A 57,671-nucleotide genomic window follows, 5' to 3' on the forward strand; every position below is an offset into this window, starting at 1 on the left:
ACAATCACCGCGTCGTTGATGGCTGGCAGTGCGTCGTTACAAACAAAGTCGATTACGGGGCCGCGAACGGATGTGACCCTTGCTACCTGGTCAGGCAAAATACCCTCCCGAATCCAAGACTTGCCAGATCGCCTCGCGAGGCCTCTGGTTGAATCCAGGACTATATAGCAATCAGTCGCATTGGAAATGCCGACCGTGACGGCATCCACAAAACGCTGGAGTCGATCCTGTCACTCCAGAACAGCGTCTTACTTGAACTGTTCCGCCCGGGCTTTCAGGTCGTCCGGGATCGCAACCGCTTTTCGTTCCGTAAGATCGAAATAGACGGACGTCGTTTCCAGAGTCGCGGCCACCGTGCCCTTGGCAAAGTTGTGCATCTCGTATTGTACGGTGATTGACTTACCACCCACACGGACGATTTTCCCTTTGATTTCGAGAAGACTGCCGGCGGCAATTTCATCATTGTATTCAATGACCTGTTTCACATCGACCCAACCCGGGGCAGAGGCATCTTCCGGCTTCCATCCGAAAACCTCGTTCAGAAAGTGATAGGAACCATCATCAAACATGGCGATGTAGTGGCGTGTGGTCATGTGGCCCATGACATCGCACAGCCATGGATGGGCGACACCTTTGTAGATGGAGATCATTGCGGCACCTTCATGTCGATTGCGGCGTCCTGCTTCTTGAGCTTGAGCGTTTCGCGTGCTTCAGCCGGAGTTTGAACGGCGGCGCCCATGAGTTCGACGATGGTGCGCGCCCGTTCCACGAGCTGCGCGTTCGTCGCGAGATTGCCTCGGGACAGATAGAGGTTGTCTTCCAGACCAACGCGGACGTGCCCGCCCAGCAGCGCGGCCTGAGCAACCATGGGCATCTCCATCTGTCCCAGAGCAAAACCCGCCCAGTTGGCGCCCTCTGGCAGGTTTTCCACCATGGTCATGAAATTTCGCGGCGTCGCCTCCGCAGCCCACTTCACGCCCATGCAGACCTGAAACAGAGGCGGCGCGTCGAGCAATCCTTCAGCGAGCAATTGTTTGGCGAAGGACACATGACCGAGGTCAAATACTTCGAGCTCCGGCTTGACCCCGACCTTCTGGAGGCGCTTGGCGCCGAGGCGAAGCATGTCCGGCGTGGAGACGTACACATAGTTGCCGCCTGGATAATTGAAGGAGCCGCAATCGAGGGAACAGATCTCCGGCCGAAGGGTTTCAACGTGCACCATGCGTTCGGCCTGTCCGATACAGTCCGTTTCCGGGGCCAGGTCGAGCGGCGCTTCATCCGGGCCGAGATACAGGTCGCCTCCCATGCCGGTCGTCAGATTGATCACAACATCGGTATCCTGTTGGCGGATACGGTCGACCACTTCGGCATACAGCTTTGGATCGCGGGAAGGGGCGCCGGTTTCCGGATTGCGAACATGGATGTGGGCGATCGCGGCGCCTGCTTTTGCGGCTTCGATGGAAGCGTCTGCGATCTGTTTCGGGGTTACCGGTACATGCGGTGACTTTCCGGCGGAGTCGCCGGAGCCGGTGACGGCGCAGGTGATGATAACGTTTCTATTCATACCAATTCCTTCAAGCAAACGTGTTTAATCCTGTTTGCCAGCTTTCGGGTGGTCGGCTCTGAGCAGCTTCAGAAGGGAGAGAGCGATCAGCACCCCGATCACCAGCAAGGGAAGTGAGACGATCAGCGCGGCAGTCTGGACGACCCGCTGTCCGCCGACGAAAAGCAGGCTGAGCGGCAGAAGACCCAGCATCAATGCCCAGAAGACACGTTGCCACGCCGCCGGATCCTTGCCTGCGGGAAGGGACCGCGTCGCACTGGACGCGAGAATATAAGACGCGGAGTCATATGTGGTTGCGGAGAAGACGATGGCGGACACCGCAAATACGGCTGCTGCGAGACCGGGAAGAGGGAGTTGGAAGATCATCTCGGCAATCGCCTTGGACCCGCCGTCATTGTTGATCATGCCGGTCAGGTCGAGCCCCTGTTTCAATTCCAGCCACAGACCGAAATTTCCCAGGATCATGAAGAAGAGGCCGGCGCCGAGCGAACCGAACCCAAGCATGCCAAACACAATCTCCCTGATGGTCCGTCCTCGCGAAATCCGGGCAACGAACAGGCCCACGACGGGGCCATAGGCGACCCACCAGGCCCAGTAGAAAATCGTCCAGTCCTTGACGAACCCTGTCTCCCCGAACGGTTCAGTCCATGTGTTCAGGTGCACGAAGTTCTGGATCATCAGGCCCGTTGCGTTGAGCCCGGCTTTGATGAGCCAGACAGTTGGGCCGCAGATCAGGACGAAGGCCAGAAACGCGAACAACAGCCAGATGTTCAGATCTGTCAGGCGCTTGATACCTTTCCGGATGCCGGCGGCAGCGCTTGCTGCAAACACCGCGATGATGACCGCCATCACGCCGATCTCCATCCCAAAAGTCGGTTCGACCCCAAAGATGCGCGCGATCAGTGCCGCAATCATCGGCGTCGTAAAGCCGAGTGATGATCCCGCGCCACCAAGAAGACTGATCATGAAGAGAAGGTCGATAACGCGTCCGCCGAATGTCTCAGGCGAGATCCATGAAAAGCCCAGGCACCCCGTACTCAAACGAAGCACTTTGGCACTTCGGTTGTGATAGGCATAGGCGATGGCGAGGGTTGGCAAGCAATACAGGGCCCAGGCCGAAGGTCCCCAATGAAACAATCCGTAAGCGGAAGCCCAGTTTTGTGCCTCCTGGCTACGGGCCGTCAGGCCAAACGGGGGTGTTTCGAGGTAGTAGGCCCACTCGATCGCGGCCCAGTACATGAGCCCTGCGCCAACGCCTGCGCAGAACAGCATGCCGGCCCAGCTCAGTTGAGTGAATTCCGCCTGCGTGTCGGCGCCGCCAATCCTGACCGTTCCGAAACGGCCCAGCGCCAGCCATAGAAGGAAGATGATCGTCGCGGAGCCGGCCAGAAGGTAGAACGGTCCGAAATTGTTGGCGACCCAGTCATAGAGCTGAGGCAGCAGCGTCGCGCCCGTCCCGGGGAACAGGACCAGTGGAATACAGGTTGCGAGCACGAGGGCAGAGGCGCCGAAGAAGGCAACCCAGTCCGTTTTATGGGATGTGGAGGAGGTCAATGGATTTTCCATTACTCTGGCTTCCGCGTGGTCATGCCGGTCGCCTCAAGCGCTGCACACAGGTTTTCACTGACGGGGCGGGCAGGCTCACGCACCTCATCTATCTTCAGGACGTCACCCGTTTCGTTGTAGGCTGGCCAAATGACGCCGTCCCCGAAGTTCGGGTCGCCCGTGCGAGCGAACTGGGCCCAGGCCCTCACCATGAATTCGGATATGCGCCGGTCAACAGCATCGGTTGGTAGCCAGTCGTCATGCGTATCGAAGACATAAGGCAGTTCCGCGCCATGATAGCTGCCCAATCCGGCTTCAAGAGCCCCGGTCCGCACCCGGTTGAATTCGTAGATGTAGACGGATTTTGAACCGGTCGACAAAGCGTCTGCGAGCGCTTGACCCGGGCAGCGCATTTGCTCTGCAGTTTCAATTTGGTCCAGCGTGGCGGCGGGTCCGAACTTGGCTGTCATCTCCTCAACCAGGGGCGCTGCGGCGGGATGAGTTTGTGTCCAGTCTGCCAGGTCGGTCTCAATGGTCGCCGGATCCAGATACATCAGCCACTCATCGCGATTGGTCCCGATCATGAGGTCGGCTGCGTTGAGCTTTCCGGCGGCAAGGCGGTCCGTAGGTTGTTGAGGCAGGAGTCCGCCATCGACCACCGGTCCAAAATCATAGTCGGCGAGGGCTGCATTGCTCGCGCTGAGAATTTGCTCTGCTGATGCTGTCATAGGGCTGGCACCGAAAGCTTCCAGCGCCGCTGCCAGCTTGTCGAAACCTGTTGCAGCGTCCTCACGTTCCGGCCGGGGCAGGAGCTCGAATCCGCCGCTTTGGCTGATGGCACGTTCGAATAGGCCTTTTGCGGCTGGCATTATAATCAGTGTGCCAACTGAAGATGCACCTGCAGACTCGCCGAAGATCGTGACATTGCTTGGATCGCCGCCAAATGCGCTGATGTTGCGTTGCACCCATTGCAACGCCGCGATCTGGTCCATCGTGCCGAAATTGATGGGGACATCATCCTGAGCCGCGTTCGGACCAAGGAAGCCCAGCGCGCCAAGGCGGTAGGCGATCGAGACGACGATGACGCCCTGTTCGGCGAGCTTGCGGCCATCATAGTTCGGCTCATAAGACCAGCCGCCCTTGTAGGACCCGCCGTGGATCCACACCATGACCGGGAGATCTGCGTCCGGCGTCGCATCCGGACTCCAGATGTTGAGGTAAAGGCAGTCTTCGCTTTCCCCATGCGGGCGGGCCGCTGTTTCCGGACCGCCACCGAAGGACTCTATCAGGCTCGCGTACCAATCGACGATATAATCGCCTTGGATGCAGGCCGGGGCATAACGCGTCGCGACGACGGGCTTGCCGTCCTTGTGGAGTGGTTGAGGCGGCTGCCAGCGCAGCGAACCCGTTGGCGGGGCGGCAAATGGGATGCCCCGGAAAATACCGCCATTCTCAAACTCCGGCCAGGACAAGCCCTGATACGTCGCATCGGTTGCCACGACTTCAGGAAGGTTATCGTTGGCCACAGGAGAGGCGCACGCCGCAACGAGCCCAAGCAGGGCCATCGCGGCGAATGTCCTGGCAAGTTTTCGAAGCTTCCGGACAGGTGCAGGCATCACATCAGTCAACTTTAGTATTTACCACAAGGCACCCACGAAGTTTTCCCGCTTCGATCAGTTCATGGGCTTCCGCGCAGTTGGCGAGGGGCACGGTCCGGGCAATCCGGTGTTTCAGCTTTCCGGCTTCCAGTGCCACTTCGATATCGGCAATGGCCTGCGCTTTGGCGTCTTCAGGCATGGCGTAGACAATAACCATGCGCACAGTGAGGTCCATAAACATCATGCGGTAGAAGGGTAGTACCGGCTGCTGATTGTGGGAGGAGGAATAGGTCGCAATCACCCCATTGGTATTGATGACGTCCAGCACCTTTTCCAAATTCTCGCCAAACTCGACATCCACGACCCGATCTACCTTTTCACCGCCCGTCGCGTTGAGCAGCATCTCGGGCCAGTCGGGCATGCGATGATTGAGCACGATGTCGGCTCCGGCGTCGAGGCAGTCCGCTTCGTCATCCGGATTGCTCGCCGTCGCAATGACCCGCGCCCCGGCCTGAGCGGCCCACTGGATCGCGTAATATCCAACCCGGCCCGCGCCGCCGGTGACAAGCACCGTTTTGCCTTTCACATCTCCATCAGAGAACACGCAGCGATGCGCCGTCATGACGGGGATGCCAAGGCAGGCGCCGATCTCGAAGCTGGCGCTGTCGGGCAGGCGCGGTGCGCGGTTGCTTTCGACACAGATGTATTCGGCTGCCGTCCCAAACCGGCGGCCATACTGGGCCTGGTAGACCCAGACCCGTTCGCCGACACGGGCAGCCGGCACACCTTCGCCCACCGCTTCGATAACGCCCGCACCGTCGCTGTGCGGAATGACATATCCATCGTCCAGCAGTGACGGAGCCGTGGCGCCAGACCGTTTTTTGACGTCTGAGGGATTGGGGCCGCTGGTGTGCAGGCGCACCAGGACTTCGCCCTCTGCCGGCGTTGGCTGGGGCAGATCTCCATATTGCAGGCAATCTGCCGCATCACCGAATTTGTCGAACCAGATGGCTTTCATGGGGGCAGCCTCGTCAGAAGGGAAAAGAGAGCGTTTCGGTATGGCCGTCCACGGCGATGACTTGTCCGGACACCAGCGCAGCATCTTTTGACGCGAGAAAAGCGCACATGCCGGCAATGTCGTCGGCGGTAACGAACCGGCGCATCGAAACCTGGGATTCGTAGATCCGGCGCACGACGTCCGGCGCCACACCGCGGTGCTCGGCGTCCCGTTCGATCACGCCGTCGATCCGGGGACCTGCGACAGACCCGGGGCAGACGGCATTGACCCGGATGTTGAAGGGGCCCAGTTCCATCGCCAGGGTCTTGGTCAGGCCAATCATCGCCCATTTGGACGCCGCATAAGCCGCACGCTGAGGATATCCGAACAGGGCCGCGGTAGAGGCGATATTGATGATCGCCCCCTGTTTGCGCTGCTTCATGCCGGGGACGGCTTCGCGGAGCAAATTGAACGTGCCGTTGACGTTGACATCCATCGTCCGGCACCAGTCGTCGTGCGGCACCTCCTCAATCGGCGCGGTGCATCCCGCGATACCTGCATTGTTGACCAGAACGTCCAGGCCGCCAGCGCCGTCAGCCGTCACTTTGCTGACGACGTCTTTCACTTGTTCCGGCGAGGACACGTCGCAGACCCAGGCGCTTACACCCGGCACGTCTTGCTGGAAGGCCTCGATGGAAGCAGCTGATACATCGCAAATATGGACGTTCCAGCCATCTTCTGCCAGGCGTTGTGCGGTGGCCTTGCCTATACCCGAAGCGGCGCCCGTGATGAGCGCCGTCCCGAGTGTCTTTGGCAGACCGGTTTGTGGTTTTGTTTCACTCATCGGTTCGCTGTCCGATGAGATCTCGCCAGGTGTCATGATTACCTCAGAAGCGTTGGGAGAAGCTGACGCCGATGGAACGCGGCCGGTTGGTCGTGATCCGTGAGTCGAAATCCGCTGCATTGCGATAAAGTTCGGCCCGTTCGTCAGTCAGGTTACGCAGCAACAGTTTGACTTCCCAATTGTTGCGGCCAAAGCCGGCTGTCATATTCAACAGTCCGTAACCGTCCTGTTCCTGCCGGGACGCGGTATAGAGGTCATTGTAGGACGATCCGACGATGGAATAGTTTCCATTCACGAAGGCATCATACGTGTTGACCCGGAAGTCGTACCGGGCGTTCACATACGCCTTATATTCCGGAATGAAGGGAAGGCGTGTGCCCGAAGCGGCGTCTGGCGTCGCATTCGTTGCATTGACGTTCTGGGTGAAATCCTCGGTCAGTTCTGCATTCAGCAGCGTAAAGGCGCCGGTCACCGTCAGGTTCTGGGTCGCGAGCCATGCCACATCGGCTTCGATGCCTTTGACTTCGGCAGCCCCTGCATTGGATGTCAGCCCCAGTTGGGATTCGCTCGGGTCGAACCGGGTGAATTGAACATCTTCCCAATCCATCAGGAAGGCCGAGCCGTTCAGGCGAACCTGTCCATCGGCCAGTTCTGTTTTCCAGCCGATCTCGTAATTGGTGATGAGGTCAGACTTGTATTGTTGCGGAATGTTGCTCGTCTCTTCGCGGTTCACGCCGCCAGGACGGAACCCTTCGGAGATTGTACCGTAGAACAGCAGGTCGTCGGTTGGTTCCCAGGACAGGTTGACCTTGTACACCGAACCGGACTCGTCGGTCTTTGCGTCCACCTGGTTCAGCCCGAACACGGTGCCGACTTCGCCGGAAATGCTCGTCTCGGTTTCGAAGAACCGGCCGCCCACAGTGGCCGTCAGCGTGTCGGTCAGGTCGTAGTAGACTTCACCAAACAGCGCTGTCTCTTTGTCCTCACGGACCTGGTCTGTGACGAAGTAGGTGTTCGGATCGCGAATCTGATAGCCGGATTTGATATTCGGGATCCGGTAATCGAAGACGTAGGAGTGCTTTGAATCCTGATAGAAAACACCGCCGATGAAGCGAAGGCGCTTTTCTTCCGGCGTCGCAAAGCGCAGCTCGTGCGATTGACGCTCATACTTGCTTTGCTCACGGAACGAAATGCGCGGGTCTTCACAGCTGTAGAAATTGTATCCGCCAGCCGTCGCATCATAGGCGTAATAGCAGGTGTAATAGTCGATAAAGGAAGAGTACTCAGCATACTCCGTATAGTCGGACGTGTCATCGACTTCGCGGTCGAGATAGGTGCCGGCATACGTCATCGAGACGCCGCCCACATCGCCTTCGACGGTCACGCCATATTGCGTGAAGGTGTCTTCGCCGTGGTCGTCGGAGAAGCGGGCGACTTCCAGGTCGCCGAGGTCTTCCGGGTCGTGATCCCAGACGCCGTCTGATTCCTGGCGCTGATGAAGAATTTTGGCCGTCGCGGTCCAGGACTCGTTGATGTCGATGCCGAGTGCGGCGCGGGCACCCGCCTTGGTGGATTCATTGAAGTTATCTTCGACATAGCCGTCATTGTTGATGGTCACGCCGGAGCGGCTGAACGTCTTTGTGGCGGCAATCGCGTCAATGTATCCGGGCGACTTGTCGTACCACCCGACGAGCCGCAGCGCGACTTTCTCGTTGATGGGCATGTTGACGAAGCCTTCGGCCGTATAGCCCTGTCCGCCATTCTCCACCGAAACCGCGTTGAGATCGTAACCTGCCTCGAAAGCGGATGGATCCGGTGCGTTGGTGATGATGCGGATCGTTCCGGCCTGGGAGTTTGCGCCGTAAAGCGTCCCCTGAGGGCCGCCGAGAACTTCGATGCGGGACACATCATAGATGTGGACATCGAGGTTGCGGCCAATGGCCGTGACAGGCTGTTCGTCGAGATAGATGCCGACGCTCGGTTGGGAACCGGATGCGTTGCCATCGCCGCCATCGGAGACACCGCGAATGTAGACCTGGGCTTCGCCCGGTCCGAGCGAGTTGAACGAGACGCTGGGCAGGAAGTTGGCATAGTCGTCGAAGTTCGTGATTTCGAGTTGGTCCAGCGTGTCTTCCCCGAGCACCTGGAGGCTGACCGACGCATCCTGCAAAGTGCTTTCGCGCTTTTGTGCCGTGACGGTGACCGCTTCGAGACGGCGGGTTTTGGTTCCGCCCTGGTCCTGCGCCGCGGCAAAACCCGCTGGCGTCAGTCCGACCAGAAAGCTGGTTCCCATGACAAGCGCCGTGAATTTCGGTGCCCGTTTGATAGGTGAAAATTTCTCGCGTTGCCGCGGGTCGCTGTGCATTCGCAACACCCCCAAAGTGCTTAAATTGTCCTGATTACTCAGGCTTAGCGGTGTTGCCGGAAGGCTGCGAGGTTAATAAATTCACGTTCACATGAATCAGATTCATGTTTTCCACGTATTCCCCGATGCCAGCAGGGGTTCCAGCCGATCCTTCAACGGCTGCAAATAGGACTCAAAGTGACGCCATTGCTCCAATGAGCTCGTATAGAGCGGTTGGCGAACCTGTTCAGAGCTCGCCGTACGGACGGCGCGGTCTGTTTCGTGGAAGGACAGGCAGGCCGATTCGAATTCGAGTCCGCACCGCTCAAGAAGCCGGGCGACTTCCGTCTCGGGAGAGGCGACCATCTCTTCATAGATCACGCGCGTGACGAAACCCGGCAGGATGTCGTCCCAGAAACGCATGATACCAACATAGTCGAGATAGTATCGCGCGATCTCATCAAGGTCGTACGTGAAGTTCTGTCCCTGTGCGAAGAGCTGTTTGTAATTGCTGAAACTGCAGGCGAGCGGATGGCGCCTCGCATCAATAATCTTCGCATTCGGAAGAATGAGGCGAATGAATCCGCTGTGCGCGAAATTGTTCGGCATCTTGTCGATAAAATGCGGCAAGCCTGACCGGTGCACGCGTGTCCGGTCCAGGTATTCGTCTCCAAGCGCACGGACCTCGTCCCGGCTGAGGTCCGCCAGGGTGGCTGGATAGTTCGACGGATCGTCCGGGCGTTTCCGGCCTGACAGGCGACGGACCATGGAGAGAATGTCCGGCAGTTCGAACGTACCTTCGACCTGAGAATGGCTGGCGAGGATCTGTTCCAGAAGCGTTGAGCCGGAGCGGGGCAGGCCAACGATGAAAATCGGCTCGTCAGACGGATTGCCCCAGTCGGCCCGCTCCTCAAAGAACTGGCGCGTGTAGAAGCGCTTCTGCTCTTCCAGGTCGCGGGCGTTCCGGTCCGCGCTGTAGCGTAGGCCCTTCCGCCGCCATGCATTCCCCTGATGATAGGCCTCGAAGGCGCCGGCGAAATCCTGCTGGTCTTCCAGCGCCTTGCCGAGGGCGAAGCTCATGTGGAACCGGTCGGCATGGGCCAGCAACCCGCTGTCCAGCTGCTGGCGCATGGCGGAGACATTATCGTCCGAGAACCGGAAGGTTTTCAGGTTGGCGAGGCTCCAATAGGCCTCTCCGAGTTCCGGTTGCGCCACGATTGCGGCCAGATAGGCGTCGATTGCCTCGCTCTGCCGGCCGACGGTCTTCAAGGCATGGCCGAGGCTCAGCCAAAGCTTTGCCTGGTTCGGGAAGACGTTCAGGATCGATCTGTAAACAGATATTGCCTCTTCATACCGGCCCAGACGGACATGGAGCAGGGCTTCCAGCACGCGATGGGCCTGATTTTCAGGCTCGGCGGTTTTGAGGCGGTCTATTTCCTGCCCGGCCGCGTCGTACTGCTGCAGTTTGATCAGGGCATTGGCGTAGTCATGCCGCGCCTGATGAAAGTCCGGTGCCAGTTCCAGACAGCGCTCCAGCAGCTTGCTCGCGTCCTTCGCGACGCCGAGCCGGTTGCCGAGGTCCGCCAGAAGCCGGATGCCGGAGACGTCCATCGGGTTATCGTGGACGTAGCGGCGCAGCACGTGTTCGGCTTCGCCCAGCTTCCCGCGCTGCAGCAAGTCGCCCGCCGTGACGAGTTCCGGCGCAGGGCGGCCGATGGCGCGGATCTGCGCCGCAGCGTCCTGCGCGCCGGCTTGGTCACCCATCTCCGCCCGCACGTCCGACAATGCCTTCCAGCCATTGATGAAGTCCGGATGTTCTGCCTGCAGAGTCTCCAGAACACGGCACGCGCCCGGCAGGTCTCCGAGGGCTTTCAGGCCGCGGGCCTCCTCCAGCGCCAGCGGAGGATAACCGGGCAGGCGCTCCTGGCTCTCCCGGGCCAGCCTTATCGCATCCCGGACGTTTCCGGTGCGCCGGGTCGCTTCGGCCCTGACCAGATGGCGCATCGGATCTGTCGGATTGCGCTTCAATTCGGACATCACCTGCCGGAGTGCGGCCGCCGGATCCGCTTGCAACAGCGACAGCAATTCGGTGTCCGCTTCACTCAGTGACCGGCTGGAAGGCTCAGGGCTTGTTCGCGTCAAATCTTATAGCGCCTTGTAAAAAAATCATAAAAACTGTGGCCGGGTTGTCGCCTCTCCCTTTGTCGGGAGATCGCATCAACAAGGCGCGGAGTGTCCTTTCTTAGCGAAAAGCCGGGATGAAGGACAATCCACGCATGTGACACGCGGTGAAGCGGCTCTTTTTAAGTGAATTATTCTCATGTAGCGTGACCCCACCATGCAGCACCTCCCCTCCATGACGGCCTTACGCACGTTTGAAGCTGTCGCCCGTCTGAAAAGTTTCAAGCTCGCGTCGAGCGAACTGAATGTCACGCCGTCCGCGGTGAGTCATCAGATCCGGCAATTGGAAGAAGAGCTTGGCTGCCGGCTGTCGCGGCGCGGGCGCAGCGGTTTCGAACTGACCTCTCAGGGGCGGAAACTCGCCGAGACCCTCAAACGCTCATTTCGCCGGATCGGGGAGACCGTGGAGCAGCTGCGCGATGAAAACAGCAGCCGCATCGTGTTGCAGGTCTATTCCACCTTCGCGGTCCGCTGGTTGTTGCCGCGGATGGAGTCTTTCGAGGCCGCCCATCCGGATCTCGAGATACGGCTGATCACGTCGCAGGCGGATGTGAACCTGTCGGAGAGCACCTCCGATGCGTGCGTGATGATCGGGGCGCCGATCCGGCGGGAAGTCGATTACACGCTCCTGTTCAGTTCGCGGGTCTATCCGGTCTGTAGCCCGGAATACCTCGAAAAGAACGGACCGATCCTCAAGCCCAACGATCTTCGCGATCACACACTGCTTCAGGTCTACCCATCTCAGAATGACTGGACCGTGTGGCTGAACACGGTCGGTGCGCCGTCTGTTGATCCATCAGGGAATGCCCGCTTTGACAGTTATGACCATGCCCTGAACATGGCAGTGAGGGGCATGGGCGTCGCGCTGGCGATCGATCCGTTTGCGGATGAGGACCTCGCCGCGGGCCGGCTGGTGGAACTGTTCCCGGGCCAGCGGGTCTTCCTGCCGGGGAAATGGTTCTTCGCGTCGCTTGCCACGCGCCGGAACGAGCCGAAGGTTACGGCCCTGCGGCAGTGGTTGCTTGATGAGATGGCTGCGAGCCGGGCGCTGTCAGGGTAGCCTCAATCTGTGAGGCAAGGAAATCCGAAATGGCTGAAACGGCTTCTGGCTCGGACAGCATCGGAGCATGCCCCCGGTTCGGTACAGTCACCAGCCGGCAATTTTTGTGACGGCGGCACATGCGATTTGCTGTGCTGGAGGTGAGGATGTCCGAATGTTCGCCCCGCACCGTCAACAAGGGGATGTGCTTCATGCGGCCGAACAGGCGCCACATCATGAAATTGATTTTCCAGACCGGTCCGGAAACGTCCATGTTTTCGGTAATGGCCGGGTCGTAATCGAATTCGACTTGTCCCGTGTCTGTTTCACGGCAGGTCTGGCGGGCGAAGGCCATCCAGTCTGTCCCGGTGAAATCCGGAAACGCGGTATGCTGACTAGACTGGATGGCGTCAGCCGCGGCCTGCCAGTTGGGGAAAGTGCGCACGCCGCTGGTGTAGCCGGCAATTCGCTTCACGCCTGCAGGGTTTACGGCCGGCCCGACATCGTTGAGGACGATGCCCTGAATCCGATCCTTCAGGGCCTGAGACATGATCATCGCCATCAACCCGCCCATAGACGTCCCGATCAGGCTGACCTTGCTGGCCCCGAGTTTGTTGAGCAGGGTGACCATGTCACCGACATAGACGTCCGGGGAATAGCCGCGATTGGGATCGCGGTCTGACAAGCCACGGCCGCGGACATCGACCGCTACGAACCGGCAAGGCAGATCCAGCTGGCGGATCAGCGGCTCGAAATCCTTATGGTTCCGCGTGAGGCCATGCATGCAAAGCACGGTCAGGGCGGCGTCCTCCGGGCCGTAATCGGCCGCGTAGAGGCGCAATCCATCGGTCGACTCGTAGAAAATGTCCCGCTTGCCGGGGAGGGCGGAGGCCGATGCTGCCGGTCCGCCATCCTGTGCATGTTCCAGATCATCTCTCATGAGGTTGCAGCCGCTCGCTTTGCGTCCCGGTCATAGGTTCGTCCCGACAGGAATAGAAACACGACACTGAGGGCGTTCAAAGCCAGAATGATTTCGAGGGCGGATTTGAGGGGCGTTGTTGAACCGGCTTCCGAGAAATGGGTGCTGAGCCATCCCGCAAGCGTGGGGCCGCCACCAATCCCAATGAGGGTCAGGCAGAACAGCATGAAAGCCGACGCAAATGAGCGCATGCGCAAGCCGACAAGTTCCTGTGATGCGGTGTAGGCGATGCTTGCATAAACAAGGCCGATGAAGCTTGGAACGATGTTCCAGACATAGGCCAGCTCGATGCTGGGTGCCTGAAGGAACATCCAGGCGAAGGGCAGGGCGAGGGCCGCGCAGGCCGCAATGGTCCAGGGCCGCCATCTCAAATCAGTTGACGACAGCCGGTCGCAAAGCCGGCCGACAACGACCGCCCCCACGCCGCCGACGCCGCCAATCAGGATGCCCAATGGAATCGATACATCACCCGGGCCGACGCCATAAGTCCGTTGCAGGTGGCTGGAAGTGAACACCAGGAAGGCATTTGCCGAAATACAGATCAGGCAACACCCGGCGAGCAGGAAAAGGAAAGATGTCTGCCCACCAATGAATGCCAGGGTTTCCTTCAGCGTTGGTGCGATGCCGACATCGGCGCGGGCTTCGACCGCGCCCCGGACCGGCTCTTTCAATGTGAACCGTACCAGCAAGGCAAGTAGCAGGCCCGGTACCCCAGCGATAAAGAAAGCCGCCCGCCAGCCCCAGGCCTCATAAACAATTCCGCCAATGATGAAGCCTGCAAGAATACCTATGCCGATCCCGGTGGTGTATATTCCAAGCGCTGTGGCGCGTTCCTTCGGTCCATACAGATCGGAGATGATCGAAGTTGCCGGAGGTGTTCCGCCGGCTTCTCCGACACCCACGCCCATGCGGGCGATCAGAAGGTGCCAGTAATTCTGTGCCAGTCCGGAAAATGCCGTCATGCCCGACCAGACGGCGAGCGCGAGCGTGATGATTTTCCGGCGGTCCCCCCGGTCTGCCCACATGGCAATCGGAATGCCCAGCGTCGCATAGAACGCAGCGAAAGCGAGCCCGGAAAGCAAACCGAGCTGCGTATCGTTCAGGTTCAGGTCGGCCTTGATCGGCTCAAGCAGGATAACGAGAATCTGACGGTCGATATGGTTGAACGTATAGACCAGTGTCAGCAGCCCGAGCACATAAGCCCGGCTCGTCGTTCCCATCATGCCCGCTTTCGGTGAAGACGTATTCAGGGTCATGTATCCGATCCTTCCCGGCCGCCTGGCCGTCATCGCCATCCGGCATGCGGACCGGGAGGGTGGTCCGCATGCCGGCAGTCCCCACGGCCTGGCCTAGAAGTCGGCTGAAAGGGAAACGGTGAACGTCCGCGGCGGGCCGTAGAAGGCCGAGTAGGCAGAATCGAGGCCGAGCTGGCTCGGGGTCACGAAGTTATAGGCTGCCACGCGGTATTCCTGATCGGTCAGGTTCCGGCCATGCACGCCAACCCGGTACTTGCCGGAAGGCGATGTCCAGACGGCGCTGAGGTCGAACAGGTAGTAGCCGGACGGATCGAGCTTCGGCCCGCCACCCGGGAAGATGGCGCTTTGCCCGGCCGGGAAGCCTTCGTTCGGTACGTTGAACAGGTAGTATTCGTCGCGGCCCGAGACAGTTCCGGTCAGCGACAGCTCACCGCGATTGGCGCCGAGATCATGCATGTAGTTGGCAGAGATCTGGCCCTGCAGCTCCGGCGTGTTCTGCGTCACAAAGGAACTGGCGATGTTCATGCCGCCCGACAGGATCTCGTTGATCTCCGCATCGATATAGCCGAGCGTCGCAAACAGCGTCAGATTGTCGGTCGCAAACCAGGTGCCTTCGATTTCCAGGCCCTTGTATTCCGACGCCCCCGCATTGAACACGGACGAGACGAATGTGTCGTTGACGCCATCATTGTCGGTGTCCGCCCCGCTCTGCACGGTGATCTGCTGATCGGTATAGTCCGCAAAGAACACGGCTGTGTTGAGCTGGAGGGTGTCTCCGAAGAATGAGCCTTTCACGCCCAGTTCGTAGGAGTCGACCTGTTCCGGTCCGAAGCCCTGGCGGGAGAGGCCAGTCGGGTCGAGGTCTTCCCGTGCGCGTGGGTCGAAGCCGCCCGCTTTGAAGCCCTGCGCATAGGTCGCGTAGAGGTTCAGGTCGTCAGTCGGCTTGTACGAGATGGACACGCGCGGCGTGAATTGGTCGTCTTTCCGCTCGACGTCCTGATAGTCGGTCTGCGTGACCAGGAAGATCGAGGTCGTATTCGACGGATCGAACGAGCCCGTCCCAAGACCCGCCCAGGCTTCACGGAGCACGTCTGCGGTCGTCTTGTCCTCGGTGTAGCGGCCACCAAGCGAAACGCTCCACTTGTCGTTCAGCTCATAGGTGAAGTCGCCATAAACGGAGAAGTTCTCTTTCTCCTGCGCGCCGGCCTGATAGATGGACAGCCCAAGTGCGCTGAGGATGACGTCGAATGCGCCGTCGGCATTGCCATCCAGATAGTAGACGCCGGCAACGCCGCTGAGCGGGCCGTTATTGTAGAGAAGCTGGAACTCCTGCGAGAACTGGTCATCATTATAGTACGCAGGCACATCGAAGTCCGGCTGCGGCAAGGCATCGAAGTCGATGGGTGTCACGGTCGAGCCTTCACGATAGGCCGTGATCGACTTCAGCGTGACGATGTCGTTCACATCCCACTGCGCGGTCAGCGAGTAGCCTTCCGTCTCAACCGAGTTTTTGTCGCCGATGCCCGCCCTTGTGTCGTAAACGTCGCCGGTCACCGGGATCGTTCCATCTGCACTCGGAAGGAGGCGATGGCCGTGCTTTGCGTTGGAATCGTCTTGTGACTTGTCATACGCAAAGCGCACCGAGAAGTCGTCCGTCGGGTTCCAGTCGGCGCTGAGACGATAGGCCAGCAGGTCCTTGTCGTAGTGTTCCGCGCCGGTGTTCAGGTTCTTGCCATACCCATCCCGAGTGTATTTCGCGATCGCACCGCCAACGGCGAATGTGTCGCTGAGCGGGGTCGATCCTGAAACGATGACATCCGCCTGGCTGTAATTGCCGAGATTGGCTTTCACCTTCAGGTCAGGCTCATTGCTGAGCGGCTTGGTGACATATTTGATCGCGCCGCCAATCGTGTTGCGGCCATAGAGCGTGCCCTGCGGCCCGCGGAGAACTTCCACGCGGTCGACATCGAAGATATCGAGGATCGCGCCCTGAGGGCGGGCGATGTAGACGTCGTCGACATAAAGGCCGACGCCGGGTTCGAAGCCCCAGAGCGGGTCTTGCTGGCCGACACCGCGGATAAACGCGATGAGCGTCGAGTTCGAGCCGCGCGCAACCTCGATGGTTGCGTTCGGGGTCGAGCGCTGGATGGATGTGATATCGACAGCGCCGGTGATTTCCAGGCGTTCGGATCCGATCGCCGTCACCGAAAGCGGAACATCCTGGAGGTTCTGCTCGCGCCGTTGCGCCGTAACCGTTACCTGATTGAGTGTGCGTGTGTTGTCATTTGCCTCATCAGCGTCCTGCGCCCAGGCGTGATATTGGCCCCCGGTCAGCGCGATCGCTGAAACCAGGCCGAACTTCAACGTGTCAAACTTTTGTTGCTTCACGATTTCCTCCCGCAGTTTATCGTATTTTGCGAGAGTTAGTCAGAAGCCGCCCCGGAGTTCGATGACGGGACGGCTCAGGCCGGGTGAACACTTTCGCTCACGCGGTTTCGTTTATAATGTCCCCTTTGCGGGCAAAGACGGCGGGCGACACGCCCCGCATTTTCTTGAATGCACGGTTAAAGGCCCGGACATCGGAATAGCCGAGCTGTTCCGAAACCTGGCTGACAGAGGCGCCGCGGGTGAGCAGGGCGTTGGCGCGGTCCATGCGATGGTTCAGCAACAGGTCGCGGAAGGATGTGCGTTCCTCGCTCAGCCGCCGCCTGAGGGTTGCGACGCTGATGCCAAAGGCATCGGCGACGGCCTGCTGGGTCTCCAGCCCCTCCGAGATCAGGTCTTCCGTGCGAATGGCGAAGGGCCGGGTGTCCGTCTCCGGCTCAAGGGTTTCGAGGTGGTGGATGACCCTTGAGAAAATCCCGTCGGCGCTCAGGTCGGCATTCGTCGCAGGTGCGATTTGCTGGCAGGCAATATCGTAATCGAAAACAAGTTCGTACACAGTATTGTTGTACTGAACCGGCACTTCCCAGAAAGAGGTGAGTGTGTCTTCAATCTCCTGACGGCGCCTGACAAGGGAGACGCGGGTCAGGGCCTTGCTGGCGACACCGCCGGTCAGGCTGTCCAACAGGCAATAGACCTTGATCAGCAAGGCGTCCCGGACGAAATGGGTCAGCGCTTCATCGTCCCGGAACCGGTAGGGAAATTCCGAGTCATTGAGAATAAGCGTCAGCGTCTCGCCACTTTGGCGGACCAGATTGTAATTCCCGCCATGCAGCATGTTGAAGTAGGAGGCGAGGTTGCGGATATTGTCCTGCAGGGTCCTGGCGGTCTTCATCTGAGACAGGACAAAAGATCCGCTCTGATAGAGAAGCTTGCGCTCGGACAGTTGTGCCGTGAGGTCGTCAAGCGATCTGGCGATCTCGGACTGGACACGGAAATAATCGGCCAGTGGCAGTTTTGTGTTGGGGGCGTCCTCAAGGACTCCCGGCGTCAGGCCAATCCGGCTAATGATCCGGTCCACATCGACGCCCTCACTCCCGGCCCAATTCAGAATTGGCGCGATCTGTCCGATCTCGAAGACAACCCTGCTATTTGTACGAGAGGTACTCATGCCGTCCATATACAGGGATTTCCTGTTGCAGGGAATATAGATCCGGTTGGGCCGTCCGTGAGACAAAGGTCGGATTGACCGGCCAGGGGGCAAATCCGAGCCGGATGGGGCTTTGCGCGCGTGCGCGATGTTTGCTGGCAGGATGGCGGCCCCGGGGATAAGCGGCGCGCTATCCACACGCCTGTGGCCCGGAACGGCTGCAGATGGCGCAGAAGTAGAATGCCTCAATCCACCTCCTGAGCCGCCATGCCAGGCTTTCCGGCATGACAGACCTCACCGATTTCTTCTCCCATGCCTGGCAAACGATCGGGCGCGCCATCGCGGAAGCGGGTCTCAGGGCCGGGCTGCGCGAGGTGCCGGAGGTGATTTCGAAATCGGTGAAGCGACGCTGCCTCGCGGAGCTGAAACGGCTCGGGATTCTGCTCCGCTGTCTGATCTTCCTGATGGCGCTGCATGTGGACCTCGCGCCGGTCAAACCGCGTCCCGGCAGCAATTATTTCGAGACTTCCGAAGGCGAAGGCGAGACGAAGTACACCTTCTCCCTCATGCCCATGCCCGCGGGCGAAACGCCGGACTTCCTGCGCGGACCGCAGATCGTGCCGGATCGCGGGCCCGTCCTCGCCGCGCCGCTGATCGACCGCTGGCAAGCCATGCTGGAGACACTGAGGGACTCTGAGCGCCGGGCTAAATGTCTGGCGCGCACCCTCCAGCGTCAACAGACGCGCGGTGAGCCGAAACCCTTCATCACACCCGTGCCGAAAACGCACGCCATGCCCGCCGCCCTCGGCATTGTCTCGGGCGGTCTCACGGTGCAACTGATCGAAACTCTGAAGGGCTGGCCCGACACAAGTTGAACCTGCTGACAATCAGGAGTTCGCCGGAGCGCTATGGGCGTCTCCGGGCGGACGTGCTGGGGCTAGTGCCTCACGTCGTATTTGTCGGACTTCCGGTCGCCCATCAGCATGCGCTGCTCCAACCGCCTGCGCAGGGCGGCGTAATAGGCTTCCAGGAATGCGATGTCGGTTTCGCCGGGTTGCGCCGTCCAGCCGATCTTGGTGCGGATGCGTTCGGCGACCTGTTGCTTGATGTCGCCGGTCGCCTGACGAAGCACATCCTCCAGGACGTGCAGTTCATGAATGCCGTAAGTGTCTGCCTGTTCCGGCGTGAAGGCGAACATGTTGCTGTGCGGCGCCGTGACAACGACTTCTGCAATGTCGCCCATCAGTTTGACTTTCGGCGCCTTGATCACCCAGGTGCCGGCGATCAGGTCGCCGACCCGCAGCTTGTCCTTGTTGAAGAGCGGGAAGAACAGGAACACGCCAGACCAGAGCAGGCCGAACAGGGCCATCCAGGCGCCCAGCTGGTCTCCGCCCATCAGCAGGAACTGGATCGGCAGGCCGATCTCGACCTCCCGCGTGAAGTTTCGCGCCAGCACCGCATTGGCCGTCAGCCGTCCGCCATCGCGTGAGGCAACGCGCAGGCCAAGGGCCCGCTTTCCGGGCGTGGCGGCTTTCCGGCCGATCTCGAAGAAGATGTAATAGAAGTTCCGTACGAAGAAATAGAAGACCAGCCAGAAGGCGAAGGCGATATTCACATTCTCGATGCCCATGGAAGAGGCGGCAAAGGTCAGGCCCAGCAAGGTGCCAATGACGATGGCCCACTGGATGGCGACATCCATGGCAAAGGCACCGGCCCGTTCCGCCGCGGTGGCCAGCTTCAGGTGAAGTTTAGCCCCCTCCGGCGTGACCAGCACGCGCATCATCTTGTTGAGGCGCTTCTCCTCCGCCATGCGCGCACGGCGCCGGCGGGCGGCCTCGATGTTCATCTGCATCTCGCCGGGGGCGCCCTGTGCGGTCATGCGCCGGGCCTCCGCAGGGGCAGGTAGAAATAGCCCAGCCAGAACACCGCCGTCGTGGCGGCAATGGTGTAGCGGATCGTGTCGGAATTGATCAGCTGGCGCCCGAAGCTTTCCAGGATGGCCGCGATGATCAGCATGATCACGCAGCCCATTGCGATGGTTGCCGCCTTTTGTCCGGACTCCCGCGCCGAGGCGAGGCGGGACTTGCGGCCCGGAAATGCCACCGCGCCCCCGATCACAAAGCCGCCCGCGCCTGCCAGCACGATCGCAAACAATTCGGTGACGCCATGGATCAGCAGCCAGCCAGTGAACTCATACCCAAGCCCCTTGTCCCAGAAGACGGCATACATGGATCCGAGAATGATCCCGTTCCAGGCCAGCAGCCAGGCCGTGGGAATGCCGAAGGCAAAACCGAGCGCAAAGGCGAACAGCGCGATCTGGGCGTTGTTGTTGAACAGGAAGCCCGCAAAGGCGGTCAGCCGGTCCTGCCCAACCTCTCCGGGATCGGTGTAGATGGTGGAGCGCAGCGCTTCCACGCTCGCGTCCGGCGTGCGGATCTCGCTGAAGCTCTGGCCATGGATGGTCCAGTACCAATCCATGTCCTGCAGGCAGAGGAAGAAGGCGAGCGCCGCGCCGCCGAACAGGAAGAACGCGGCCAGAAGGGTGGAGAGGACCGCCCCGCGCACAGCTTCCGGCCAGTCCGCGCGCATGAACTGCGCCATCCGTTCGCCCATCGAGGTGCGGGCGCCATAGACATAGAAATAGGCCCGGGTGCAGAGGCCTTCCAGATAGGTGATGACGTTCTGGTCCAGCGAAATGGAGCGCGCGACCGACAGGGAAGAGACCGCCTGCCGGTAAAGGTGCGGCAGCGCCATCATGTCCTCGTCCGTGAGCGCCTTCACGCCGGAATTTTCGGCGCGGGTGAGGATCAGGTCCAGCTTGCGCCAGTCCGCCTCGCGCTCCTCGCGGAAGCGGTAGGACTTCAGCATGTCACTCACAGCATGTCCCTCCTCTTGATCTCCAGATATCGCGACAGCAGTGCGCCGCCGAACTGTTCCGGCCGGGTCTCGATGATCTGCACGCCCATCCGCTGCAGCCGCCGCAGGACGACATCACGCTCGGACAGGAGATTGCCGGCGATCACCGCGCGGGAAACATCCTCGGTCGTTTCCGGCGGCGCGTCGGCCATGGAAGATAAGGCTTCGTCCTCGAAGGTGGCGAACAGGACGAGATGCCGGTCGGTCAGCCGCCGGACATTTTCGAGCATCAGTTCGGCAGAGATCGTGTCGACAAAATCCGAGAAGATGATGATCAGGCTGCGCCGCTCCAGCTGGCTGGCCAGAGTGGAAAGCGCGAGTGTGTAATTGGACTCCTCGGCAGAATAATCGAGCCGGGCGGCGAGACTTTGCATCCGGGGAAAACTGCGGGACCCGGAGAGGAAGCCGCTGGCGAGCCCGGGTCTCGCATCGAAGCCGAAATACATGGTCCGGTCGCCATTGCGCAGGGAGACATAGGAAAGCAGGAGGCCCGCATTGATGGCCCGGTCGATCTTGGGGACGCCGCCAAGCGGTTCGCTCATCAGGCGGCCGGTGTCGAAGGCGAAGACGATGTTGTGGTTGCGCTCTGTGCGGAACTCCTTGGCCAGCAGGTGACGGTGCCGGGCCGAGTGTTTCCAGTCGATGGCGCGCCGGTCCATGCCGGCCGCAAACTCACGCAGGGCATCGAACTCGCTGCCGTCGCCGCGCTCGATCTGTGTCTTGATCCCGAACTCGGCATCGCGGGAAAACAGGCGGACGGCCTCGTCCTTCACCCAACGGATATTGGGTGTGACGACGATCTCTGTATCGAGTTCACGAACGGACCGCTTCTGGATGAGGCCCAGCGGCCCTTGCCAGCGGCACCATAGACGAACCAGCCGTGCCGTCCCCCGGCGCAGTGGCGTGAGCGTGAATTCATAGCGGCGTTCATTTCCTTCCCAACCGCGCAGGCCGCGCGTGGGCACTTCTTCCAGCAGCGCGTCCGTCTCCAGCTGGACTTCCAGCCGCGCCGGAAGACTGCCGCGCGTAAACCGGAAGGTCACCGGCAGCGGATCGCTGTCGCCCGCGTAGAGGATGGGCGGGGCATCAATGTCCGTTTCGAACGCGCGAAGCGCCGGGCCGATCATGGCGTCCAGAACGGCAAATCCACCGACCAGCGCGATCCAACCGGCCGAAAGGGTCCAGAGGTCCGGACGCAGCAGGGCGATGCCCACCATCAATGGCAAGCCGAGCAGCATCAGTGAGATCGCGCGGGCGGTCGGGGAGATCACCGGGGCGCCGCCGTCTGTTCGATGATGGCCATGAGGGTTTCTTCGGTGGTGCGGCCTTCGATCTCCGCTGCGGGAGACAGCAGAACGCGATGACGAAGTGTCGGCAGGGCGAGCGTCTTGATGTCGTCCGGAATGACAAAGTCGCGTCCATCAAGCGCCGCGCGGGCGCGGGCCGCGGTGGCGAGGGCTGCTGCGGCGCGGGGGCTCGCCCCGGTTTCGAGGGCCGGAGAGGTGCGCGTCGCCCGGATGATGTCGACGACGTATCCGATCACATCGTCCTGAATCTTTGTTTCAGCAACGGCGGCGACCGCCGCATCGAGTTCGGCATGAGAGATAACCGAGTCCACGCCGAAAGCGGCGGGTGTCTTCATGCCCGTGCGTGTGCCGTGCTGGGCAACGATGGCGAATTCTTCCTCGCGGGACGGGTAGTCGAGCGTATGCTTGAACAGGAAGCGGTCCAGCTGCGCTTCCGGCAAGGGATAGGTGCCTTGCTGCTCGATGGGGTTCTGCGTGGCAATCACCATAAAGCGATCGTTCAGCGAATAAGCGTCCCCGTCGATCGTCACTTTCCGTTCCTGCATCGCTTCCAGCAGGGCGGCCTGTGTCTTTGGCGGCGTCCGGTTGATCTCGTCGGCCAGCAGAAGGTCGGTGAAGATCGGCCCTTTTGTCAGCGCAAATTCATTTGTCTGAAAATTGAACAAATTCGTCCCCAGAACATCGCCGGGCATCAGGTCCGGTGTGAACTGAATGCGGCCGAACTCAAGGGAAATGGACCGGGCGAAGCATTGCGCCAGCAGGGTCTTTGCCGTGCCGGGCGGCCCTTCCAGCAGGACGTGCCCGGAGGAGAACAGCGCCGTCAGGAGCAGGTCCACCGTCGTGTCCTGGCCGATGACGGCTTTGCGGACTTCGCCGCGGATGCGCGTCGCCAGATCGCGGATGTCACTTGGGGTCATTCATGGATCTCCTGAGAATATCGCGGCGCCAACGCCAGAGGTCGCGGGCCTTGTGCATCAAGTCTTCCCGGCTGGCGGCCGGGGCGCGCAAACCGGCTTCGATCTGCGAGAATGTCTTGCCGGATATGTTTTCCGGACCAAGACGGTCGAACAATTCGGAAAGCTGGGCTTCGGTCAGATTGCGCGGTGCCCCGATCTGCCGGGCGAGCCGCCGCCGGATGAGGGACAGGTATCCCGGCGCCATTCTTGTCTCCCGGCGGGCCATGGAAACAAGACCGGCGGAGTTATCCGCCAGAGCCTGCTTGCCGAGGGCAATCGCGCGGGTCTCGCGGGCAGGCGGGCCAAACCGGATGGACGCTGCCCAGCCGAGGAGCAGGGCGGCGGCCAGGGCGACCAGCGTCACGCCCAGGAAGGGGATATCGAACATCATCTGCAGCAGGTTTTCAGACCGGGTGAAGCCATGCAGGGTGGCATCGAAGATGATCGGCTCATCATCGCTGTAGCGCATGAAATTGATCATCTGCATGGCGAAGCGGGCATTCTCCCGTTCAGCGAGGCCGAACGTGTTGATCAGGTCGGGATCGGCGAGAATATAGATGCTGCGTCCTGATACCTGCGAAAGAAGGGCGCCGTCGCGGGTCTGCACAATGGGAGTCAGATCGTCTGACTTGAGGAGTTGCAGCTGCAGGTCCGGTTTCAGCGCCAACCGTCCGAACGGCGTTGAGATCAGCTCCGGCACGTCCGTTCGCTTTACCTCGGCGTCGATGCCCAGAGCCTCCAGCGTACTGGCGATAGATTCCTCTGAAGCGAGGTCCGTATCCTTCAGGCGGGACGGATTGGTCCAGTCGATCATGCCGGACCATTTGGGCAGGACGATCAGCGTATCGTCCTGAAGCTCGTAGTCCTCCAATGAGTTGTGCATGCCGCGCGTCGACAGGGTGAGGACCATCAGTCCGTAATGTCCGTTCAGATTGCTCTTGAAGCGGGAGATTTCGACCGGATAGCCCTGCGCCTCCAGGAGCTGTACAATGCCATTGTATCCGATGGCGGAGGTAGAGAATGGGTGGTCGCCCGCCCTGTCACGGTCTCGCAGCTCCGGTGACCATCCGGCGAGCACCATGATGGCGCCGAAGGAGAAGACGGCTACGGCGATCAGGATAGCGACGGTGCGGGCCGCAAATGGCGCGGCGGAAGTTTGCGCGGTCTCGCTCATGCCCAGCCCTCACCGAATGCGAAGTCCTCATAGGAGGCCCGGGCTTCCTGCCATCCTTCTGAATCGACCGGACGGCCGCCAAAGAAGCTCCGCTCAACAATCACAATGATCGGCCCCAGGCCGCGTTTTGCCCGCGCGGGCAAGTGCTGCAGGCCGCCGATTTCCCGCGCCGTAAGAGACTTCGGGACGCCGCCTTCGAGCCGGGTCTGGATATCCTCGATGGAGCGGAAGAGGAGCAGGTGGACGGCTTCGGCAAACTTTCCGGCCTTCGCCAGCGCATCGGCTTCTTCGAGCAGGCCGCGCGCCATGCCCGCGTCCGGGCGAACATCGATGAGGACATCATCGGCAATATCGACTTTGCCTTTGCCTGACCTGCCGAAACGAACCCGGAGGGCCTCGCCGAACACGAAGTAGAGGAAGCCTGCCACGACCGCGGCAATCATGGCGTAGAACAGGAATTGGAAAAGCGGTGACATATTGCTGAGCAGGTCGCCCAGCCATTGGAGCCAGCGTGGCGGCGGATCGGGCGGTGTCAGCGGCTCGGCTTCCCATTCCGGACGTTCGAGCTGCATGTCCCTGCGCTTCAGGTAGTCGGCATGCGCGCGGTCGAGGGCATCAAGATCTGTCTGCGGGCGCCAGTCTTCGTCATCATATTCATAGCCGTTGTCAAACACGTCATTTGAGGAGTCAGCAACCGAACCGGTATGCGGGGTATTCCGGTCGGCTGTATCCTGCGCGTAGGCCGCGCTTGCGGGAACGGTTCCGGCAAGCAGGCAGGCGAGCGCAAGGGCAGTTCCTGTCCTTAACCTCAACCGCACCGGATACTCCTCTGCTGGCAGCCGCACGGCCAGCCTTCCCCGACCGACTATTTCAGAGGTCGCTGCTGGCTTCAACGCCCTATTGCGAAGCGGGTCTGGCCAACCGATATAGCGCGGCCAAGGCAGAGATGAGGCGAACCATGGACAAGGCGGCGGTTTATCGCGACCTGAAAGCGGAAATTGAAAGCGTTGTATCTGGCGAAACCTCGGTTACGGCCCGGTATGCGACGGCCAGCTGCATTCTGGCTGAGGCTTTCCGGCCACGTTTCTTCTGGACGGGATTTTACGTTGTGGACCCGTTGAAGGCGCGCGAACTCGTCGTTGGTCCCTATCAGGGGACGCTCGGCTGTCTGCGCATCCCATTCGGCCGGGGCGTCTGCGGTCATGTGGCCGCCACGCAGGAACCGATCATCGTACCCGATGTACATGCTTTCCCGGGGCACATTGCCTGCGATTCCGCGACCAATTCCGAGATCGTCCTGCCGGTGTTTGACAAGGATGGGCAGCTGGCCGCCGTGCTGGATATCGATTCCACCGAGCCGGATGCCTTTGATGAAGCCGATCGCGACGGCCTGGCCGCGATTTGCGAGATTCTACTCGTCGTCTGACTTCGGGACCGTCGTCATCAGGGTCGCTTCATACGGCGCCTGTGCGGAGGTCGCCCGGCCAACGGCATCGATCCGGTCGATCAGGTGCTCTTCCAGGATATCCAGCTTTCGAGCGCGCACGCCGGCGACGGTGAGGATTTCATGATCCAGAACCTGCCACTCGTCCTCGTTGGCATCGTAGGCGGGCCATTCCGGCAGGCCGGGCCCGTTCGGATCGCTGGTCCGCGCGAAGTTGGTCCAATAGGCCTGCATCGTTTCGGCCAGCTTCTCGTCCTTGTCGGACATCGGTAGCAGCGACGAAGCCGACCCGAATACGAAGGGGATTTCAGATCCGTGGTACGCGCCAATCGTTTGGGAACGTGTCGGCGTTGCGCGTGTGAAGAAGTACATCCATGTCGGATGGCCGGATGTGGCATTGGCTTTGCCCAGGAAGCGCATGTGAACACCGAACATGTCGTCGCCCAGCATGTCGGCCGCCCCTTCATCCCAGCTGGCCAGCTCGTCCATGCCGTACAGCGCTTCAAGCGCCTTTGCTGGATTTTCACCGAACACTTCAGCCAGGCGCTGTTCGCGTTCTTCCAGAGATCCGGTGATATTGCGTGCCAGCACTGTGGGGGATTGGAACCCGTCATAGAACAGGCTGCCTTCGTCTGCGTTGTAGCCTGCGAGAACAGGAACCTTCGGTATGTCGCCGGAACGGATCGTGCTCCCGATCGTGTCGGGCAGGACCTTGCCGTCAACGGTTGGCAGGAAGTAACCGACAAGGTCTTTGCGCTGCTCGGCGCGGGTGACGATGGATGCTGCCGGGATAGAGCGAAGCTCTGCGGCAGTGGCCGTCTTGTCGACAAATGTGCTGAGGAATTCTTCGCCGACCGCCTCAGAGCTGCGCGATCCGGGCAGGGGCGCTTTGTCGAGATAATGGGCGTTGTAGCTGCTACTGCCGCTTTCGAGGATGGCTTTGTGGTAAAGCCCGTCGGCAATCGGCGTCGCCATCAGCTCACTGACGGACTGGGCGCCGGCGCTCTCGCCGAAAATGGTGACATTGTCCGGGTCACCCCCAAAGGAGCGGATATTGTCGCGCACCCAGCGGAGGGCGGCGACCTGGTCCAGAAGGCCGTAATTGCCTGAAGTGCCGGCTTCCTCGGTCAGGGCAGGATGTGCCAGGTATCCGAAGGGGCCCAGCCGGTAATTGAACGTGACCAGCACGACGCCATTTTCGACCAGGGCGTTCGCCTGGTAGAATTCCGAAGAGCCAGAGCCCGCCTGGTGGCTGCCGCCGTGAATCCAAACCATGACCGGCAGCGGGGTTTCGCTGCCAACATTTGATGTGCGGACATTGATGAACAGGCAGTCTTCAGCTTCTGCCGGGGCGGGCAGGGTGGCCATGTATTTCTTCGCGGCGAAACGTTTCCACCAAGGCAGGCCCGCACCATCAAGGATACCGCTCACGAAACCGTCCATGCCTTTTCGGGCCTGAATGCATTCCGCACCATAGGACCGCACGTCGCGTGGCATGGCGCCCCACTGCGGAGGGGCTACCGGCGCCGCCCAGCGGCGCGCGGAGGCATAGGGGATGCCATTGTAGACATGAATATCGGAATTGCTGGCGTCGATGCCGCCGAGGACCAGGCCTTGATTAATTCTCAAAGGCTCTGCCAATTCCAGCGGCTTTGCCGGGGCGGTGAGTTTGAACCACCCCCACACGCCTGCCGCAATCAGCAGAAAAAACAGAATGATACTAAGGCGTTTCATGTAATCTACCCGACCCCGCACCGCATGATCACTATACCAGACGACACCTTGGTGTCACCGAGTTGCCGCCTTGTTTAAACAAGAGAATCCCACCGCCGTGTTAACAATGACACAAGATCGCCTCTCCGGTGAGAAATGCCGGAGCAAGCGGCCGGACGACTGGACACCTGGTGTTGCTTTCGATCTTGGCGCCGAAGCTTGCAGCTTCCGGTGAGAGATCGTCCGGGAAATCTTCTACCGCTTTGAAATCCATGATTTATTCATCCTGCCGCTGGTGATGGCTGGATAGTCTGGATTTACACCTCGTGCGATCATGTGCGTTGCCCCGCGTCTTTTCACGCCGGCACGCAAGGTTTTGGGGCGTTGGTGACCGAAGAGCGGGCGCTGAGGGCATTCCGTCGGAATTTGTTGCCACCCACACCCGTCATGGGAGACTTTGTATCTGCACGCACACGCCTCAGGGGAGTAAGGCGTGGTGCTACAGGACTCCTTCTGCACGGATTGGGCGCGTGGTCAGCAGTTCCTGGCATAGCAGGCCAGCTTCCCTGTGACGGGCCATGGAATTGTAGTCCGGATGGTTCAGGGTTGCGATAAATGCTTTGCGGTCAGGGAAAAACATCACCATGACGGCATCCCAGTCACCATCGCCTATGAAATAGCGTTCGACTTCGCCCATCATCAGGCAGCGTCCGCCAACTTCGGCCGCGGCAACGCCAAAGGCATCCGCATAGCGTTGGTACGCCACGCCGCCAGGTTCATCCTTGCCGAACTCCGGGTCTTCCGGCTGGTATGCCGCTTTCACGCGGAATTTCAGGATATTCACCTGCGCGATGGGGCCGTCGAACGGGTCGTCACGAAATGCGCGGAACTGGTCGGCAGTGGGCTGGAAGGCTGGCATGGTCGTTTCCTCTCATTCATTTCTTGTGCGGGCGCAGCTCTGGATGCCGTCTCAGGAAGATTTCGGCATAGAACAGGGCTGCCGCGTGAAGCGCATGCTGAACTTCGAGTGTGCCGTAGTTCAGGAATTCAGTATACGGCATTTCAAGAACTTCGATTTCCTCATTCGGGTCGAGGGATTGTGTGCCGGTCAGGTGGCAGCCAAGCGCGAGATAGTAATGCAGGCGGTTATTCTGCGTCGCCGGATTGGGGTAACATGTGCCGACATGGTGCATTTCACGGGTTGAGTATCCCGTTTCCTCCCGCAATTCGCGCGCCCCAACAGCAGGCCAGTCTTGTTCGCCCGGGTCTGAGACACCGCCCGGCAGGCCAAGCGTGAATACGCCAGCCGCATGCCTGTATTCCCGGACCAGAACGATGTTGCCTGCATCCGTCAGCGGAATGACCGTCACCCAGTCAGTTAATTCCGTGACGTGATAGGCTTCAACGATATGCCCGTCATCGCGGACACATCGATCGGTGCGCAGGCCCATGAAGCGGTCCCGCATGACCTGCTTGGATGAAAGAATGGTCCAGGGCTTCATGTCATTTCACCATGGCCATGCGGCCAAGTTTGGCCAGGAGGAGCAACCATGGCAGGGCGTGAAAGCAGAGATCGAAGATATCCACGGGTTTCTGCAAGGTTCCCCCGGCAAGCATTTTCAGTTTTTCCCAGATGTGCGGTTCCGGGAAAAAGGGGGCAAGGCCAAGGGTCAGGCATCCGAAAATGGCAAGGCTGACCGGTACTTTGTCGAGAATTTCCATTGTGGATGCTGTCTTCAATTTTCAGGGATATTGTCAGGCGCACTCAAGTGCCGGTCGAGGAAATCCAGCCGGGTCATCATCTGGTGCGTCTGGAGCGCTTCACCACGGATGCCGTGCCGTTGTCCCGGATACGTCATCAACTCGAACAGTTTCTCTTCCTGCTGCAGAATTGCCATAAGACGGGTCGAATTGTCGAACGTGACATTATCGTCGGCCATGCCGTGTATCAGCAGGAGCGGTGTATTCAGGTTGCCGGCATAAGGCAGCACGCCGGATGCGGCATACCCGTCGGGATTGTCCTCCGGCGTGCCCATGTAGCGTTCCGTATAGAATGTATCATAAAGGCTCCAGTCCGTGACCGGTGCGGAAGATACAGCGGCGGCGAATGTGTCTTCGGGCGCCTGAAGGATCGTCATCAACGTCATGTAGCCGCCATAAGATCCGCCCTGGATCGCGATCCTGTTGGCGTCGACATAAGGTTGGGCCTTTAGCCAGGAAACGCCCGCCAACTGGTCTCGCACCTCGGGCCCGCCCGTGCGGTGATAAATGACATCTTCGAATTTTCGGCCGCGATTGTCGCTGCCTCGGTTGTCGAGACGGAAAACGATATAACCCTGTCCCGCGAGGAACTGGTCTGACAAGCTGCCCCAGGCTCGTTTGACGGTCTGGACGTGCGGGCCGCCATAGACTTCGATGATCACGGGATATGTCTGCCCGGGGTCGAAGGTGGGCGGTTTCAGGACGGAATAATAAAGATCCTGGCCGTCTTCTGCCTTCAGGGTTCCAAATTCCGGCACGACGTGCCCTGCCAGGTAAGGTGCGTACGGATGGTCTTCACCCAGGGCGTTCTCTTCGATCCATCCGATAAGCTTGCCATTGATATGGTAGAGACCGGTTTGCGTTGGCTGGGTGGGGGACGAAGATGTGCCGACATAACTTTGTCCATCCGGGCTGATCTTGATGTCCCAGAACTTGCCCGCTTCGGTGATGCGGTCCGGAGGCCCCGATTGCCCGATGGGGACACTGTAAAGCTGTCGTTCCAGAACGGTATCTGCATAGCCAGTGTAGTAAAGCGTCTCGCCATCCGGTGAAACGGCTTCGATGGAGTCCAGTACCTGGTCTGGCGGCGTGATGACCTTTGTGTCTCCGTGGCCTTCAGGCGATATCGTGATCGCGTGGCGCATGCCGCCGTCTTCCACGGTCAAGAGAATGCGGCCATCGGGGAGTTCACGGAAGTCCTTGGACAGGTTCACCCATTTATCATTGTGCTCCTTGTAAGGAGACCATACCCGCCAGGGCCGGGAGTCTGTCCGGTTATATCTTATCTCGGTCTGGTCCCGATTGACGGTCAAGAACCAGAGGCTTGAACTGGTCCAGTAAACGCGGGCGAGGTAGGCATCCGGGCCTGTTTCGAAAATCCGGTCCGTACGTTCTTTCTTCAGGTCGTTTACATAGAGCGAAACTCTGGCATTCGGCCGTCCGGCGCGTGGATAGCGTTGCTCTATCACGGTGACTTTTTCGGCTTCGATGTCAAAACGCGGGATGATGTCTACTTCACTTTCATCCACTTCTGTGAAGGCGACATACCGTTCATCCGGGCTCCACCAATACCCTGTGAAGCGCTTCATTTCTTCCTGCGCCACAAATTCAGCCACGCCATAGCTGACAGCCCGGCTGGGGTCTGCTTCTGGCGTCAATCGCGTCTCTTTTCCGGTTGTGACCTCAATGGCGTAAACTGCACCATCCCTCACGAAACTGACAAAGGTTCCGCGTGGAGAAATACGGGCGTCATATTCGAATGCGTCACTGTGGGTCAGCTGCTTCGCAACCGGGCCGGAATTGGTCAGCGTGATGAGGTGGAGGTCTCCCCCAAGCGGCACCAGGATCGTGTCGGCCGCCCCCCAGCTATAGTCCGTGATGCCGGCGGAGCCTGAAATGCGTTTGCGTTCCCGCAGCGCTTTTTCCTCTTCGGACAATTCAACGGGTTCCGGTTCCAGCAGCCTGGAATCCACCAGCATGCTCTGCTTTCCCGTTGCGACGTCATACTGCCAGAGATCGAACCGGTTCTGTTCATCGGCACGGGACTTCAGGAAGGTCACGCGTGTTCCGTCAGGGGAGTACTTCACCATCCGGGCGGTTGGTCCGGACAGGGATGGCGAGGCATAAAGGCGCTCAAGCGGCAGAGAGGTTGGCGCGTCGGTCACAATGTCGGTCTCCATGGGATTTTGTCGCGTCTGTGCCGTTGACGAGGCGGCTGTGAAAATGACCGCCGCCAGTAGGGTAAACAGGATTTTAGCAACTGGTTTCATGACGACGAACCTAGCCGTGCCGCCCGCCATTTGTCATCCGTTCCTGCCCATCAAACCGGCGAGTTGCATTTTTTTCTACACAGACTGCTTTCGCCCTCTAGCCAAGCGAAGGCCTCACAATAAAGTGAGTTACATGATGAATGGGGTGGGCTTGTTTCAGGAAGCAATTACCCTGGTCGCTTCTGACCGGGGCGGCAACGCTCTCCTTCGTGGTGCCGACATGATGCGCCGCGCAGCCGATTCCGGGCATATTGCTGCTGCCAACAATTACGGTGCCATGCTTCACGCCGGACGAGGTGTCCGGCAGGATCTGGTCGCGGCACGTGCCTATTATAATCAGGCCGCGAATGCTGGCCTACCTACAGGTCTGTTTAATTTAGGCTTTATGTGTTTTCACGGGCTTGGTGGTCCGGTTGATCATCGCCGTGCACGTTTCCTGTTCCTGCGAGCCGCACAACAGGATGAAACGGACGCAATTGCCTATCTTGGCCTTATGTTGATGTCTGGTCAGGGCGGGGATGCCGATCCATCCGCCGCCCGCAACTGGTGGAGCCGGGGAGCCTCCCTCGGGAACAGCCGCTGTGCGTTCAATCTCGGCATTGCTCATGCGGGTGGTCACGGAAGTCCGCAGGACCTGGTGAAAGCGTGGCGCTGGTTCCGGCAGGCTGAACGGCTTGGCAATGAGGGGGCCACAAAGGAGCTTCGCCGTCTCGAACGCGCCATGAGCGCGGAAGAGCAGGACCGGGCATTCCGCCGGGCAAGCTGATCTGACTATTATTCGGCACCCCGGTTGACACCGGAGCCGTGTTTGCCGCCGGGCCGGTCATGGACCCTGCAGGCACCTGCGCGCTTGATTTTATGGGGCGAGTGCGTAACTCAGCGGCGATATCTCTCTCCCTGAACAGGATTCTTCCGCTATGGCCGGACCTCAATACGTTTACCACATGCAAGGCCTCACCAAGGTCTACCCCGGTGGCAAGAAGGTGTTTGAAAACATTCACCTGTCTTTCCTGCCGGATGCCAAGATCGGTGTGGTCGGCGTCAACGGTGCGGGTAAGTCCACGCTGTTGCGCATCATGGCGGGGCAGGACAAGGAATTCATCGGCGAGGCATGGTCGGCTGACGGGGTAAAAGTCGGTTACCTGCCGCAGGAGCCGAAGCTGGACGAGAGCAAGACCGTTTTCGAAAATATCGCCGCCGCCTGTCCGGAAAAGGCGATGCTGGACGAGTTCAACGAAATTTCGGGCAAGCTCGGCGAAGACTACTCCGATGAACTGATGGAGCAGATGACGGAGCTGCAGGAGAAGATCGACGCAGCGGACGCCTGGGACATCGACTCCAAAATCCAGATGGCCATGGAAGCACTGCGCTGCCCGGATGACGATGCGGATGTCAGCAAGCTCTCCGGCGGTGAGATCCGGCGTGTGGCGATCTGCGCCCTCTTGTTGTCCAAGCCCGACATGATCCTGATGGACGAACCGACCAACCACCTCGATGCCGAGACGGTAGCTTGGCTCCAGAACTTCCTGATCAATTTTCCGGGCTGCGTGATCCTGGTCACCCACGACCGTTACTTCCTGGACGATATCACAACCTGGATCCTCGAACTCGACCGGGGCCGGGGCATGCCATATCAGGGCAACTATTCTGACTGGCTGGAGCAGAAGGCCAAGCGGATGGAGCAGGAGGCACGCGAAGACCGCGGCAAGCAACGCTCGCTCGCCAAGGAACTCGAATGGGTCCGATCCAGCCCGAAGGCCCGTCAGGCCAAATCCAAGGCGCGTATTCAATCCTATGAGCAGAAGGCCGCCGAGGCTGAACGCGAAAAGGTATCGACGGCTCAGATCCGTATCCCGCCGGGGCCGCGCCTCGGGAATGTGGTGCTGGAGGCTGAAAACCTGCGCAAAGGGTTCGGCAACAATCTTCTAATCGAAGATCTCGACTTCAAGCTGCCGCCCGGTGGCATTGTCGGCGTCATTGGCCCGAACGGGGCGGGTAAGTCGACCCTGTTCAAGATGATCCTGGGCCAGGAAGAGCCTGATGCCGGCACGCTGCGCGTCGGCGACACGGTGAAATTTGGCTATGTCGACCAGAGTCGCAACAAACTCGACGACAATCACAATGTCTGGGAGGAGATTTCGGGCGGCACGGATGTCATCGATCTTGGCGGCGTGGAAGTGAATTCCCGCGCGTATGTCGGTGCATTCAACTTCAAGGGCTCGGATCAGCAGAAGAAGGTCGGCCTCCTCTCTGGTGGTGAGCGGAACCGCGTGCATCTGGCCAAGATGCTGAAGGAGAGTTCCAACGTTCTCCTGCTCGACGAACCGACCAACGACCTCGATGTGGAAACGCTGCAAGCACTGGAAGAAGGCCTTGATGCTTTCCCGGGCTGCGCGGTGATCATCAGCCACGACCGCTGGTTCCTTGACCGGATGGCGACCCATATTCTCGCGTTCGAAGGCGATTCCCATGTCGAATGGTTCGAGGGCGATTTCTCCTCTTACCTTGAAGACAAGAAGCGCCGCCTCGGCGAAGACGCCGTCAATCCGAAGCGCCTGAAATTCAAAAAATTCGCGCGGTAGGAGAATTTTTCGGTCCCTGGCGTCGACCGTCACGCAATTCGGTGCGAATCTTGCGTAAGGACGGGACGTCAGGGAGCCCGATATGACGACAAGTGCCTCGCCGAAGCTTTCGGTTGTGATCACGAACTACAATTACGCCGCCTTTGTCGCGACCGCGATCGACAGCGTTCTGTCTCAGGACGTCGAAATCGAACTCGTGGTCGTCGACGACTGCTCCAAGGACAATTCACGGGAGATCATCCGGTCCTATGGCGACCGGATCATTCCGGTCCTGCAGGAGGTCAATCAGGGACATGGCGGCGGATTCAACGCCGGATACGCCCGTACGACAGGGGATCTGGTCATGTTCCTCGATGCCGACGACTTCCTATTGCCCGGTGCGGGGCAGACGATCATTTCAAATTACGACCCTAAAATCGGCATGTATCTCTATCGGATGAACTATGCCGATGCTGAAGGCACGCTCGGTGGATTGTTCCCGCCGCCGCAAGTGCCGCTGGCCGATGGGGATGTTGCCGGGCAATTGCGCGAGATGGGGCACTATTCCGGCACGATCACGTCTGGACTTGTCTATACGCGCACCGCTTTGGAGCAGGTCATGCCGATGGATGCAGAGACGTTTCGGCAGGGTGGCGATGGGTACCTGTCTGCGACGGTGCCGCTGCACGCTGTCGCAAAGGGCTTCGACCAGCCGGTCTCTGCCTATCGTCTGCACGGATCGCAGCATTCGCAATTTGCCAAGGCCTACGCAAAGCGCGCACGCTGGCGCATTGGGCATCAACAGGCCTGCTTTGCGTGTATCCGGGAGCATGCTGCCCGGCAGGGCCTGCAAACAGCGGATGACCTGGGCGAGCGTGATCCCGGACACCTGCAGGAACGGCTCGTCTCGCTCCTGTTCGAACCCGAGCTGCATCCGGTGAAGGAAGACACCCGCCGAAGCCTGCTTAAAAAGCTGCGTGCGGCCAATCGTGAACGGTTTGGTGGCAAAGCCTTGCCGCGGAATGTCTGGTGGATCCTGATCGGTATCCTGCCGACGGGGGCGGCCCGGACTGTGCTGTCATGGAAAATAGATGTGGCGGCTCGCCCGGCCTGGATGAACAATCTCGGCCGCGCGCTCCGCAAGCGGCTTGGCATCGTAACAGGCTAGAACCACACGAAGCCCCTTGTCCTCTGCCACCCGTGGGCTAGGCTTCCCTTTTGAACGTGAAGGGGTCGTGGGCATGAGAATTCTGGTGACAGCTTCGCTGATGGCTCTGTTCCTGGCCGGATGCGGGAACCCTTCTGAACCTGCCGAACAGGACGCGGTCACGGTGATACCGTCCTATGAGGCCGCCGGCGTTGTAGCGAAGACCTTGCCGGAACTCGTGGAAGATCTGGGTGCGGGGGGCGTCACTTCAGAGGCGCTGACTCAGGCGTACCTGGACCGGATCGCATTGCTCGACCGGGATGGGCCACGGCTGCAGAGCATCATATCCTTGAATCCGAATGCCCTGCCACTTGCAAGGGCCAGCGATCAACGTCGCGCGAATGGCGATGCGCTCGGGCCGCTGGATGGTGTGCCCGTCCTTTTGAAAGACAATATCGAAAGTCTCGATCCGATGCCGACAACCGCCGGTTCTCTGGCGCTGAAGGATAATATCACCGGACGTGACAGCCCATTGGTTGCAGGCCTGAGGGCGCAAGGCGCGATCATTCTCGGAAAAGCGAACCTTAGCCAATGGGCCAATTTTCGCGATAGCGATTCCTTGAGCGGCTGGTCATCTGTTGGCGGACAAGTTCACAATCCGCATATGCTGGATCGCAATCCTTGTGGTTCCAGTTCCGGCTCTGGTGTAGCGGTCGCTGCATCCCTGGCAGCCGGCGCTGTGGGAACTGAAACCAACGGTTCGATTATCTGCCCGTCCAATGTCAACGGAATTGTCGGGTTCAAGCCGACCGTCGGTCTGGTTTCGCAGGAGGGTATCGTGCCGATCTCTCCTTCGCAGGATACAGCTGGCCCGATGACGCGCACCGTACGGGGAGTCGCGTTGATGCTGAACGCCATGGACCCTGGCGACGAGGACTATACGCTTGGACTTTCACCAGATGCGCTCAATGGGATGCGGATCGGCGTGATGCGGTTCGCCGAGGGATCCAACAAGGATATCAAGGAACACTTTGCCGCTGCGTTGGCGGTGATGGAGGCGCAAGGTGCGACGCTTGTTGATATCGACGCATTTGAGCCTGCGGCCGAAAACTACCAGGCGAGTACGCTCCCTCTGCTGGAATACGAGTTTAAAGACAGCCTGAACGCCTATCTTGCAACGACACCGGAGACGGTGACTACCAGAACGCTTAGGGAGCTGATTGCCTTCAACGAAGCGCATGCCGATCAGGAAATGCCCCTTTTCGGGCAGAGCATTTTTGAAGAGTCAGAGGCGCGAGGCCCGCTGACCGATCCGCAATATACGGGCGCGAAGGCGGCGGTGCGGTTTTCCACCCGGGAGCAGGGGATTGATCGACTGCTGGCCGAATATGACGTGAATCTGCTTGTTGCCCCTTCAGGTCCCGTCGCGCCGCGAATTGATCCGGTCAATGGCGATGTCTGGCCGGAATGGGCGGGTGCAGGCTGGATGGCGGCGCAAGCCGGATATCCGCACATGACGGTCCCGATGGGCGATGTACACGGCATACCGGTCGGCGTTTCGTTCATCGGATCGGCAGGTGACGACGCGGCGATCATTGCGTACGGCTATGCTTATGAGCAGGCGAGCCAGCTCCGGCCTGATCCACATTATCTGGCCAGCGCAGAAGAGCGGCCGGAAATCTCTACAGCGATGACGAAGTGACCGGCTTTAATGAGCAGGCGTCGACTTCAGGGCTGACAGCACTGCGGCATCCCGTTCATAGATATCCTTCAGGTAGGTGACGTCACCGCAGGAGTTGGTGACGGTCGTCAGGTACACGACGTAAACCGGGACAGCCCTGGTCAAGTCCACGCGCGTTTCCTTGCCTGAGTTGACCACCGCATCAATTGTCTGCCGGTCCCAGTCCGGCGTATCCTTCAGGATCCATGCGGCGAGATCCAGCGGGTTCTGTACGCGAACGCAGCCGGACGAAAACATTCGTTGCTCTGAGGCGAACAGGCTCTTGTCGCTCGTGTCGTGCAGGTAAACATTGTGCGGATTTGGGAACATGATCTTGACCTGCCCAAGCGCATTATGCGGCCCCGGCGCCTGACGCAGTCGATAGGGGAAAGTCTCTGGCGAGACGGCTTTCCAGTCTATGGTCGCTGGATCAACTTTATGGCCTTGCCGGTCCAGAACCTGATAGCCTGACCTGTCAATGATCTCCGGATTTTTCTGGAATTGAGGCAGCTTGTCGTTACGGGCAATGCTGTCCGGAATCTCCCACCACGGATTAAAGATGATGTATTGAATCTTGTCGGAGAAGATTGGTGTTTGACGCTGGGCCTTTCCGAAAATGGCTTCGTAGCGGTTCGTCGGCGTTTCCTGTTCGAAAGTGGTCACGTCAAAGCTGGCGATGTTGGCGAGCACGGATCTGTCGCCAAGATCATGAGGCAGCCATCTCCAGCGTTCCAGGTTCACCCGTATCTGGTCCATTTGTGCAGCGTATTTCGATCTCTTTGCGGGATCTCGTTCTGCGTCCATGGCGGTCAGCTGGCGTGCCAGCTCGCGCCGCAAGGCCAGATAAGAAGGGTGTTGAGGGGCGAGTGTGCTGAGGGTGGATGCGAGTGCATCAGCGCCTTTTTGCTTGATGGCGCCATACAAGTTCACTTCGGCGATGTCGGGCGTGGTGCGAGGCTGCAACGTATCCTGGTTCAGGTATCCGCGAGCCAGGTGAGTTGCCGCCAACTGCCAGGCGTCAGCCAGGGCAGCTTGTTGGGCACTTCCAGAGAGGGCGTTGATCTCTTCGAGGCCATACGCCTCTACGGGCAGGCCGTGTTCTGACATTCTCCGGATCGCTGCAATCAGAGTGGATGCTTCAGTGGCTTGAGCAATCTCTTGTGAATCTGGTTCAGAAACCTTGTCTGGTTCGCTGTGAGCCTCTTCTGATGCTGGTTGAGGAGAGGGAGGCGGCAGCTGCGCGCAGCTTGAAATACAAATGGTCAGTGTCGCCAGGAGTCCGGCGGTCAGGCCGATCGGCCGAATTCGCATGTCTTTGCTCCGCGGAATTGCAAGCTGTGTCAGAAGCGGTTTTTCAGCGAAATCACCTTGGTGATCAGCTTGGCTTCCTCTTCGGTGATGGTGAGAAGGCCGATCAGCTTTTCGAGGAATTCTGCTTCGGATGGCACGAGCACACCGTCGGCGAGAGCGATGTCCAGACAATGGGCGAAAACGGCCAGGTGCATGTCCTTGGGCAGTGCCTCGCAAGCCTCTGCCAGCCAGTCAGGCCGGTCGGCCCGTCGCTTCAGAACGATGCGGTTTACTTGCGCTAGTTCGTTCTGGTCGAGGTTCTTCAGGGTCCGCGAGCGGTGCGAAAGCGCACGAATTTCCTCTTGCTCCTGCTCGGCGATCCGGCCATCCGCGAATGCGGCCGAGAGGATGAGGCAAAGGAAGGCTTCCGGGATGCTCCAGTCATTGGGATGGTCCGGGAACTCAGTGACCAGTTCCTGCATGCTGAAGCCCGACTTCTTGTCGGCAGTGATCGGACCAAACAGGGCCTGAGAGGTGTCTTGTGGATCGCCCATTGGCGTATACTCCTGCTTCGATAACTACTGGGACAAACGGTCAGGTCAGTCCGGCCGCACCGGCGCCGGAACTGGCGGCCAGGCTTCAATATCCGATTTCAGCTTTGCAAGCTCATCCCGCCGTTCCGCCAGGGCGGTGATAACGTCGTCGAGCCATTCGACATTGTCCGGCAGCTCTTTCAAGCGGCGAGGCGCGTTTGACCGGCTGGGCTGTGCCAGAAGGTCGGCAATATCCTGTTCGAGCGCCTTGGACTGTTGCTGCAACTGAACGATGCTCTGGAAGCCGGCATAGCTGGCGATGGTTTGCTGCTGCTGCGCAATCACCTGGTCGCGGTTCGAGACCTGGGTTTCCAGTTTTTCCATCTTGGCAGTTTGCGCTGCCAGCTTCTGGTCGGCTTCAGCGAGTTGCGTGCTCGTACTGGAAAACACCATGAACAACGCAACCACCGCGGCAGCCAGAACACCGGCAAGGAAGATGACCATGATGAGAAGCCGGGCCTGTCCGCGTTTTGCTTCCTTCACCTGGCTCGACAAGGCCATCATGTCGTCATGGGTCGGCACGGACTGGAACACTTGCATGTCCGAATTGTCGGGGGATTGGACTGTTGGCACCGTCATACCCGGTTTTCCTCATTCTCAATGTTCATGCCATTCAGGAGCATTTCAGGACTCCATAGTGACCATAGAAGGCTTTCAGATCATTCCAGACCGGATCCTGCGGGCCAAGCGTGATCTCGCGATTGCAGCGCTGAACGACCGTAAGGCCCTGTTGTAGTCTGGCCGCGATGTCGACATCCGCCTGCAGATCGTCAAACCGCACCATGCGTTCGCGATCCGGAGCATCTGCCAGAGCTTCCTGCCCATTCGTGAAAGCGGTTTCAGCGGCTCGCAGGACACTGCGCCACTGGGTCTGGGAAGCCAGGTTGTAAGCACTGACATCCATCGATTGGGCTTGTTTCAGGAAGAACATGCCACGCAGGAGACTGGCTTCGGGCGTCCCCGCGTCAGGGCAACGGGCAAGGCCACTGCCGTTCTTTGCGTCCTTGCCGCCCCGAAGAATGGTCGCCAGGCAGGCTTGCCGGTTGTAGGCCCATGTGCGTGCGTTCAGAGATACGGCGCGTTCCGCATGGTCGAGCGCGCTCTTCTGCCAGCCGTTGGGCTGAGTGATCGTCTCGGCGACGCTCATCATGTAATTGGCTTCTGCCGCCCGCATGCCATTCAGTCCGCTATCAGCGGCGCTGAGCGCGGAGAGCGCAGCCGGGAAGTTGCCATTTTCAAACTCTTTCCGCCCGATCTCATACCGCACGTCAGCGGAGACGTTCCCTTCAGCATTGGCCTGATTGAGGGTTTGCAGTGCCAGATCTGGCTGTCCGCACGCGTCGTAGGCTTCTGACAGAGAGAGGATCGTGGAAATTTTTTCGGCCCCGGCGAGTCCAGAGATGGCGGCCTTGTATGCCGGGATGGCAAGTGTGCATTGCCCGGTATCGCCATACGCATCCCCGAGCAGGGCGTAGCGCGCGGGCGTTGGCGCCAGATTGATGGCGTCCTGCAAAGCGCTCGCGGCGCCTTCGGAAAGGGTCTGACGCTCTGCGGAGCCTGGTGTGCCTGAGATATGTGCCAGCTGCATCATCGATGTGCCGAGCGCTTCAAGGTCTTCCGCACGTTCGGCAGCTGTTCCGGATACAGACAGTATCGACGCCTTCTCGTATGCATCTACCGCGCTCTCGAGATAGGTACGCGCCCCGGATGGATCCCGTTTTGCAAGTGCCTGGTAGACCGATCCCATGCCGCGGTAGGATGGCAATTTGAACCGGTCAGTCCCGAGCGTGCTGCGATAGTCTGTAATCGCGCCAAGTGCCGCCTCTATGGATGGTGGTGGATCCGCTTGTAACAGACCTTCCCGGACGCGTTCAGCCCGCTCGAACGAGACCTCGGCGAGCCGGTCAGATGCAGATGCGGCATAGGCCGGGCATTCGCGGACGAGGCGTCTCAGGTCTTCAACGTAGAGATACTCCCGCTCGCGGCCGAGATCACTGTTCACGCGCCACCGCGTATCCAGGACTTCACAGCCGAGTCGGGCAGCTTCGGGGGCCTCCGAAACGGGAGGGATGTCGACAGTCAGCGACGAGAGCAGGGCCGCGGCATCGGACAGGCAATTGGTGCGCGTTCCGCAGCTCGCATTGGCGGTGCCGCTGTTCGCAACGCCGCGAAGCGCGCGGCTGCGTTCAAGCGTCCGGCGAACAATGAACCGTCTGTTTGTTGCGATCTGCGCCGCGCTGCCTGTCAAGCTGACCTGATTGTCCTGCTGTGAGGCCAGCGACTGGTCGAGCAGGCTGAGGGCGATCTGATTGCAGGCGCCGGCTCCGCGGCATAGCGCATTGGTTGTCCCGGTTTGGGCGAGGGCGTTATAGGCGCTGGCCGCATTGAAATAGGCGTTGGCCCGCTCTATCCCGCTACGGGCAGGATCTCCAGCCGCAGAGTTGCCTGAGCAGGACTGCGCCATCTTTTCTGCGTCAGAAACAGGCACGGCGATGGAGCGATCAAAACAGTCGCTCAACTCCGCCCATGGCTTGGCGGCGTCCGGCAGGGGTGTGTCCGGGGCGGCAGATGCGCAACTGACAACAGACAGAATGCCCAATGCGCCGAGCGACGCAGCCCAGATATTTTTGATCAGGGTTATTTGTGCCGTCATTGCCTCACCCACCAAGTCTCAGCCGTCTTTTGTCTTTTGCGGCAGCATGATTGAACGCCGCGCCATTCGACAGATTGGATTAACCATAACACCTCAGATGCCGCCGGTCATGTGGCGTTCAATACCGAAGGCCGGCCGCAGGAGTCATTGTACAGGAGTCGGCCTGCCACCGAGGTGGCATCTGCGCGGTGCTTCGACGCAGAGATCGCAGGACACCGGAAGAGAAAAGGCCCGCTTCCGGCAGGAAACGGGCCTTTGATCCGCGCTTGAATTCAAGGGAAATCAGGTTCGCTTTTCGTTTTCCAGCTTTTGCGTCATGCCCTGGATTTTGTCGATAAGGGCCTGGGCCGATCCGTTCGTCCGGTCGAGCAGGGCGAGGAACTGCGCGCGCTGTTCAATGCCGAGCCAGATCAGGTTTCCATCCAGGTTCAGTGCAACATCCACAACCTGGTATTGTCCCTTGCGCAGCAGCACTCGCCAGCGAACGTCCATATCCTTGCCGTCGTCACGGCGAATGACCGTGTTCACGATGGAATCGGTATCTGATCGGTCGACCGAGTCTTTCACGACCACAGCCTCGCCGCGGTATGCGTCGAGTTCGTTCTCATACACGGCAAGAGCGTATTCCCGGAAAACTTTCTGGTAATCCGCAAGTTCGGCTTCCGTGAAGCGGCGGGCATATTTGCCGATCGCAAAATTGGCGACCGCCTTCATGTCCGTGAATTCGTCCATGTAGGCGTTGAATTTTTTGGTACGTTCGTCCGCATTAAGTGAAGGGTCGTTGAGGGACGCGAGCACTTCGCTGGCGTTCTTCTGAACGTACGCTTCGGTTTTTGCATCCGCGGCAGCCGGAAGCGCCAGCGCGGTCAGCGCAGCGAGGGCGATTGCGGGGGTCACAAGGCGTTTCACGGGGCGAGCTCCTGCTTCAGTCGTGTCAGTCTGGCTATTCATCAAATTCGTCAAAATCTGGGAGATCTTCGTACAAATCCGACTCATCCTCCGGACGACCATTACGAATCTCAGCCTGACGCTGAGATGAATAAATACGTCGGAGGGCGACATAAGGTTCCGGCTGGGCGTTCAGCTGCTCGATCTGGTCCTCAAGTGCGACGCGGGCATTCAGGGCCGACAGGACACCCCGGCCGACGGCAATTTTGTCGTCGAGGTCTGCATCACCGTCGAATTCCGTCCAGGTCAGCGGATCGATCGCCCGGTCGACGCCAGACCCCAGCAGGTCGCGCGGCGTTGTCGGCCCCATGACAGGCATAACAAGATAAGGGCCGCTATCGACACCCCACACAGCAAGGGTCTGGCCAAAGTCTTCAGAATGCGGCTCCAGGCCCAATTGGTTCGCAGCGTCCCACAGACCGGCAATGCCGACGGTCGTATTGATCGTGAAGCGCATGAATGTATCGCCCGCACGGGCAGGTTCCGCCTGCAGCACATCGTTCACGAAAATGACCGGGGCGCGAAGATTGCGCAGAAAATCACCGATACGATCGCGGGCGAATTCCGGAGTCACCGTTTTGTAGACACCTGCTGCCGGTCCGAGGGCGTATTTGTCCACGCCATTGTTGAACGCAAACATCTGTCGATTGAAGCCTTCATAAGGGTCGGCGACAGCACCCGGATCCGCAGGATCCGTGGGAGTTGAAGCACATGCGCCCAGAGTGAAGGCCACTGCGATGGCCGCAATTCGAACGTTCATAATGGCGATTTCCCGTTTCTTGGCCCGGTACATGGTTACTACTCTCAAATGACGCAACTCTTACGAATGTAATTCCAATTACATGCGACTATGCTGCAACAGCGATAAGGTTCCTTGCAAAACGTATAAAAGAATGTTTATACGATCTTCATGAGCGAACGTTTTGACCTCACGCTGGAGCGGCTGCGGGCGGCCGGAGAGCCGACACGTCTGCGCATTATGGCGCTTCTGCGTGAACGCGACCTTTCTGTTGGCGAAATCGTACAGATACTTTCGCTTAGCCAGCCACGGCTGTCTCATCACCTGAAAGCGCTGACTGGCGCCGGGCTGGTCGAACGCCTGCCGGAAGGGTCATTTGTCTTTTACCGGGCAGCCAGCCAGGGCGATGGCCGGGTGTTCCTGGACTCGTTGTTCGAACAGCTGGGAAACCAGGTACCTGAGCTTTTGCGGGATGCCGAAAGACTGGACGAAGTCAGCGCGTCGCGCGCGGCATCTGCCCAGGCCTATTTTTCGTCTGTGGCCGACAATTGGGATGCGATTCGAACGCTTCACTATCCGAACGAGGCGATCGAGCAGGCCCTTCTGGACATCGCGGGACCGGGACCGTTTCACCGTGTTGTGGATTTCGGAACGGGGACAGGCCGGATGCTGGCCTTGTTTGCTCCGCTTGCGGCAGAAGCTGAAGGGATTGATCTCAGCCATCACATGCTGACGGTCGCCCGCGCCAATCTGGAGCGTGATGGCAGTCCTATCGCCCGCGTCCGCCAGGGAGATGTCACGGCAGTACCGTTCGAGAACGCCTCTGCAGATCTCGTGATTATCCATCAGGTCCTTCATTATGTAGCCGCGCCAAACCGCGTGATTGCCGAAGCCGGTCGTATCCTTCAGCCGGGTGGAAGGCTTCTGGTTGTGGATTTCGCGCCGCACGAACTGGAATTTCTCCGGACCGAGCATGGCCATCACCGGCTAGGCCTTTCGCCCGATGCCATGGAAGGCTGGGCGACTGCCGCCGGACTGAAACTGTCCAAACCGCGTGCATTCGCTCCGCCCCCCGAGAATGACCAGGGACTCACTGTCCATATCTGGACCGCTGAAAAGCCCGCAGACGCGCAGGAGTCCGCCGCATGAGCACATCTACGCCCCACGTATCGTTTGAGTTTTTCCCGCCCAAGAGCGACGCTATGGCAAATCGCCTGTGGGACACGGTCCAGCGCCTTGAGCCAATGGCGCCGGATTTCGTATCCGTCACCTATGGTGCCGGCGGCTCGACACGCGAACGAACCCACGAAACCGTGAAACGCATCGCGCAGGAAACCAGCCTCAAACCGGCGGGGCACCTGACTTGTGTGTCTGCGACGAAGGAGGAGGTGCTGGCGGTTGCGGAGGAGTATTGGCAGGCTGGCGTGAAGCACATTGTGGCGCTGCGAGGCGATCCGCCGGCGGGCATGGGGGCGGCGTTCGACGTGTACCCGGGCGGCTTCCGCGATGCGGTAGATCTGGTGAAGGGACTGCGCGAGCACCGGCCGGAACTTGGGAAATGTTTTGAAATTTCAGTGTCCTGCTACCCTGAACTCCACCCGGAAAGCCGGGGCTGGGATGCCGAGATCGCCTATCTCAAGGCCAAGCAGGATGCCGGCGCCGACCGGGCGATCACACAATTCTTCTTCGAGCCGGAGACGTATCTGCGCTTCCTGGACAAGGCCCGCGCCGGCGGCGTGACCATGCCTATCGTGCCCGGTATCATGCTTCAGGCGAACTTCCGCGGACTACAGCGGATCAGTGGCCTGTGTGGCGCGACTATACCGGACTGGCTGTCAGACCTTTATGACGGTCTGGACGATGATGTGGAGACCCGCGAACTTGTCACGGCGAATGTCGCGGCAGACCTTTGCCGCAAGCTGGCCGAGCAGGGTGTTCAGAACTTCCACTTCTATACGCTGAACCGAGCCGGGTTGGCCCTGTCCACATGCCGTCTGCTCGGCTTGAAACCTCGCTCCGCAAAGGCTGCCTGACCGATGTCTGCTTCCCCTATCCATATAACGATGGTCACGCTCGGAGTTGCCGACGTGCAGGCCGCGGCGGCCTTCTATGAGAAGCTCGGCCTGCAGCGCTCGCCGGCCTCGCAGGACGCAGTCGTGTTCTTCGACATGGGCGGTGTCGCGCTTGGCCTGTACGGCCGTGAGCCGCTGGCAGAGGATGCAGGTGTCCTGCCGCGAGGCGAAGGCTTCCGGGCTGTCACGCTGGCCTGGAACCAGCCCAACGAGGAAGCGGTCGACGACGCCATGATCCGAGCAATCGAAGCAGGCGGCCAGATGATCAAGGCCGCGAAGAAAGTCTTCTGGGGCGGGTATTCAGGGTATTTTTCAGACCCCGACGGCCACCTCTGGGAAGTCGCGTACAACCCACATTCGCCCGTGCGCGAAGACGGAACCATGGAGCTTTAGATGACCAGGCAGGAACGGATTGCGGCGCTCAAGGCGGCTGCGAAGGAACGCATCCTCATTCTCGACGGGTCCTGGGGCGTGATGATCCAGCGGCGCGGTCTGGAAGAGGCCGACTATCGGGGCGACCGCTTCACGGAGGCAAAGTACCCAGGACAGATGAAGGGGAATAATGACATCCTCTGCATCACCCGGCCGGACATCGTGACCGACCTGCACAATGCCTATTTCGAGGCCGGGGCAGACATTTCCGAAACCAACACATTCAGTGCGACGGTCATTGCACAGGACGATTACAAGCTGGATCCCGACTCCGTTCGCGATATCAACCTTGAAGGCGCGCGCCTGGGCCGCGAGGCGGCGGATGCGTGGACGGCGAAAGAACCGCACAAGCCGCGTTTCCTGGCAGGCTCTATCGGTCCGCTAAACAAGATGCTGTCCATGTCGTCGGACGTGAACGATCCGGGCGCCCGCTCTGTCACGTTCGACGAAGTGTATGAAGCCTATCGCCAGCAGATCCTCGCGCTGAATGAAGGCGGCGTGGACCTCTACCTGATCGAAACGATCACCGACACGCTGAACTGCAAGGCCTGTATCAAGGCGATCATGGACCTGGAAGCGGAAGGCATGGACAAGCTGCCGATCTGGATTTCCGGCACGATCACAGACCGGTCCGGCCGCACGCTGTCCGGGCAAACGGTAGAAGCGTTCTGGAACTCGGTCCGTCATGCGAAGCCCTTTGCCATCGGGTTCAATTGCGCCCTCGGCGCAGACCTGATGCGTCCGCACATCGCGGCCCTGTCGCGCGTTGCGGACACGCTCGTCGCGGCCTACCCGAATGCCGGCCTGCCGAACGAAATGGGCCAGTATGATGAGCAGCCGGAGCAGACCTCCGGGGCGGTCGGGGGCTGGGCACAGGATGGGCTGGTCAATATTCTTGGCGGCTGCTGTGGCACCACGCCGGAGCATATCGCCGCCATTGCCAAGGCGGTGGAAGGGGTGAAGCCACGTGACCCGGTCGCGTCGAAGCATACGATGCGCCTCGCAGGGCTCGAGCCATTTGAGGTGGCTTCGTGACACGACCCCCTGTCGAGGCCGGGGACCTCTTCGTCTTTTACGGTCTTCTGAAAGTCGGTGCTGCAGGCCAGCCTGCCGACCTGCCGCTTGGTACTGCCGGCGCCTTTGGCGCGCCGTGCCGGTTCCGTGGGCGGATGGTTGATCTGGGCGGTTTCCCGGGCGTGGTGGCAGGTGAAGAACTTTGCCACGGCATCCGATGGGAAATGAGCGATACGTCCATCATCGGACCGATGGATGATTTTGAGGACGTCACCGACGACCTCGCCACCAGTCTCTACATCCGCACGCGTATTCCGCTGTGTGACGACTCAGGAAATGAAACCGGCGAAACCGCCTGGATTTACTTGTACAACAAATCCGTCGAGGCCTTTCCGCCCGTCGCCGATGGCAACTGGCCACTCGACGCTGGAAAAACGAGAAAATGACAACATCAGCTTCCCAATCCTTCGTGAACGTCGGTGAGCGTACCAACGTCACCGGTTCCGCACGATTCCGCCGCATGATCACGGATGGCCGATATGCTGACGCCGTCGAGGTCGCCCGCCAGCAGGTGGAGAGCGGCGCGCAGGTGATCGACGTCAATATGGACGAAGGCATGCTGGACGGTGCCGAAGCCATGCGCACCTTCCTCAACCTGATCGCCGCCGAGCCGGACATCGCGCGCGTGCCGGTGATGATCGACAGCTCCAAATGGGAGGTGATCGAGGCAGGTCTGAAATGCGTGCAGGGCAAGTCTATCGTGAACTCGATTTCCATGAAGGAAGGCGAGGACAAGTTCCGTGAGCAGGCGCGTGCCTGCCTGTCTTATGGCGCGGCGGTTGTCGTCATGGCGTTCGACGAAGTCGGGCAGGCGGACACGAAAGACCGGAAGGTCGAAATCTGCCAGCGCGCGTTTCGCATCCTGACCGAAGACGTGGGCTTTCCGGCGGAAGATATCATCTTCGACCCGAATATCTTTGCCGTGGCGACGGGGATCGAAGAACACAACAACTACGCGGTCGACTTCATCGAAGCTACGCGCGTCATTCGCGACACGTGCCCGGGCTGTCACATATCCGGTGGCCTTTCGAATGTTTCGTTCAGCTTTCGCGGGAATGAACCCGTGCGCCGGGCGATGCACTCGGTCTTCCTGTACCACGCCATCCCGGCGGGCCTGGACATGGCGATCGTCAATGCCGGCCAGTTGGACATCTACGACGATATCGAGCCGGAGCTGCGCGAGCGGGTGGAGGACGTTATCCTCAATCGCCGCGACGATGCGACCGAACGCCTGGTCGATATTGCCGAGGGCCTGAAGGGCCAGAAGGGCAAAACAGCGGTCAAGGACCTCTCCTGGCGTGAGGCGCCCGTCAACAAGCGGCTGGAGCACGCGCTCGTTCACGGCATCACCGAGTTCATCGATCAGGACACAGAAGAAGCGCGTCTGCAGGCGGAACGCCCGCTGCACGTGATCGAAGGGCCATTGATGGACGGCATGAACGTCGTTGGTGACCTGTTTGGCTCTGGCAAGATGTTCCTGCCGCAGGTGGTGAAGTCCGCGCGGGTGATGAAACAGGCCGTCGCTTGGCTTGAGCCGTATATGGAAGAGGAGAAGCAGCGCCTCGGCACTGTGGATGTGTCCAATGGCAAGGTGCTGATGGCCACAGTGAAGGGCGACGTGCACGACATCGGCAAGAATATCGTCGGTGTGGTGCTGGCCTGTAACGGTTATGAGATCCTGGATCTTGGCGTGATGGTGCCGGCCGAAACCATTCTCGACACGGCCGTAAAAGAGAAGGTGGACGTGATTGGCCTGTCCGGTCTGATTACTCCCAGCCTCGACGAAATGGTCTACGTCGCTTCTGAGATGCAGCGCCGCGGCATGGTGCAGCCTTTGCTGATCGGTGGCGCCACCACCAGCCCTGCGCATACGGCAGTGAAGATCGACCCGGTTATCAAGTCCGCACCCGTGTTGCACGTAACCGATGCCAGCCGCGCAGTTGGTGTGGTGAGCGCGTTGCTCAGCGCCGGGGAAAAGCAGGGGCTCGTTGAGCAAACGCGGGCCCGTTACCTGCGTATGCGCGAAACGCGGCAGGGCGGGCCGCCCAAGCCGCGCCTGCCGATCGAATTGGCACGTGAGAAGGCATTGCAGCCGGATTGGGCTTCCTACGACCGTCCTGCCCCTACATTTAGCGGTGTACGGACATTTGAGGATATCGATCTGGCAACGCTCGCGCGTTATATCGACTGGACGCCGTACTTCTCGGCCTGGGACCTGGCTGGCAGGTATCCGGCCATCCTGGAAGACAAAATTGTGGGCGAAGCGGCAACGTCACTGTGGAACGACACGCAGGCCATGATGCAGCAGCTCGTCGGCGAAAGCTGGCTGAAGCCGAAGGCCGTCGTCGGGTTCTGGAAGGCCAATCGTGACGGAGACGATATCCGCCTGGAGACGGGTGATGTGTTCCATACGCTCCGCCAGCAGATGGAGAAGGACAATACGCGTCCGAACTTTGCCATGTCGGATTTTGTCGCGCCGGAAGGCGAGGACTGGATCGGCGGCTTCTGCGTCACGGCCGGGGACGGGGTGGACGCAATTGCGGCGGACTTCGTGAAGAAGGGCGACGATTATTCCTCCATCATGGTCAAGGCACTGGCCGATCGCTTCGCCGAGGCAACGGCGGAATACATGCATGAACGGGTCCGCCGGGAGCTGTGGGGCTATGCGCCAGACGAGGCGCTTGCGGGCACCGATCTCATCGCTGAGAAGTATCGCGGTATCCGTCCGGCTCCGGGGTATCCGAGCCAGCCGGACCACACCGAGAAAGAGACATTGTTCCGTCTGCTCGATCCGGAAAGCCGGATCGGCGTGTCGCTGACGTCGAGCTGCGCCATGTCGCCGGCGTCGAGCGTTTCGGGGCTCTATTTTGCCCATCCTGAGGCGGTTTATTTCGCGGTTGGACGGATACAGAAGGATCAGGTGGAAGATTATGCCCGTCGCAAGGGCTGGGATCTGCGGAAAGCCGAGCGCTGGTTGGCGCCGATTCTCAACTACGACCCGTTCGCGGCCTGATTTCTCCGTCCCCAGCGAAAAATTACATCGCTCGAAACGGGCGATCTGACCCGGTTGCGACTGGCAGGGCCGGTCCGAGTCGCATACACAGGGGCAGTGTCCACGGGAAGGGACGGAGACGATCATGACAGAGAACAGGCTTATGGGCGAAAATGCGAAAATTGTCGCGACCCTTGGCCCTGGCAGCCGGTCTCCCAAGGAGGTCGTGGCCCTCGCCCATGCCGGTGTGGACGTTTTCCGCCTGAATTTCAGTCATGGTGAACACGCGGCCCATCTGGAAGCGTTGCAGGCGGTTCGTGCGGCAGAAGAAAAGACCGGCCGGCCGCTGGCGACCCTGGCTGACCTGCAGGGCCCGAAAGTCCGCGTCGGTAAGTTTCCGGAAGGCGCGCTGCGCCTCGGTTTCCGCAAGGAGTACAACCTCGTCGCGGCGGAAGAAACCAGCGATGAGGACACGATCCCCGTACCGCACAAGGAAATTGTCGATATCCTCGAAGAGGGGGACACGATCCTGGTGGATGACGGCAAGCTGATCCTCACGGTGACGCGCGCGGGAGACGCCCCAAGGGTCCGCGCTGAAGTGCCTGGCAAGCTATCGGACAAAAAGGGCTTCACGGTGCGTGGCAAACCGTTGCCTGTCCGTGCCCTGACGGATAAGGACAGGGCGGATCTGGAATTCGCATTGGAGATCGGTGTCGACATCGTGGCGCTGTCCTTCGTGCAGAGCGTTTCCGACGTGGAAGAGGTGAAAGCCATCATCGCAGGCCGGGCGCCCCTTGTTTCCAAGTTGGAGAAACCGGCCGCCATCACGAATCTCGACGCGATTGTCGAAGCGTCCGATGCGGTCATGGTGGCGCGGGGCGACCTTGGGGTGGAGTTTGCCCCGGAAGACGTTCCGGTGATCCAGCGCCGCATCGTGCGCGCCGCCAGGGCGCGCGGACGCCCCGTCATCGTTGCGACACAGATGCTGGAATCCATGATCGAGAACGCCGCGCCCACGCGGGCCGAAGCATCCGATGTGGCCACAGCGATTTATCAGGGCGCGGATGCCGTGATGCTTTCGGCTGAGACGGCTGTGGGGCGCCATCCGGCGACGGCGGTGGCAATCATGTCACGGATCATCCGGGCGACAGAGTCGGCAGAGGATTACCGCCAGTCCATTGCGCAGTTTGCCGGAGAATCCTCTGAGCATTCGGCCGTTGATGTTGTTGCAACGGCAGCTCAGGCCATGGCTTGTGCCGAAGAGGCGGGCGCGTTGGCGCTGCGGACAGGCGCCTTTGACAGGCTGGCCCGGTTCTCGCGGGTGCGGGGCCCGGCGCCAATCCTGTACGGCTCACTGGATGATCGCCGTTTGCGGCAGGCTTGCCTTCTCTGGGGCGTGCACCCCCAACGGCTTAATGCGGGGGCGACCTATTGGTATCGTGACCTGATGGACGCGGCGGGTTTGAAAGGCCGCGTTGCGTATGCCCGCTGGTCCGGTGACGACGCCCGTTTCGCCTGGGAAGTCGGCGTTGGCAGGGGCAAAGACGGAAAGCTGATCACTGGCGTATGATCAGCGTATCGCCCTTGAATTCGTAGGAGTAGAGCTCGCCGAGGAAGCTCATCCCGAGAAGGGATTGTTCCAGGCCCTCTTTCAGCACCATGGCGCTGACGTCTTCCATTTCCACGCGCCCAATTCGGACGTGGTCCAGAATGATATAGGCGCCTTTGGTCACTCCGCCTGCGGTGCGGACTTCATTATCAAATTCGAGGTCGGAGGGGCTGAGCCCAATCCGTTGAGCGTCGTGCAATGTCAGCGCAACAATGCTGGCACCTGTATCGACCATGAACCGGATGTCGGTTCCCTGAACGTCGGCGCGTGTCCAATAATGGCCATCCGCTTCGCGGCTGATAATGGCGGCCTGGTCAAAATTCGCGCGGGGAGGGGCGCTGACATCGGGGGCGCCGGTATTGGTCAGTGACGCTGCTGCCGGTGTGACATCATCCATGGCTTCCGTTTTCGGGACGATGAAAAATACCACCGCCGCGGCAATCATCAGTGCCGCTGCAAGCATGGGGAGAACGTGTCTGGCATACATGGCGTCAGCGCTTTCCCAGAGCCTCCAGCCGGGTGATGCGCTCCGGCAGTTCAGCGATTACGCTGTCCCGGCCAGCCTCCCCCATGGCGACCCATTGAGCAATTTCCTTCAAAGAGCGGCCACAGCCTAGGCACCAGCTTGTCGAGGCGTCAACTGCACATACCTTGATGCAGGGGGTCTTTATGGGTTCACGAGACATCAATATACCCTGTATTCAGTGAGGGTTGCGGGGCGGAGTGTGTCAACGGCAAGGTAACAAATCCTTGTCGTGCAGCCACCCTGTAACCTGTTAATATGGCGTCGGAAACGCGCCAGTGGAATGCAGGAGTATATCGACGTGCCCGAACCCGTTCGCGAAGGCTCGCCTCTGGCGGATGTACGCGCACTCATATTGAGCGCGCCATCCGCCCCCACTGAACCCGGTGAAAAGGTTCGTGAAGCCTTGCTCGGAATGGGGCGGGAAGGGGATTTTGGGCGGCTTGGCGAGGCGGCTGAATGGCTGGCCAACTGGCAGAACCGGTATCCCCCACGCATAGAAAAGCCGACGCTGGCCGTTTTCGCCGGGTCTCACGGCCTCGTCGAGGAAGGCGTATCCATGTCTTCCAACCAGGACACGCTGGAACATGTGAGTGCGTTGCGGGAAGGGCGAGCGCCCCTGTCTGCGATTGCGACGCAGGCTGGCGCCTCCATTCGTATCTTTGAGCTGGCGCTCGACAAGCCTACGCCGAGCATCGCCGAGACGGCTGCGATGTCCGAGAAGGAATGTGCGGCTACGATCGCTTATGGGTTCGAGGCGACAGAGGATCACCCGGATTTACTGGCGCTTGCTGTGGCAGGGGCGGGTGTCGGTACGGCTGCTGCTGCGGTGGCCTGCGCACTTTATGGCGGGTCGCCGGACTATTGGGTGCGCCCCAGCAGCCAGACGCCTGCCACGCTTTCCCGGAAACGTATCGACCTTGTCAGCCGGGCGCTGACCCTTCATCGCGGTCACCTATCTGATCCGCTGGAGGCCTTGCGGTGCCTCGGCGGGCGGGAACTCGCCGCGTGTGTTGGCGCGATCATTGCGGCGCGGCATCAGGGAATTCCGGTCGTCCTGGATGGGTTTGCAACGACGATCGCTGCCGGCGTTGTCCATGCAATCGATCCGACCGCGATCAGCCATTGCCTCGCATCGCATATCACGCGCCGGCCGGCACATGAGGCTGCATTGGAGCGGCTGGGGCTGAAACCGCTGATGCAGATGGAATTCCAGACAGGCGGTGGATTGGGCTCTGTCTCGGCGATCGGCTTGCTGAAAACGGCTTGCGCACCCTTTATCGCGGAACCGGCATCGACCTGACGCAACGGCATCTGCGACTAATCGGCGACTTAGTTTACGTTGACGTTCGCGTCACCTTGCCAGCCAATACAAATGACTGACATAGAGAACGTGTGCCTGTCAGCAGGATCAGACCGTTTCGGAGGAGCACGTAATGAATCTGGAGTTTACACCTGAGGAGATCGAATTTCGTAAGGAAGTTCGTTCTTTCATTGAAGAGAATTACCCAAAGGAGCTGGTTGGCGCCGGCACCCGCGAGGACCTGAGCCGCGAGCAATTCCTCGCCTGGCACAAGGTGCTCGGCAAAAAGGGCTGGTCCGTACCGGCATGGCCCGAGAAGTATGGCGGCACGGGCTGGTCTTCGACCCAGCGCTATATCTGGTCGGAAGAGAACGCCCGGATGGACACGATCATGCCGCTTCCGTTTGCCGTCTCCATGGTCGGCCCGGTGATCTACACGTTCGGCAATGATGAGCAGAAGGCCCAACACCTTCCGGGTATCCGTTCCGGTGAAGTCTGGTGGTGCCAGGGGTATTCCGAGCCGGGCGCCGGTTCGGACCTCGCGAGCGTCAAGACCACTGCGGTGCGCGATGGCGACCACTATGTCATTAACGGGCAGAAGACCTGGACAACGCTGGCACAGCACGCCGACTGGGGATTCTTCCTCTGCCGTACCGACCCCAGCGCCAAGGCGCAGGAAGGGATCTCCTTCATTCTCGTCGATATGAGGACGCCAGGCATCGAAGTGCGCCCGATCAAGCTGATCGACGGCACGCATGAGGTGAACGAAACCTGGCTGACGGATGTCCGTGTGCCGGTTGAGAACCTGATCGGCGAAGAGAACAAGGGCTGGACCTACGCCAAGTTCCTGCTGGCCCACGAGCGGTCCGGCATCGCTGGGGTTGCTCGTTCCAAACGTGGTGTCGAGCGCCTGCGCAACATCGCGGTCCAGGAAACGGTCGATGGCGTTCCGCTGATCGAGACGCCGGAATTCGCGCGCAAGATCAGCCAGCTCGAAATCGACCTGACGGCGCTTGAGTTCACTGAACTCCGGACGCTCGCTTCGGAAGCCGCCGGCAAGGGCCCGGGTCCGGAAAGCTCGATCCTGAAGGTGAAAGGCACCGAGGTGCAGCAGCGCCTGACGGAACTCACGCTGGAAGCCGTCAACCACTACGGCGCGCCGTATGCCTATGGCATGGAAGCCACCGGGAATGGCGCCGGCATTGGTCCGGACTATGCGGATTATGCTGCCGAGACGTATTTCAACATGCGGAAGACGTCGATCTATGGCGGCTCCAATGAAATTCAGCGCAACATCATCACGAAAATGATCCTGGGCCTTTAAGCCCGAGGCCAGAGAGGAAACGACTCAAATGGATTTCAATTTCACTGAAGAACAGGGAATGCTTCGCGACAGCCTCGCGAAGATGATCCGCGACCAGTACGACTTCGAAACCCGCCGCAAGGTGGTCGCTTCGGCAGAAGGCTGGCGCAAGGACATGTGGATGCAGTTCGCCGAGCTGGGCCTGATGATGGCGCCGTTCAGCGAGGAAGACGGCGGTCTCGGCGGCGGTCCGATCGATGCCATGGTTGTCATGGAAGAGTTCGGCAAGGGCCTTGTGGTCGAGCCGTACGTGCCGAGCGTGGTTTGTGGCGGCGGCTTCGTGAAGCGCGGCACGGATGCGCAAAAGGAAGAGTACCTGTCCGGCATCATGTCGGGCGAGACGATCTTCGCCTTCGCTTATGCCGAACCGCGCGGCCGTTACAATCTGGCTGATCTCGAAACCACCGCGAAGAAAGATGGCGAAGGCTTCGTCATCAACGGCCACAAGGCCGTGGTTCTCGGTGCGCCATGGGCGACCCACCTGATCGTAACTGCCCGCACATCCGGCGGCCGCCGCGATGCAAACGGCGTGACGGTGTTCGTTGTGGAGAAGTCGGCACCGGGCGTTACGACGCGCGACTACCCGACGGTCGACGGCCGCCGGGCTTCGGAAGTGTACTTCGAGAACGTCGCTGTCGGCGCAGAAGCCGTGATCGGCGAAGTCGACAACGGCCTGCCGCTGATCGAGCTCGTCTCGGACGAAGCGATTGCTGCACTTTGTGCAGAGGCATGCGGTGCGATGAAAGTCGCGCACGAGATGACCGTCGAATACTCGCGCCAGCGTAAGCAGTTCGGCACGCCGATCGGCAAGTTCCAGGTGTTGCAGCACCGCATGGTCGACATGTTCATGGAGTACGAACAGTCCGTCTCGATGACCTACATGGCCACGCTGAAGCTGGGCGATGACGAAGTGACCCGCAAAAAGGCGGCTTCGGCTGCCAAGGTGCGCATCGGCCAGGGCGGCCGCTTTGTTGGCCAGCAGTCGATCCAGATCCATGGTGGTATGGGCATGACGGACGAACTGGCCGTCGGCCACTACTTCAAACGCCTGACCATGATCGACTCCGAATTCGGCAATGTGGATCATCACCTGAAGCGCTACACGGACCTGTCCGCCAGCGAGCTTCCGGCAGCGGCTGAATAAGCCAGCTGATAGAATAGCAATTGTGGCGGGGGATCGTTTCGGCGGTCCCCCGTTTCTTTGTGGTCAGGGTTTCAGCGCCGCTTCTGCGTTGAGGAAGTCGGCGACTTCCTGATTGGACAGGATTTCGCGCGTCCGGGCCGGCGCGCCATCAGACAGTCTCTTGCGCTCTTCTGCATTGTTCAGCAGACGAACGACTGTGTCCGCGAAGGTGTCGGGCGTTTCGGCAATATCCACCATCCCGTCGAGCCGGCCGCCGAAACCTTCCATGGCGAGCGGATAGGCGACCACCGGCATGCCCAGCATCAGGTATTCCGCGACCTTGATGCTCACACCCGTTGCGAGGCGCGTTGGCGCGATGCCGATGGCGTGGGATCCGCCGATATCTTCCAGTTTCTCGACGCGGCCGAGCAGGGTCATGCTGGGGGATTTCTTCAGGGCCGGGGCGATGGCGTCCCCGACGCTGCCGGCGACTTTCAGTTCTGCATCTGGCTGGCGATTGAGGATGATCGGCCAGATGTCTTCCAGGAAGTGGTTCAGTGCATCGACATTGCCCGCATGGGTGGTGCCGAGGAAGACCACTTGTGGTTTGCCTTCTGACGGTATCTTGCCGAATTCGGGCGGGACGGGGCGCAGCCAGACTGCGTGGTCGGCCGGAAATTCCGGAGGAAAGAACGCCATTTCGTTGGCGGAGGCGTGAACGAAGAAGTCCGCTGACTTCACCCAGCCGCACTCTTCTGCCTCATTGGTTTCATAGAAATCGAATGCGAGACCTTTTTCGCGATAGCGTTGGGCCCGCATCCAGAGGACATCATGTACAAACACGCCTTTGCGTGTCGGTTGCCCGAGCTGGTCCAGCACCGGGCCGACAGAACTGTATTCGGCGATGGTCAGGTCTGCTGGGTCACGGTCAGCTGCCCGGCTCATGCGAACGACCTCTGCCGAAGACATGGGGCGGCCGAAATAGTTTCGCCATTGCACCTTCATGCCTGCACGCCGCATCAATTCGTGCACCAGCCGCACACCGAAACGTACCCAGATCCGGGGGGATATCGACCAGTAGCGCCCACCGGCTTCTACCGTGCCTTCCCACACGACTTCATCAATGAGGGCGCGCAGACGTGGATGAATGGATGCGAAGGGGCGGTTCCCGAATGCGTGCCAAGGCGCGAAGACGATCCGCACGCGGAAGCCGGCGGCCTTGGCCGTGCGCAGGAAGGTTTCCAGAAAAGCGCCATTGCCGGTGGTAATGGCGTCCAGTTGGCGCTGCACCAGCAAGGTCATGGTCTTGGAAGTGTTTGTCATCGGCATCGGTGTTAGGGCTGTTCTCATCCCTCGCCAATGCAAGTTCACCGCCAGCTGGCGCGATCCGGTTTCAGTGGCTCACGGGGCCAAGCAGTTTGAGGCCGATTTTGTCCTCTTTTTGCCAGATGACTTCGCAGGAAAGCTGGATGTCGCTGGTGCCATCGACCGGTGAAATGGCCAGCACGGCCAGGCCCAGGGGAATTTCATACCCGGGATCGGAAAGGCTTGCGCCTGCTGCGGACCAGTCAATCATGGAGGTCCGTATCCAGGTTCGGTAACCCTTCGGCCGCAAGCGGGTTTCACGCGCTGTGTGGTGCCGCTGAAAGCTGCGGCGAAAGACGGTTGCTGTCATGGTAAATCCGGTATCTGGTTACCCTGTCTATGCACAAGGACGCCGAATGGTTCGGAAAAAAGTCAGGTATGCCTGGATAGCCGGCAAGCAACGTCTTCAGCGATGGCCAAAGAACTGGTGAGCCCGGGGGACTCAATTCCAAACAGGTGCACCAGTCCGGCGTGACCGTGAAATTCCGGCCCATCGATCCTGAAATCGGCCGCCGGATCGCCCGGTGCTGAAAGCTTGGGACGGCACCCCGAATAATCTGCAGCGATCGCCCCATCAGGCAATCCGGGCCAGTATTGGCGGACGGCATCATAGAATTCCGCCGCCCGGTGAAGGTCGACAGTGTAGTCGATCTGGTCGGGGTTATCATGCCCGAGCCATTCGACGTCCGGGCCCAGGCGCATGCGGCCGCCAAGGTCCAGTGTCACATGTACGCCGAGGCCACC

53 protein-coding genes (2 of these 53 only partly in view) are annotated in these 57,671 nt (G+C 60.1%); 17 read left to right on the forward strand and 36 right to left on the reverse strand.

Annotated elements, in window-relative coordinates:
• From atpD to HAD_RS11195, 9 genes are all read right to left on the reverse strand, one after another.
• Positions 1–98: the beginning of a F0F1 ATP synthase subunit beta gene (gene atpD, locus HAD_RS11155; RefSeq protein ID WP_206741262.1), read on the reverse strand. The gene continues 1,309 nt to the left of window position 1, outside the view; the window shows 98 of its 1,407 coding nt (coding positions 1–98); the start codon lies at positions 96–98; its stop codon lies beyond the left edge, outside the window.
• Between the two features lie 150 nt (positions 99–248).
• Positions 249–650 carry an acyl-CoA thioesterase gene (locus HAD_RS11160; RefSeq protein ID WP_035571060.1) on the reverse strand — a complete coding sequence of 134 codons (402 nt, stop codon included), beginning with the start codon at positions 648–650 and terminating at the stop codon, positions 249–251.
• The gene (locus HAD_RS11165; RefSeq protein ID WP_035571062.1) at positions 647–1,564 is read right to left on the reverse strand and encodes a beta-keto acid cleavage family enzyme; all 918 of its coding nucleotides are present in this window, start codon (positions 1,562–1,564) and stop codon (positions 647–649) included. Before HAD_RS11165 ends, HAD_RS11160 begins: the two co-directional genes overlap by 4 nt.
• 24 nt (positions 1,565–1,588) lie before the next feature.
• The gene (locus HAD_RS11170) at positions 1,589–3,130 is read right to left on the reverse strand and encodes a BCCT family transporter (protein WP_035571063.1); all 1,542 of its coding nucleotides are present in this window, start codon (positions 3,128–3,130) and stop codon (positions 1,589–1,591) included.
• Positions 3,130–4,725 (reverse strand): carboxylesterase/lipase family protein, encoded by a 1,596-nt coding sequence (locus tag HAD_RS11175; RefSeq protein WP_084331896.1) that lies wholly within the window; start codon positions 4,723–4,725, stop codon positions 3,130–3,132. Before HAD_RS11175 ends, HAD_RS11170 begins: the two co-directional genes overlap by 1 nt.
• Before the next feature lie 4 nt (positions 4,726–4,729).
• A complete protein-coding gene (locus HAD_RS11180; RefSeq protein ID WP_035571065.1) occupies positions 4,730–5,725 on the reverse strand; it encodes an NADPH:quinone reductase in 996 nt (331 codons plus the stop codon).
• 13 nt (positions 5,726–5,738) lie between these two features.
• Positions 5,739–6,584, reverse strand: a complete 846-nt coding sequence (locus HAD_RS11185; RefSeq protein ID WP_206741263.1) for an SDR family NAD(P)-dependent oxidoreductase — start codon at positions 6,582–6,584, stop codon at positions 5,739–5,741.
• Positions 6,585–6,591: 7 nt separating this feature from the next.
• Positions 6,592–8,841, reverse strand: a complete 2,250-nt coding sequence (locus HAD_RS11190; protein ID WP_162177509.1) for a TonB-dependent receptor — start codon at positions 8,839–8,841, stop codon at positions 6,592–6,594.
• A gap of 174 nt (positions 8,842–9,015) precedes the next feature.
• Positions 9,016–11,034: a tetratricopeptide repeat-containing sulfotransferase family protein gene (locus HAD_RS11195; protein ID WP_035571067.1), complete on the reverse strand. Its 2,019-nt coding sequence runs from the start codon at positions 11,032–11,034 to the stop codon at positions 9,016–9,018.
• A 214-nt stretch (positions 11,035–11,248) separates the two neighbouring features.
• Between HAD_RS11195 and HAD_RS11200 the strand changes: the two genes are divergently transcribed.
• Positions 11,249–12,133 carry a LysR substrate-binding domain-containing protein gene (locus tag HAD_RS11200; RefSeq protein WP_051596162.1) on the forward strand — a complete coding sequence of 295 codons (885 nt, stop codon included), beginning with the start codon at positions 11,249–11,251 and terminating at the stop codon, positions 12,131–12,133.
• On the opposite strand, the gene HAD_RS11205 is transcribed toward HAD_RS11200, so the two are convergent.
• The 4 genes from HAD_RS11205 to HAD_RS18050 form a co-directional block, all read right to left on the reverse strand.
• Positions 12,072–13,052: an alpha/beta fold hydrolase gene (locus tag HAD_RS11205; RefSeq protein ID WP_051596163.1), complete on the reverse strand. Its 981-nt coding sequence runs from the start codon at positions 13,050–13,052 to the stop codon at positions 12,072–12,074. The two genes, HAD_RS11200 and HAD_RS11205, sit on opposite strands and share 62 nt — an antisense overlap.
• On the reverse strand, positions 13,049–14,347 hold the full coding sequence (locus HAD_RS11210; RefSeq protein WP_035571071.1) for a spinster family MFS transporter: 1,299 nt from the start codon (positions 14,345–14,347) through the stop codon (positions 13,049–13,051). The genes HAD_RS11205 and HAD_RS11210 overlap by 4 nt, the downstream gene beginning before the upstream one ends.
• A 93-nt stretch (positions 14,348–14,440) precedes the next feature.
• Positions 14,441–16,735, reverse strand: coding sequence for a TonB-dependent receptor (locus HAD_RS11215; protein WP_035571072.1), 2,295 nt, complete (start codon positions 16,733–16,735; stop codon positions 14,441–14,443).
• A 97-nt stretch (positions 16,736–16,832) separates the two neighbouring features.
• Entirely contained in the window at positions 16,833–17,909 is a 1,077-nt protein-coding gene (locus HAD_RS18050; protein ID WP_051596164.1) for an AraC family transcriptional regulator, read from the reverse strand.
• 254 nt (positions 17,910–18,163) lie between these two features.
• Here HAD_RS18050 and HAD_RS11225 point away from each other — a divergent pair, with 254 nt between their 5' ends.
• A complete protein-coding gene (locus HAD_RS11225) occupies positions 18,164–18,754 on the forward strand; it encodes a hypothetical protein (RefSeq protein ID WP_035571074.1) in 591 nt (196 codons plus the stop codon).
• Between the two features lie 62 nt (positions 18,755–18,816).
• Here HAD_RS11225 and HAD_RS11230 read toward each other — a convergent pair whose 3' ends face one another.
• The 6 genes from HAD_RS11230 to HAD_RS11255 are packed head-to-tail and all read right to left on the reverse strand — an operon-like array spanning position 18,817 to position 25,077.
• Complete coding sequence (locus tag HAD_RS11230) at positions 18,817–19,758, reverse strand: RDD family protein (protein WP_241765345.1); 942 nt, start codon at positions 19,756–19,758, stop codon at positions 18,817–18,819.
• Positions 19,755–20,747: a stage II sporulation protein M gene (locus HAD_RS11235; RefSeq protein WP_035571076.1), complete on the reverse strand. Its 993-nt coding sequence runs from the start codon at positions 20,745–20,747 to the stop codon at positions 19,755–19,757. Before HAD_RS11235 ends, HAD_RS11230 begins: the two co-directional genes overlap by 4 nt.
• A gap of 5 nt (positions 20,748–20,752) precedes the next feature.
• Positions 20,753–22,066 carry a DUF58 domain-containing protein gene (locus tag HAD_RS11240; RefSeq protein ID WP_035571078.1) on the reverse strand — a complete coding sequence of 438 codons (1,314 nt, stop codon included), beginning with the start codon at positions 22,064–22,066 and terminating at the stop codon, positions 20,753–20,755.
• Positions 22,063–23,019 carry an AAA family ATPase gene (locus HAD_RS11245; protein ID WP_035571080.1) on the reverse strand — a complete coding sequence of 319 codons (957 nt, stop codon included), beginning with the start codon at positions 23,017–23,019 and terminating at the stop codon, positions 22,063–22,065. Before HAD_RS11245 ends, HAD_RS11240 begins: the two co-directional genes overlap by 4 nt.
• On the reverse strand, positions 23,006–24,232 hold the full coding sequence (locus tag HAD_RS18055; RefSeq protein WP_051596165.1) for a DUF4350 domain-containing protein: 1,227 nt from the start codon (positions 24,230–24,232) through the stop codon (positions 23,006–23,008). Before HAD_RS18055 ends, HAD_RS11245 begins: the two co-directional genes overlap by 14 nt.
• Entirely contained in the window at positions 24,229–25,077 is an 849-nt protein-coding gene (locus HAD_RS11255; RefSeq protein WP_156942233.1) for a hypothetical protein, read from the reverse strand. The genes HAD_RS18055 and HAD_RS11255 overlap by 4 nt, the downstream gene beginning before the upstream one ends.
• Positions 25,078–25,190: 113 nt before the next feature.
• Between HAD_RS11255 and HAD_RS11260 the strand changes: the two genes are divergently transcribed.
• Positions 25,191–25,658: a GAF domain-containing protein gene (locus HAD_RS11260; protein WP_035571082.1), complete on the forward strand. Its 468-nt coding sequence runs from the start codon at positions 25,191–25,193 to the stop codon at positions 25,656–25,658.
• On the opposite strand, the gene HAD_RS11265 is transcribed toward HAD_RS11260, so the two are convergent.
• The 6 genes from HAD_RS11265 to HAD_RS11285 all read right to left on the reverse strand — a co-directional run bounded on the left by HAD_RS11265 (position 25,644) and on the right by HAD_RS11285 (position 31,330).
• Positions 25,644–27,410, reverse strand: a complete 1,767-nt coding sequence (locus HAD_RS11265) for a carboxylesterase/lipase family protein (RefSeq protein ID WP_035571084.1) — start codon at positions 27,408–27,410, stop codon at positions 25,644–25,646. The two genes, HAD_RS11260 and HAD_RS11265, sit on opposite strands and share 15 nt — an antisense overlap.
• Before the next feature lie 100 nt (positions 27,411–27,510).
• Positions 27,511–27,663: a hypothetical protein gene (locus HAD_RS18590; RefSeq protein WP_156942234.1), complete on the reverse strand. Its 153-nt coding sequence runs from the start codon at positions 27,661–27,663 to the stop codon at positions 27,511–27,513.
• Positions 27,664–27,888: 225 nt separating this feature from the next.
• Entirely contained in the window at positions 27,889–28,308 is a 420-nt protein-coding gene (locus HAD_RS11270) for a DUF1330 domain-containing protein (protein ID WP_035571087.1), read from the reverse strand.
• Positions 28,309–28,324: 16 nt separating this feature from the next.
• Positions 28,325–28,891, reverse strand: a complete 567-nt coding sequence (locus tag HAD_RS11275) for an NUDIX hydrolase (RefSeq protein ID WP_051596167.1) — start codon at positions 28,889–28,891, stop codon at positions 28,325–28,327.
• 1 nt (position 28,892) lies between these two features.
• Positions 28,893–29,111, reverse strand: a complete 219-nt coding sequence (locus HAD_RS11280) for a hypothetical protein (RefSeq protein WP_035571089.1) — start codon at positions 29,109–29,111, stop codon at positions 28,893–28,895.
• Positions 29,112–29,125: 14 nt separating this feature from the next.
• Complete coding sequence (locus tag HAD_RS11285; RefSeq protein ID WP_051596168.1) at positions 29,126–31,330, reverse strand: S9 family peptidase; 2,205 nt, start codon at positions 31,328–31,330, stop codon at positions 29,126–29,128.
• Between the two features lie 43 nt (positions 31,331–31,373).
• Between HAD_RS11285 and HAD_RS18595 the strand changes: the two genes are divergently transcribed.
• The 4 genes from HAD_RS18595 to HAD_RS11305 all read left to right on the forward strand — a co-directional run bounded on the left by HAD_RS18595 (position 31,374) and on the right by HAD_RS11305 (position 36,830).
• Entirely contained in the window at positions 31,374–32,186 is an 813-nt protein-coding gene (locus HAD_RS18595) for a tetratricopeptide repeat protein (protein WP_162177510.1), read from the forward strand.
• A gap of 151 nt (positions 32,187–32,337) precedes the next feature.
• Positions 32,338–34,002, forward strand: a complete 1,665-nt coding sequence (gene ettA, locus HAD_RS11295) for an energy-dependent translational throttle protein EttA (RefSeq protein ID WP_035571094.1) — start codon at positions 32,338–32,340, stop codon at positions 34,000–34,002.
• An 82-nt stretch (positions 34,003–34,084) separates the two neighbouring features.
• Positions 34,085–35,149: a glycosyltransferase family 2 protein gene (locus tag HAD_RS11300; protein WP_035571096.1), complete on the forward strand. Its 1,065-nt coding sequence runs from the start codon at positions 34,085–34,087 to the stop codon at positions 35,147–35,149.
• A gap of 73 nt (positions 35,150–35,222) precedes the next feature.
• Positions 35,223–36,830 carry an amidase gene (locus HAD_RS11305; RefSeq protein ID WP_035571098.1) on the forward strand — a complete coding sequence of 536 codons (1,608 nt, stop codon included), beginning with the start codon at positions 35,223–35,225 and terminating at the stop codon, positions 36,828–36,830.
• A gap of 6 nt (positions 36,831–36,836) precedes the next feature.
• On the opposite strand, the gene HAD_RS11310 is transcribed toward HAD_RS11305, so the two are convergent.
• From HAD_RS11310 to HAD_RS11335, 6 genes are all read right to left on the reverse strand, one after another.
• Positions 36,837–38,159 carry a L,D-transpeptidase family protein gene (locus HAD_RS11310; protein WP_084331897.1) on the reverse strand — a complete coding sequence of 441 codons (1,323 nt, stop codon included), beginning with the start codon at positions 38,157–38,159 and terminating at the stop codon, positions 36,837–36,839.
• 29 nt (positions 38,160–38,188) lie between these two features.
• Positions 38,189–38,692, reverse strand: a complete 504-nt coding sequence (locus HAD_RS18060; RefSeq protein ID WP_051596170.1) for a tellurite resistance TerB family protein — start codon at positions 38,690–38,692, stop codon at positions 38,189–38,191.
• Between the two features lie 45 nt (positions 38,693–38,737).
• Positions 38,738–39,310 carry a coiled-coil domain-containing protein gene (locus HAD_RS11320; protein ID WP_035571100.1) on the reverse strand — a complete coding sequence of 191 codons (573 nt, stop codon included), beginning with the start codon at positions 39,308–39,310 and terminating at the stop codon, positions 38,738–38,740.
• Between the two features lie 34 nt (positions 39,311–39,344).
• Positions 39,345–41,384, reverse strand: coding sequence for a tetratricopeptide repeat protein (locus HAD_RS11325; protein WP_035571102.1), 2,040 nt, complete (start codon positions 41,382–41,384; stop codon positions 39,345–39,347).
• Positions 41,385–41,666: 282 nt separating this feature from the next.
• On the reverse strand, positions 41,667–42,293 hold the full coding sequence (locus HAD_RS11330) for an MlaC/ttg2D family ABC transporter substrate-binding protein (protein WP_035571104.1): 627 nt from the start codon (positions 42,291–42,293) through the stop codon (positions 41,667–41,669).
• A 34-nt stretch (positions 42,294–42,327) separates the two neighbouring features.
• Complete coding sequence (locus tag HAD_RS11335; RefSeq protein WP_051596258.1) at positions 42,328–43,092, reverse strand: MlaA family lipoprotein; 765 nt, start codon at positions 43,090–43,092, stop codon at positions 42,328–42,330.
• A 150-nt stretch (positions 43,093–43,242) separates the two neighbouring features.
• Here HAD_RS11335 and HAD_RS11340 point away from each other — a divergent pair, with 150 nt between their 5' ends.
• The 7 genes from HAD_RS11340 to pyk all read left to right on the forward strand — a co-directional run bounded on the left by HAD_RS11340 (position 43,243) and on the right by pyk (position 51,211).
• A complete protein-coding gene (locus HAD_RS11340; protein WP_035571106.1) occupies positions 43,243–44,220 on the forward strand; it encodes an ArsR/SmtB family transcription factor in 978 nt (325 codons plus the stop codon).
• Complete coding sequence (gene metF / locus HAD_RS11345; RefSeq protein ID WP_084331898.1) at positions 44,217–45,104, forward strand: methylenetetrahydrofolate reductase [NAD(P)H]; 888 nt, start codon at positions 44,217–44,219, stop codon at positions 45,102–45,104. The genes HAD_RS11340 and metF overlap by 4 nt, the downstream gene beginning before the upstream one ends.
• Positions 45,105–45,107: 3 nt before the next feature.
• Positions 45,108–45,536: a VOC family protein gene (locus HAD_RS11350; protein WP_035571110.1), complete on the forward strand. Its 429-nt coding sequence runs from the start codon at positions 45,108–45,110 to the stop codon at positions 45,534–45,536.
• Entirely contained in the window at positions 45,537–46,610 is a 1,074-nt protein-coding gene (locus HAD_RS11355; protein WP_035571112.1) for a homocysteine S-methyltransferase family protein, read from the forward strand.
• Positions 46,607–47,035, forward strand: coding sequence for a gamma-glutamylcyclotransferase family protein (locus HAD_RS11360; RefSeq protein WP_035571114.1), 429 nt, complete (start codon positions 46,607–46,609; stop codon positions 47,033–47,035). Before HAD_RS11355 ends, HAD_RS11360 begins: the two co-directional genes overlap by 4 nt.
• The gene (metH, locus tag HAD_RS11365; protein WP_051596171.1) at positions 47,032–49,662 is read left to right on the forward strand and encodes a methionine synthase; all 2,631 of its coding nucleotides are present in this window, start codon (positions 47,032–47,034) and stop codon (positions 49,660–49,662) included. Before HAD_RS11360 ends, metH begins: the two co-directional genes overlap by 4 nt.
• 124 nt (positions 49,663–49,786) lie before the next feature.
• Positions 49,787–51,211: a pyruvate kinase gene (pyk, locus tag HAD_RS11370; protein ID WP_035571116.1), complete on the forward strand. Its 1,425-nt coding sequence runs from the start codon at positions 49,787–49,789 to the stop codon at positions 51,209–51,211.
• Here the strand turns inward: pyk and HAD_RS11375 are convergent.
• Both HAD_RS11375 and HAD_RS18420 read right to left on the reverse strand, forming a co-directional pair.
• Positions 51,198–51,713, reverse strand: a complete 516-nt coding sequence (locus HAD_RS11375; RefSeq protein WP_051596172.1) for a retropepsin-like aspartic protease family protein — start codon at positions 51,711–51,713, stop codon at positions 51,198–51,200. The two genes, pyk and HAD_RS11375, sit on opposite strands and share 14 nt — an antisense overlap.
• A gap of 28 nt (positions 51,714–51,741) precedes the next feature.
• On the reverse strand, positions 51,742–51,936 hold the full coding sequence (locus tag HAD_RS18420; protein ID WP_084331900.1) for a DUF1289 domain-containing protein: 195 nt from the start codon (positions 51,934–51,936) through the stop codon (positions 51,742–51,744).
• A gap of 138 nt (positions 51,937–52,074) precedes the next feature.
• Here HAD_RS18420 and HAD_RS11380 point away from each other — a divergent pair, with 138 nt between their 5' ends.
• From HAD_RS11380 to HAD_RS11390, 3 genes are all read left to right on the forward strand, one after another.
• Positions 52,075–53,076: a nicotinate-nucleotide--dimethylbenzimidazole phosphoribosyltransferase gene (locus HAD_RS11380; protein ID WP_035572160.1), complete on the forward strand. Its 1,002-nt coding sequence runs from the start codon at positions 52,075–52,077 to the stop codon at positions 53,074–53,076.
• A gap of 133 nt (positions 53,077–53,209) precedes the next feature.
• Positions 53,210–54,400, forward strand: a complete 1,191-nt coding sequence (locus HAD_RS11385) for an acyl-CoA dehydrogenase family protein (protein WP_035571118.1) — start codon at positions 53,210–53,212, stop codon at positions 54,398–54,400.
• Between the two features lie 28 nt (positions 54,401–54,428).
• Positions 54,429–55,583, forward strand: a complete 1,155-nt coding sequence (locus HAD_RS11390; protein ID WP_035571120.1) for an acyl-CoA dehydrogenase family protein — start codon at positions 54,429–54,431, stop codon at positions 55,581–55,583.
• A gap of 63 nt (positions 55,584–55,646) precedes the next feature.
• Here HAD_RS11390 and HAD_RS11395 read toward each other — a convergent pair whose 3' ends face one another.
• From HAD_RS11395 to HAD_RS11405, 3 genes are all read right to left on the reverse strand, one after another.
• Positions 55,647–56,885: a glycosyltransferase family 4 protein gene (locus HAD_RS11395; RefSeq protein ID WP_162177511.1), complete on the reverse strand. Its 1,239-nt coding sequence runs from the start codon at positions 56,883–56,885 to the stop codon at positions 55,647–55,649.
• A gap of 70 nt (positions 56,886–56,955) precedes the next feature.
• On the reverse strand, positions 56,956–57,237 hold the full coding sequence (locus HAD_RS18425) for a PilZ domain-containing protein (RefSeq protein WP_084331902.1): 282 nt from the start codon (positions 57,235–57,237) through the stop codon (positions 56,956–56,958).
• A gap of 62 nt (positions 57,238–57,299) precedes the next feature.
• Positions 57,300–57,671, reverse strand: partial view of an NAD(P)/FAD-dependent oxidoreductase gene (locus HAD_RS11405; RefSeq protein WP_035571126.1) — the final stretch only. 756 nt of this gene lie beyond the right edge of the window; 372 of the gene's 1,128 nt are visible here — the last part of the coding sequence; its start codon lies beyond the right edge, outside the window; the stop codon is at positions 57,300–57,302.

This window comes from Hyphomonas adhaerens MHS-3, from assembly GCF_000685235.1.
GTDB classification, from domain to species: Bacteria; Pseudomonadota; Alphaproteobacteria; order Caulobacterales; family Hyphomonadaceae; genus Hyphomonas; species Hyphomonas adhaerens.

Coding starts and splice junctions, on each gene's coding strand:
- HAD_RS11160 (WP_035571060.1), bottom strand. CDS start 650: ATGATCTCCATCTACAAAGGTGTCGCCCATCCATGGCTGTGCGATGTC.
- HAD_RS11165 (WP_035571062.1), bottom strand. CDS start 1,564: ATGAATAGAAACGTTATCATCACCTGCGCCGTCACCGGCTCCGGCGAC.
- HAD_RS11170 (WP_035571063.1), bottom strand. CDS start 3,130: ATGGAAAATCCATTGACCTCCTCCACATCCCATAAAACGGACTGGGTT.
- HAD_RS11175 (WP_084331896.1), bottom strand. CDS start 4,725: ATGCCTGCACCTGTCCGGAAGCTTCGAAAACTTGCCAGGACATTCGCC.
- HAD_RS11180 (WP_035571065.1), bottom strand. CDS start 5,725: ATGAAAGCCATCTGGTTCGACAAATTCGGTGATGCGGCAGATTGCCTG.
- HAD_RS11185 (WP_206741263.1), bottom strand. CDS start 6,584: ATGACACCTGGCGAGATCTCATCGGACAGCGAACCGATGAGTGAAACA.
- HAD_RS11190 (WP_162177509.1), bottom strand. CDS start 8,841: ATGGGAACCAGCTTTCTGGTCGGACTGACGCCAGCGGGTTTTGCCGCG.
- HAD_RS11200 (WP_051596162.1), top strand. CDS start 11,249: ATGACGGCCTTACGCACGTTTGAAGCTGTCGCCCGTCTGAAAAGTTTC.
- HAD_RS11205 (WP_051596163.1), bottom strand. CDS start 13,052: ATGAGAGATGATCTGGAACATGCACAGGATGGCGGACCGGCAGCATCG.
- HAD_RS11210 (WP_035571071.1), bottom strand. CDS start 14,347: ATGACCCTGAATACGTCTTCACCGAAAGCGGGCATGATGGGAACGACG.
- HAD_RS18050 (WP_051596164.1), bottom strand. CDS start 17,909: ATGGACGGCATGAGTACCTCTCGTACAAATAGCAGGGTTGTCTTCGAG.
- HAD_RS11225 (WP_035571074.1), top strand. CDS start 18,164: ATGACAGACCTCACCGATTTCTTCTCCCATGCCTGGCAAACGATCGGG.
- HAD_RS11230 (WP_241765345.1), bottom strand. CDS start 19,758: ATGACCGCACAGGGCGCCCCCGGCGAGATGCAGATGAACATCGAGGCC.
- HAD_RS11235 (WP_035571076.1), bottom strand. CDS start 20,747: ATGCTGAAGTCCTACCGCTTCCGCGAGGAGCGCGAGGCGGACTGGCGC.
- HAD_RS11245 (WP_035571080.1), bottom strand. CDS start 23,019: ATGACCCCAAGTGACATCCGCGATCTGGCGACGCGCATCCGCGGCGAA.
- HAD_RS18055 (WP_051596165.1), bottom strand. CDS start 24,232: ATGAGCGAGACCGCGCAAACTTCCGCCGCGCCATTTGCGGCCCGCACC.
- HAD_RS11260 (WP_035571082.1), top strand. CDS start 25,191: ATGGACAAGGCGGCGGTTTATCGCGACCTGAAAGCGGAAATTGAAAGC.
- HAD_RS11265 (WP_035571084.1), bottom strand. CDS start 27,410: ATGAAACGCCTTAGTATCATTCTGTTTTTTCTGCTGATTGCGGCAGGC.
- HAD_RS18590 (WP_156942234.1), bottom strand. CDS start 27,663: ATGGATTTCAAAGCGGTAGAAGATTTCCCGGACGATCTCTCACCGGAA.
- HAD_RS11270 (WP_035571087.1), bottom strand. CDS start 28,308: ATGCCAGCCTTCCAGCCCACTGCCGACCAGTTCCGCGCATTTCGTGAC.
- HAD_RS11275 (WP_051596167.1), bottom strand. CDS start 28,891: ATGAAGCCCTGGACCATTCTTTCATCCAAGCAGGTCATGCGGGACCGC.
- HAD_RS11280 (WP_035571089.1), bottom strand. CDS start 29,111: ATGGAAATTCTCGACAAAGTACCGGTCAGCCTTGCCATTTTCGGATGC.
- HAD_RS11285 (WP_051596168.1), bottom strand. CDS start 31,330: ATGGAGACCGACATTGTGACCGACGCGCCAACCTCTCTGCCGCTTGAG.
- HAD_RS18595 (WP_162177510.1), top strand. CDS start 31,374: ATGACCGCCGCCAGTAGGGTAAACAGGATTTTAGCAACTGGTTTCATG.
- ettA (WP_035571094.1), top strand. CDS start 32,338: ATGGCCGGACCTCAATACGTTTACCACATGCAAGGCCTCACCAAGGTC.
- HAD_RS11300 (WP_035571096.1), top strand. CDS start 34,085: ATGACGACAAGTGCCTCGCCGAAGCTTTCGGTTGTGATCACGAACTAC.
- HAD_RS11305 (WP_035571098.1), top strand. CDS start 35,223: ATGAGAATTCTGGTGACAGCTTCGCTGATGGCTCTGTTCCTGGCCGGA.
- HAD_RS11310 (WP_084331897.1), bottom strand. CDS start 38,159: ATGCGAATTCGGCCGATCGGCCTGACCGCCGGACTCCTGGCGACACTG.
- HAD_RS18060 (WP_051596170.1), bottom strand. CDS start 38,692: ATGGGCGATCCACAAGACACCTCTCAGGCCCTGTTTGGTCCGATCACT.
- HAD_RS11320 (WP_035571100.1), bottom strand. CDS start 39,310: ATGACGGTGCCAACAGTCCAATCCCCCGACAATTCGGACATGCAAGTG.
- HAD_RS11325 (WP_035571102.1), bottom strand. CDS start 41,384: ATGACGGCACAAATAACCCTGATCAAAAATATCTGGGCTGCGTCGCTC.
- HAD_RS11335 (WP_051596258.1), bottom strand. CDS start 43,092: ATGAACGTTCGAATTGCGGCCATCGCAGTGGCCTTCACTCTGGGCGCA.
- HAD_RS11340 (WP_035571106.1), top strand. CDS start 43,243: ATGAGCGAACGTTTTGACCTCACGCTGGAGCGGCTGCGGGCGGCCGGA.
- metF (WP_084331898.1), top strand. CDS start 44,217: ATGAGCACATCTACGCCCCACGTATCGTTTGAGTTTTTCCCGCCCAAG.
- HAD_RS11350 (WP_035571110.1), top strand. CDS start 45,108: ATGTCTGCTTCCCCTATCCATATAACGATGGTCACGCTCGGAGTTGCC.
- HAD_RS11355 (WP_035571112.1), top strand. CDS start 45,537: ATGACCAGGCAGGAACGGATTGCGGCGCTCAAGGCGGCTGCGAAGGAA.
- metH (WP_051596171.1), top strand. CDS start 47,032: ATGACAACATCAGCTTCCCAATCCTTCGTGAACGTCGGTGAGCGTACC.
- pyk (WP_035571116.1), top strand. CDS start 49,787: ATGACAGAGAACAGGCTTATGGGCGAAAATGCGAAAATTGTCGCGACC.
- HAD_RS11375 (WP_051596172.1), bottom strand. CDS start 51,713: ATGCTTGCAGCGGCACTGATGATTGCCGCGGCGGTGGTATTTTTCATC.
- HAD_RS18420 (WP_084331900.1), bottom strand. CDS start 51,936: ATGTCTCGTGAACCCATAAAGACCCCCTGCATCAAGGTATGTGCAGTT.
- HAD_RS11385 (WP_035571118.1), top strand. CDS start 53,210: ATGAATCTGGAGTTTACACCTGAGGAGATCGAATTTCGTAAGGAAGTT.
- HAD_RS11390 (WP_035571120.1), top strand. CDS start 54,429: ATGGATTTCAATTTCACTGAAGAACAGGGAATGCTTCGCGACAGCCTC.
- HAD_RS11395 (WP_162177511.1), bottom strand. CDS start 56,885: ATGACAAACACTTCCAAGACCATGACCTTGCTGGTGCAGCGCCAACTG.
- HAD_RS18425 (WP_084331902.1), bottom strand. CDS start 57,237: ATGACAGCAACCGTCTTTCGCCGCAGCTTTCAGCGGCACCACACAGCG.